Annotated in this window: 55 protein-coding genes and 1 pseudogene (2 of these 56 only partly in view); 26 read left to right on the top strand and 30 right to left on the bottom strand. The window is 66.1% G+C overall.

Annotated features, from left to right (window positions below; all coding sequences use genetic code 11):
* Window positions 1-2,324, bottom strand: partial view of an excinuclease ABC subunit UvrA gene (gene uvrA, locus ACTWPB_RS18190; protein ID WP_446221807.1) — the 5' portion only. 652 nt of this gene lie to the left of the window's left edge; only the first 2,324 of its 2,976 coding nucleotides appear in the window; its start codon is at window positions 2,322-2,324; its stop codon lies beyond the left edge, outside the window.
* A gap of 228 nt (window positions 2,325-2,552) precedes the next feature.
* Between uvrA and ACTWPB_RS18185 the strand changes: the two genes are divergently transcribed.
* On the top strand, window positions 2,553-3,185 hold the full coding sequence (locus ACTWPB_RS18185) for a response regulator transcription factor (RefSeq protein WP_056824462.1): 633 nt from the start codon (window positions 2,553-2,555) through the stop codon (window positions 3,183-3,185).
* A gap of 4 nt (window positions 3,186-3,189) precedes the next feature.
* Here the strand turns inward: ACTWPB_RS18185 and ACTWPB_RS18180 are convergent, their stop codons facing one another.
* Entirely contained in the window at window positions 3,190-3,972 is a 783-nt protein-coding gene (locus ACTWPB_RS18180; RefSeq protein ID WP_446221806.1) for a sigma 54 modulation/S30EA ribosomal C-terminal domain-containing protein, read from the bottom strand.
* 139 nt (window positions 3,973-4,111) lie between these two features.
* Here ACTWPB_RS18180 and ACTWPB_RS18175 point away from each other — a divergent pair, with 139 nt between their 5' ends.
* Window positions 4,112-5,935, top strand: a complete 1,824-nt coding sequence (locus ACTWPB_RS18175; RefSeq protein ID WP_446221805.1) for a GAF domain-containing protein — start codon at window positions 4,112-4,114, stop codon at window positions 5,933-5,935.
* A gap of 107 nt (window positions 5,936-6,042) precedes the next feature.
* On the opposite strand, the gene ACTWPB_RS18170 is transcribed toward ACTWPB_RS18175, so the two are convergent.
* Window positions 6,043-7,236: a beta-ketoacyl synthase N-terminal-like domain-containing protein gene (locus tag ACTWPB_RS18170; RefSeq protein ID WP_446221804.1), complete on the bottom strand. Its 1,194-nt coding sequence runs from the start codon at window positions 7,234-7,236 to the stop codon at window positions 6,043-6,045.
* Window positions 7,237-7,322: 86 nt separating this feature from the next.
* Here ACTWPB_RS18170 and ACTWPB_RS18165 point away from each other — a divergent pair, with 86 nt between their 5' ends.
* Genes ACTWPB_RS18165 through ACTWPB_RS18155 form a run of 3 tightly spaced genes read left to right on the top strand, consistent with a single transcriptional unit; the run spans window position 7,323 to window position 11,345 of the window.
* Entirely contained in the window at window positions 7,323-8,660 is a 1,338-nt protein-coding gene (locus ACTWPB_RS18165; RefSeq protein WP_446221803.1) for a diguanylate cyclase domain-containing protein, read from the top strand.
* Window positions 8,661-8,673: 13 nt separating this feature from the next.
* Window positions 8,674-9,009 (top strand): antibiotic biosynthesis monooxygenase family protein, encoded by a 336-nt coding sequence (locus tag ACTWPB_RS18160; protein ID WP_446221802.1) that lies wholly within the window; start codon window positions 8,674-8,676, stop codon window positions 9,007-9,009.
* Between the two features lie 44 nt (window positions 9,010-9,053).
* Window positions 9,054-11,345 (top strand): HelD family protein, encoded by a 2,292-nt coding sequence (locus tag ACTWPB_RS18155; protein ID WP_446221801.1) that lies wholly within the window; start codon window positions 9,054-9,056, stop codon window positions 11,343-11,345.
* Between the two features lie 190 nt (window positions 11,346-11,535).
* Here ACTWPB_RS18155 and ACTWPB_RS18150 read toward each other — a convergent pair whose 3' ends face one another.
* The 3 genes from ACTWPB_RS18150 to ACTWPB_RS18140 form a co-directional block, all read right to left on the bottom strand.
* Window positions 11,536-11,988: a universal stress protein gene (locus ACTWPB_RS18150; protein ID WP_101463429.1), complete on the bottom strand. Its 453-nt coding sequence runs from the start codon at window positions 11,986-11,988 to the stop codon at window positions 11,536-11,538.
* 262 nt (window positions 11,989-12,250) lie between these two features.
* Window positions 12,251-12,406, bottom strand: coding sequence for a hypothetical protein (locus ACTWPB_RS18145; RefSeq protein WP_446221800.1), 156 nt, complete (start codon window positions 12,404-12,406; stop codon window positions 12,251-12,253).
* On the bottom strand, window positions 12,403-13,242 hold the full coding sequence (locus ACTWPB_RS18140) for an AraC family transcriptional regulator (RefSeq protein WP_446226399.1): 840 nt from the start codon (window positions 13,240-13,242) through the stop codon (window positions 12,403-12,405). Before ACTWPB_RS18140 ends, ACTWPB_RS18145 begins: the two co-directional genes overlap by 4 nt.
* A 62-nt stretch (window positions 13,243-13,304) precedes the next feature.
* Here ACTWPB_RS18140 and ACTWPB_RS18135 point away from each other — a divergent pair, with 62 nt between their 5' ends.
* Window positions 13,305-13,772, top strand: coding sequence for a VOC family protein (locus ACTWPB_RS18135; RefSeq protein WP_446221799.1), 468 nt, complete (start codon window positions 13,305-13,307; stop codon window positions 13,770-13,772).
* A gap of 107 nt (window positions 13,773-13,879) precedes the next feature.
* On the opposite strand, the gene uvrB is transcribed toward ACTWPB_RS18135, so the two are convergent.
* Window positions 13,880-16,057, bottom strand: coding sequence for an excinuclease ABC subunit UvrB (gene uvrB / locus ACTWPB_RS18130; protein ID WP_446221798.1), 2,178 nt, complete (start codon window positions 16,055-16,057; stop codon window positions 13,880-13,882).
* A gap of 353 nt (window positions 16,058-16,410) precedes the next feature.
* On the opposite strand from uvrB, the gene ACTWPB_RS18125 reads away from it, so the two are divergent.
* Together ACTWPB_RS18125 and ACTWPB_RS18120 are read left to right on the top strand one after the other, a co-directional pair.
* Entirely contained in the window at window positions 16,411-17,049 is a 639-nt protein-coding gene (locus tag ACTWPB_RS18125) for a DUF402 domain-containing protein (RefSeq protein WP_446221797.1), read from the top strand.
* Between the two features lie 46 nt (window positions 17,050-17,095).
* Window positions 17,096-17,647: a DUF402 domain-containing protein gene (locus ACTWPB_RS18120; protein WP_446221796.1), complete on the top strand. Its 552-nt coding sequence runs from the start codon at window positions 17,096-17,098 to the stop codon at window positions 17,645-17,647.
* Window positions 17,648-17,673: 26 nt separating this feature from the next.
* Here ACTWPB_RS18120 and ACTWPB_RS18115 read toward each other — a convergent pair whose 3' ends face one another.
* Both ACTWPB_RS18115 and coaE read right to left on the bottom strand, forming a co-directional pair.
* Complete coding sequence (locus ACTWPB_RS18115) at window positions 17,674-18,105, bottom strand: hypothetical protein (RefSeq protein WP_101463436.1); 432 nt, start codon at window positions 18,103-18,105, stop codon at window positions 17,674-17,676.
* A gap of 120 nt (window positions 18,106-18,225) precedes the next feature.
* A complete protein-coding gene (coaE, locus tag ACTWPB_RS18110) occupies window positions 18,226-19,428 on the bottom strand; it encodes a dephospho-CoA kinase (protein WP_446221795.1) in 1,203 nt (400 codons plus the stop codon).
* 150 nt (window positions 19,429-19,578) lie between these two features.
* On the opposite strand from coaE, the gene ACTWPB_RS18105 reads away from it, so the two are divergent.
* Window positions 19,579-19,791: a hypothetical protein gene (locus tag ACTWPB_RS18105; protein WP_446221794.1), complete on the top strand. Its 213-nt coding sequence runs from the start codon at window positions 19,579-19,581 to the stop codon at window positions 19,789-19,791.
* A gap of 35 nt (window positions 19,792-19,826) precedes the next feature.
* On the opposite strand, the gene ACTWPB_RS18100 is transcribed toward ACTWPB_RS18105, so the two are convergent.
* Together ACTWPB_RS18100 and rpsA are read right to left on the bottom strand one after the other, a co-directional pair.
* Window positions 19,827-21,368 (bottom strand): phospholipase C, encoded by a 1,542-nt coding sequence (locus ACTWPB_RS18100; protein ID WP_446221793.1) that lies wholly within the window; start codon window positions 21,366-21,368, stop codon window positions 19,827-19,829.
* A gap of 138 nt (window positions 21,369-21,506) precedes the next feature.
* Window positions 21,507-22,985: a 30S ribosomal protein S1 gene (rpsA, locus tag ACTWPB_RS18095; RefSeq protein WP_446221792.1), complete on the bottom strand. Its 1,479-nt coding sequence runs from the start codon at window positions 22,983-22,985 to the stop codon at window positions 21,507-21,509.
* 228 nt (window positions 22,986-23,213) lie between these two features.
* Here rpsA and ACTWPB_RS18090 point away from each other — a divergent pair, with 228 nt between their 5' ends.
* Window positions 23,214-24,062, top strand: coding sequence for a class I SAM-dependent methyltransferase (locus ACTWPB_RS18090; protein WP_446221791.1), 849 nt, complete (start codon window positions 23,214-23,216; stop codon window positions 24,060-24,062).
* Here ACTWPB_RS18090 and ACTWPB_RS18085 read toward each other — a convergent pair.
* Together ACTWPB_RS18085 and ACTWPB_RS18080 are read right to left on the bottom strand one after the other, a co-directional pair.
* Entirely contained in the window at window positions 24,059-24,613 is a 555-nt protein-coding gene (locus ACTWPB_RS18085) for a hypothetical protein (protein ID WP_446221790.1), read from the bottom strand. The two genes, ACTWPB_RS18090 and ACTWPB_RS18085, sit on opposite strands and share 4 nt — an antisense overlap.
* A 31-nt stretch (window positions 24,614-24,644) precedes the next feature.
* Window positions 24,645-24,995 (bottom strand): hypothetical protein, encoded by a 351-nt coding sequence (locus ACTWPB_RS18080; RefSeq protein WP_446221789.1) that lies wholly within the window; start codon window positions 24,993-24,995, stop codon window positions 24,645-24,647.
* Window positions 24,996-25,099: 104 nt separating this feature from the next.
* On the opposite strand from ACTWPB_RS18080, the gene ACTWPB_RS18075 reads away from it, so the two are divergent.
* A complete protein-coding gene (locus ACTWPB_RS18075; protein ID WP_446221788.1) occupies window positions 25,100-26,131 on the top strand; it encodes a helix-turn-helix transcriptional regulator in 1,032 nt (343 codons plus the stop codon).
* A 5-nt stretch (window positions 26,132-26,136) separates the two neighbouring features.
* Here ACTWPB_RS18075 and ACTWPB_RS18070 read toward each other — a convergent pair whose 3' ends face one another.
* The 5 genes and pseudogenes from ACTWPB_RS18070 to ACTWPB_RS18050 all read right to left on the bottom strand — a co-directional run.
* The gene (locus tag ACTWPB_RS18070; RefSeq protein ID WP_446221787.1) at window positions 26,137-29,805 is read right to left on the bottom strand and encodes a caspase, EACC1-associated type; all 3,669 of its coding nucleotides are present in this window, start codon (window positions 29,803-29,805) and stop codon (window positions 26,137-26,139) included.
* Window positions 29,802-30,218 (bottom strand): effector-associated constant component EACC1, encoded by a 417-nt coding sequence (locus ACTWPB_RS18065; protein WP_446221786.1) that lies wholly within the window; start codon window positions 30,216-30,218, stop codon window positions 29,802-29,804. The genes ACTWPB_RS18070 and ACTWPB_RS18065 overlap by 4 nt, the downstream gene beginning before the upstream one ends.
* 100 nt (window positions 30,219-30,318) lie before the next feature.
* Window positions 30,319-30,483, bottom strand: coding sequence for a toxin-antitoxin system HicB family antitoxin (locus ACTWPB_RS18060; RefSeq protein WP_446221785.1), 165 nt, complete (start codon window positions 30,481-30,483; stop codon window positions 30,319-30,321).
* Window positions 30,484-30,492: 9 nt separating this feature from the next.
* A complete protein-coding gene (locus ACTWPB_RS18055; protein WP_446226398.1) occupies window positions 30,493-31,380 on the bottom strand; it encodes an SPFH domain-containing protein in 888 nt (295 codons plus the stop codon).
* A 102-nt stretch (window positions 31,381-31,482) separates the two neighbouring features.
* Window positions 31,483-31,548, bottom strand: a pseudogene (locus tag ACTWPB_RS18050) (hypothetical protein); the annotation flags it as partial.
* Between the two features lie 228 nt (window positions 31,549-31,776).
* On the opposite strand from ACTWPB_RS18050, the gene ACTWPB_RS18045 reads away from it, so the two are divergent.
* Window positions 31,777-33,324, top strand: a complete 1,548-nt coding sequence (locus tag ACTWPB_RS18045) for an acyl-CoA carboxylase subunit beta (protein WP_446226397.1) — start codon at window positions 31,777-31,779, stop codon at window positions 33,322-33,324.
* Between the two features lie 238 nt (window positions 33,325-33,562).
* Here ACTWPB_RS18045 and ACTWPB_RS18040 read toward each other — a convergent pair whose 3' ends face one another.
* Window positions 33,563-34,024, bottom strand: a complete 462-nt coding sequence (locus ACTWPB_RS18040) for an ABA4-like family protein (protein ID WP_446221784.1) — start codon at window positions 34,022-34,024, stop codon at window positions 33,563-33,565.
* Entirely contained in the window at window positions 34,021-34,968 is a 948-nt protein-coding gene (locus ACTWPB_RS18035) for a hypothetical protein (protein ID WP_446221783.1), read from the bottom strand. The genes ACTWPB_RS18040 and ACTWPB_RS18035 overlap by 4 nt, the downstream gene beginning before the upstream one ends.
* Before the next feature lie 104 nt (window positions 34,969-35,072).
* Between ACTWPB_RS18035 and ACTWPB_RS18030 the strand changes: the two genes are divergently transcribed.
* The 3 genes from ACTWPB_RS18030 to ACTWPB_RS18020 all read left to right on the top strand — a co-directional run bounded on the left by ACTWPB_RS18030 (window position 35,073) and on the right by ACTWPB_RS18020 (window position 37,117).
* Entirely contained in the window at window positions 35,073-35,714 is a 642-nt protein-coding gene (locus tag ACTWPB_RS18030; protein WP_446221782.1) for a MerR family transcriptional regulator, read from the top strand.
* A gap of 324 nt (window positions 35,715-36,038) precedes the next feature.
* Window positions 36,039-36,212, top strand: a complete 174-nt coding sequence (locus ACTWPB_RS18025; RefSeq protein ID WP_446221781.1) for a CsbD family protein — start codon at window positions 36,039-36,041, stop codon at window positions 36,210-36,212.
* Window positions 36,213-36,277: 65 nt separating this feature from the next.
* Window positions 36,278-37,117: a DUF1206 domain-containing protein gene (locus ACTWPB_RS18020; RefSeq protein ID WP_446221780.1), complete on the top strand. Its 840-nt coding sequence runs from the start codon at window positions 36,278-36,280 to the stop codon at window positions 37,115-37,117.
* Window positions 37,118-37,194: 77 nt separating this feature from the next.
* Here the strand turns inward: ACTWPB_RS18020 and ACTWPB_RS18015 are convergent, their stop codons facing one another.
* From ACTWPB_RS18015 to ACTWPB_RS18000, 4 genes are all read right to left on the bottom strand, one after another.
* Window positions 37,195-37,947: an amino acid ABC transporter ATP-binding protein gene (locus ACTWPB_RS18015; protein ID WP_446226396.1), complete on the bottom strand. Its 753-nt coding sequence runs from the start codon at window positions 37,945-37,947 to the stop codon at window positions 37,195-37,197.
* Window positions 37,948-37,973: 26 nt separating this feature from the next.
* On the bottom strand, window positions 37,974-38,912 hold the full coding sequence (locus ACTWPB_RS18010; protein WP_446221779.1) for an ABC transporter permease subunit: 939 nt from the start codon (window positions 38,910-38,912) through the stop codon (window positions 37,974-37,976).
* 1 nt (window position 38,913) lies between these two features.
* A complete protein-coding gene (locus ACTWPB_RS18005) occupies window positions 38,914-39,819 on the bottom strand; it encodes an ABC transporter substrate-binding protein (RefSeq protein ID WP_446221778.1) in 906 nt (301 codons plus the stop codon).
* A gap of 124 nt (window positions 39,820-39,943) precedes the next feature.
* The gene (locus ACTWPB_RS18000) at window positions 39,944-41,023 is read right to left on the bottom strand and encodes an isocitrate/isopropylmalate dehydrogenase family protein (protein ID WP_446221777.1); all 1,080 of its coding nucleotides are present in this window, start codon (window positions 41,021-41,023) and stop codon (window positions 39,944-39,946) included.
* 93 nt (window positions 41,024-41,116) lie between these two features.
* Between ACTWPB_RS18000 and ACTWPB_RS17995 the strand changes: the two genes are divergently transcribed.
* Together ACTWPB_RS17995 and trxA are read left to right on the top strand one after the other, a co-directional pair.
* Entirely contained in the window at window positions 41,117-41,617 is a 501-nt protein-coding gene (locus tag ACTWPB_RS17995; RefSeq protein WP_446221776.1) for a 2'-5' RNA ligase family protein, read from the top strand.
* Between the two features lie 49 nt (window positions 41,618-41,666).
* Complete coding sequence (gene trxA / locus ACTWPB_RS17990) at window positions 41,667-42,044, top strand: thioredoxin (RefSeq protein WP_446221775.1); 378 nt, start codon at window positions 41,667-41,669, stop codon at window positions 42,042-42,044.
* A 95-nt stretch (window positions 42,045-42,139) separates the two neighbouring features.
* On the opposite strand, the gene ACTWPB_RS17985 is transcribed toward trxA, so the two are convergent.
* Complete coding sequence (locus tag ACTWPB_RS17985) at window positions 42,140-42,559, bottom strand: 2-keto-3-deoxygluconate kinase (RefSeq protein ID WP_446221774.1); 420 nt, start codon at window positions 42,557-42,559, stop codon at window positions 42,140-42,142.
* 419 nt (window positions 42,560-42,978) lie between these two features.
* Between ACTWPB_RS17985 and ACTWPB_RS17980 the strand changes: the two genes are divergently transcribed.
* Complete coding sequence (locus tag ACTWPB_RS17980) at window positions 42,979-43,584, top strand: transglutaminase-like domain-containing protein (protein WP_446221773.1); 606 nt, start codon at window positions 42,979-42,981, stop codon at window positions 43,582-43,584.
* A 173-nt stretch (window positions 43,585-43,757) separates the two neighbouring features.
* Here the strand turns inward: ACTWPB_RS17980 and ACTWPB_RS17975 are convergent, their stop codons facing one another.
* The 3 genes from ACTWPB_RS17975 to ACTWPB_RS17965 form a co-directional block, all read right to left on the bottom strand.
* A complete protein-coding gene (locus tag ACTWPB_RS17975; protein ID WP_446221772.1) occupies window positions 43,758-44,519 on the bottom strand; it encodes an acyl-[acyl-carrier-protein] thioesterase in 762 nt (253 codons plus the stop codon).
* A 109-nt stretch (window positions 44,520-44,628) separates the two neighbouring features.
* A complete protein-coding gene (locus ACTWPB_RS17970) occupies window positions 44,629-45,357 on the bottom strand; it encodes a hypothetical protein (RefSeq protein WP_446221771.1) in 729 nt (242 codons plus the stop codon).
* 905 nt (window positions 45,358-46,262) lie between these two features.
* Entirely contained in the window at window positions 46,263-46,496 is a 234-nt protein-coding gene (locus tag ACTWPB_RS17965) for a hypothetical protein (protein WP_446221770.1), read from the bottom strand.
* Window positions 46,497-46,806: 310 nt separating this feature from the next.
* Here ACTWPB_RS17965 and ACTWPB_RS17960 point away from each other — a divergent pair, with 310 nt between their 5' ends.
* Window positions 46,807-47,571 carry a hypothetical protein gene (locus ACTWPB_RS17960; protein ID WP_446221769.1) on the top strand — a complete coding sequence of 255 codons (765 nt, stop codon included), beginning with the start codon at window positions 46,807-46,809 and terminating at the stop codon, window positions 47,569-47,571.
* Window positions 47,572-47,689: 118 nt separating this feature from the next.
* On the opposite strand, the gene ACTWPB_RS17955 is transcribed toward ACTWPB_RS17960, so the two are convergent.
* Entirely contained in the window at window positions 47,690-48,241 is a 552-nt protein-coding gene (locus tag ACTWPB_RS17955; protein WP_446221768.1) for a hypothetical protein, read from the bottom strand.
* A 553-nt stretch (window positions 48,242-48,794) separates the two neighbouring features.
* On the opposite strand from ACTWPB_RS17955, the gene ACTWPB_RS17950 reads away from it, so the two are divergent.
* The 7 genes from ACTWPB_RS17950 (at window position 48,795) to ACTWPB_RS17920 (ending at window position 55,277) form a co-directional block, all read left to right on the top strand.
* On the top strand, window positions 48,795-50,456 hold the full coding sequence (locus tag ACTWPB_RS17950) for an IS1634 family transposase (RefSeq protein ID WP_446221767.1): 1,662 nt from the start codon (window positions 48,795-48,797) through the stop codon (window positions 50,454-50,456).
* A gap of 181 nt (window positions 50,457-50,637) precedes the next feature.
* The gene (locus ACTWPB_RS17945) at window positions 50,638-51,288 is read left to right on the top strand and encodes a hypothetical protein (protein WP_446221766.1); all 651 of its coding nucleotides are present in this window, start codon (window positions 50,638-50,640) and stop codon (window positions 51,286-51,288) included.
* Between the two features lie 112 nt (window positions 51,289-51,400).
* Window positions 51,401-51,961 carry a hypothetical protein gene (locus ACTWPB_RS17940; RefSeq protein WP_446221765.1) on the top strand — a complete coding sequence of 187 codons (561 nt, stop codon included), beginning with the start codon at window positions 51,401-51,403 and terminating at the stop codon, window positions 51,959-51,961.
* The gene (locus ACTWPB_RS17935) at window positions 51,958-52,680 is read left to right on the top strand and encodes a tetratricopeptide repeat protein (protein WP_446221764.1); all 723 of its coding nucleotides are present in this window, start codon (window positions 51,958-51,960) and stop codon (window positions 52,678-52,680) included. Before ACTWPB_RS17940 ends, ACTWPB_RS17935 begins: the two co-directional genes overlap by 4 nt.
* A 292-nt stretch (window positions 52,681-52,972) precedes the next feature.
* A complete protein-coding gene (locus tag ACTWPB_RS17930; RefSeq protein ID WP_446221763.1) occupies window positions 52,973-53,761 on the top strand; it encodes a hypothetical protein in 789 nt (262 codons plus the stop codon).
* Between the two features lie 103 nt (window positions 53,762-53,864).
* Entirely contained in the window at window positions 53,865-54,725 is an 861-nt protein-coding gene (locus tag ACTWPB_RS17925) for a haloalkane dehalogenase (protein ID WP_446221762.1), read from the top strand.
* Between the two features lie 213 nt (window positions 54,726-54,938).
* Window positions 54,939-55,277: an LGFP repeat-containing protein gene (locus ACTWPB_RS17920; RefSeq protein WP_446221761.1), complete on the top strand. Its 339-nt coding sequence runs from the start codon at window positions 54,939-54,941 to the stop codon at window positions 55,275-55,277.
* 71 nt (window positions 55,278-55,348) lie between these two features.
* On the opposite strand, the gene polA is transcribed toward ACTWPB_RS17920, so the two are convergent.
* Window positions 55,349-57,268, bottom strand: partial view of a DNA polymerase I gene (gene polA, locus ACTWPB_RS17915; protein ID WP_446221760.1) — the 3' portion only. 813 nt of this gene lie beyond the right edge of the window; only the last 1,920 of its 2,733 coding nucleotides appear in the window; the start codon falls outside the window, past its right edge — the gene reads right to left on this strand; the stop codon is at window positions 55,349-55,351.

Raw genomic sequence — 57,268 nt, 5'->3', positions numbered from 1 at the left:
CAGACCTCGCAGGGGACGTAGACGTCAGGCAGGAAGTTCATCTCGATCTTGAGCGTGCCGTCGCCCGAGCAGGCTTCGCAGCGGCCGCCCTTGACATTGAACGAGAACCGGCCGGGTTGGTAGCCGCGCACCTTCGCCTCGGTGGTTGAGGCGAACAGGGTGCGGATCTTGTCGAAGACGCCGGTGTAGGTGGCCGGATTCGAGCGGGGCGTGCGACCGATCGGCGACTGGTCGACCTGCACCAGCTTGTCGAGGTTGTCGAGACCGTTGATCCTGGTGTGCCTGCCCGGCACCTGGCGGGCGCCGTTGAGCTTGTTGGCCAGGACGGTGGCCAGGATGTCGTTGACCAGGGTCGACTTGCCCGAACCCGAGACACCGGTGATCGCGGTGAGCACACCCAGCGGGAACGCCACGTCGACGTTTTGCAGATTGTGTTCGGTGGCGCCGACGACGGTGAGTCTGCGCTTGTTGTCGATCGCGCGGCGCACCAGTGGCAGCTCGATCTGCTCGCGGCCCGAAAGGTAAGCGCCGGTGAGGGATTCGGACACCTCGAGCAATTCGGCATACGGGCCGCTGTGCACCACCCGGCCACCGTGTTCGCCTGCCAGCGGACCGATGTCGACCACCCAGTCCGAAGCGCGGATGGTGTCCTCGTCGTGTTCGACGACGATCAGGGTGTTGCCCAGCTTCTTCAAGCGCAGCAGTGTCTCGATGAGCCTGCGGTTGTCGCGCTGGTGCAGGCCGATCGACGGCTCGTCGAGGACATAGAGGACACCCACCAGACCCGAACCGATCTGGGTGGCCAGCCGGATGCGCTGTGCCTCACCGCCGGACAGGGTCGCGGCGGCGCGCGAGAGCGTCAGATATTCCAGGCCGACGTCGAGCAGGAAGCCGAGCCTGGCCTGGATCTCCTTGAGCACCTGCCCGGCGATCGCGGTCTCGCGCTCCCCCAGGGTGAGCGAGTTCAGGAAGTGCGCGCAGTCGCCGATGGACAGCTCACTGACCTCGGCGATCGACTTGTCGGTGCCGTCCGCGGCCAAGGTGACGGCCAGGATCTCCGGGCGCAGCCGGGAGCCGTTGCAGACCGGGCACGCCACATCGCGCATGTAGCCGTCGTAGTGCTCTTTCATCTGCTCGGACTCGGTGTTGTCCATGCGCCGCTGCAGGAACGGCATCACGCCTTCGAAATCGGCGTAATAGGAGCGCTTGCGGCCGTAGCGGTTGGTGTAGGCCACGTGTACCTGGTCGGAGCTGCCTTCCAGCACCGCCTTGCGCGCCTTCGCCGGCAGGTCGCGCCACGGGGTATCCATGGCGAAGCCGACCGCCTCGGCCAGACCGGCGAGCAACCGGTTGAAGTATTCGGCGGTCTGCCCGCGCGACCACGGGGCGATCGCGCCCTCTGCCAGGCTCAGGTCCGGATCGGGCACCACGAGTTCCGGGTCGACTTCCTTGCGGATGCCGAGGCCGGTGCAGTCGGGGCAGGCGCCGTAGGGCGAGTTGAACGAGAACGAGCGGGGCTCGAGGTCTTCGATGTCGAGTGGGTGGCCGTTGGGGCAGGCCAGGCGCTCGGAGAAGCGGCGCTCCCGGTCGTGGGCGTGCTCGTCGCGGTCGACGAAATCGAGCACGACGATGCCGTCGGCCAGCCGCAGCGCGGTCTCGATCGAGTCGGTGAGGCGCTGCTTGGAGGCGGCCTTGACCGAGAGGCGATCGACGACCACCTCGACGTCGTGCTTCTCCTGCTTCTTCAGCTTCGGCGGATCGGTGAGCGGATACACCACGCCGTCGACCCGCACGCGCGAATAACCCTGGGTCTTGAGCTGGTCGAACAGATCGACGAACTCACCCTTGCGGGTACGCACCACCGGTGCGAGGACCTGGAACTTGAGGCCGTCGTCCATGGCGAGCACCTGGTCGACGATCTGCTGCGGGCTCTGCTTTTCGATCAGCTCGTGGCAGACCGGGCAGTGCGGCGTGCCCGCGCGGGCGTAGAGCAGGCGCAGGTAGTCGTAGACCTCGGTGATGGTGCCGACCGTGGACCGCGGGTTGCGGTTGGTCGATTTCTGATCGATCGACACCGCGGGCGAGAGGCCCTCGATGAAGTCGACATCCGGCTTGTCCATCTGCCCGAGGAACTGTCGCGCGTAGGCCGACAGCGATTCGACGTAGCGGCGCTGCCCCTCGGCGAAGATCGTGTCGAACGCCAGGCTCGACTTCCCGGAACCGGACAGACCGGTGAACACGATCAGGCTGTCGCGTGGCAAATCCAGGTCGACACCTTTCAGGTTGTGTTCCCGAGCTCCGCGCACAGTGAGGCGTTCCGCCACCTGGTGAATCCCTTCTCCATCGTCATCCGCCGACCGGACATACTCCCCCGCGAACAATGCTAGGCCGGGGGTCCGACAAGTTTCGGTGCGCGGGCGAGCGGACCCCTGGACGGGGCGCGCTGTGCAGGGGACGTGACGAACCTCGTTCGCCGACCCGCCCCACAACCGAGATGCGCGGATTATGTTGGACCACAAGGGTGGATCGTTCGACATGATGAAGGAGCCGGCGTGCTCGAGGTGTTCCTGGTCGACGACCACGAGATCGTGCGGCGCGGGTTGATCGACCTGCTCGAGGGTGATCCAGAACTCACTGTGATCGGTCAGGCGGGCGGTGTCGCCGAGGCGATGGTGCGCATCCGCGAGGCTCGCCCCGACGTCGCGGTCCTCGATGTGCGGTTACCCGACGGCAACGGCATCGAACTGTGCCGCAACCTGCTGGCCGAGTTCGACGACCTGCACTGCCTCATCCTGACCTCGTTCTCCGACGAGCACGCCATGCTCGACGCCATCCTGGCCGGTGCCAGCGGCTATGTGGTGAAGAACATCGACGGGATGAAACTGGCCGACGCGATCAAACAGGTCGGCGCGGGCCACTCGCTGCTCGATACCCGCGCGGCCGACGCGCTGCGCGCCCGGCTGCGCCGCAGCGCCGAACCGTCAGGGCCGCTGGCCGGGCTCACCGACCAGGAACGCCGGCTTCTCGAACTGCTCGGTGAGGGCCTGACCAACCGGCAGATCGCGGCGCGAATGTTCCTCGCGGAGAAAACGGTCAAGAACTACGTGTCGCGACTGCTGGCGAAACTGGGTGTCGAACGCCGCACCCAGGCCGCCGTCCTGGCGACCAAACTCCGCGAGCCGTGACAGGTCAGGACGGGACGACGATGGTCAGGTCCCCGTCGTAGCGGCGGTAGAGCAGGTTGCCGCGGCCGGTGTGGCTGTCGGTGAAGAACAGGTAGGGCAGCCCGGCGGCGCACAGCGCGTCGGAGGCCTCGTCCTCGGCGAAGACCGGCGCCGCGTCCTGGACCACCCGCACCGGCATCGCGCTCGCGGTGAGCGGCAGCTCGGCCGACTCGTCCGCCGCGGCGGTGAGCCGCTGCCTGGCCAGTGCGACGCCGTGCGGGTCGGCCCAGGTGACGATCGCGTCCTCGCCGGTGTCGGCGTCGGTGAACAGGTAGGCGTCGTAGTCCATCGCGTCCAGGACGGTGCTGGCTTCCAGCGGGGTGCCGGTCATCAGGGCGCAGTCCTTGCGGCGGATGATCGGCCGCGTCTCGGTGATCTGGGCCAGCGGGCGACGGGCCGGATCGGGCCACGCACCGCGCGATTCCTTGCCGGCGCGGCGGGCGAGCTGGCGATCGAGCCGTTCGGCGGCGAAGGTGACCGCGAAACCGCCGGGGCCGGTGACCTGAACACGGGTGAAAGTGTCGTTGGTACGGATATTGGCCTGCACCAGGGTCGGCTCGTCGTAGCCCTGCGGCGCGGTGACGCGCACCCTGGCCGGGCTGTCGAGGTGATGCCTGCGCATGACGCGGGTGATGGCCCGGACAGCACGGGTGACGTCCTGGGCCGGCACTTCGCCACGCGTGGTCACGGCAAGCTCCGGGTCCGCGGCGGTCGTCCAGTGCTGGGTGCTCGACAACGAATTCATCATGTGCCCCACTTCTCGATCCCAATTCCCGGTGCCCAATGCCACCACTACCGCCGGTGCGAGTGAAGGGCCGAAAGTCCCCTCATTGCGGACTAGACTTTGTTGCGACTCACTCGAGGAGCTGCGAAGACGGGATACTGCGATGGCGAATGACGGTCGGGGCGGCCGCTATTCGGCTGACCAGACGGTGTCGCGGCAGATGTTGCGCAGCCTGCTCGGCGAGGTCGCCGATCGGGTCGAGGTGATGATCGGCTCGCGCGATCGGATGGACGGCCTCGTCGAGGCCATGCTCACCGTCACCGCGGGTCTCGACCTGGACGAAACCCTGCGCACCATCGTGCGGACCGCGATGAACCTGGTCGATGCCCGCTACGGCGCGCTGGCGGTGCGCGGCCACGATCAGCAGGTCGCGCAGTTCATCGACGAGGGCATGCCGGATCAGATCCGCGACCGGATCGCGCGATTACCCGCGGGCCACGGCGTACTCGGCGCGGTGTTCGCACACAAGGCGCCGCTGCGGCTGGCCGATCTCACCCAGCACGAATCCTCGATCGGTTTCCCGGCGGGACATCCGCCGATGCACACGTTTCTCGGTGTGCCCGTCCGTATTCGGGACGAGGTGTTCGGCAGCCTCTATCTGACCGAGAAGTCCGATGGGCAGCCGTTCACCGAGGAAGACGAAGTCCTGGTGCTGGCGCTGGCGGCCGCGGCGGGCATCGCGGTCGACAACGCGCGGCTCTACGAGCAGGCACGCACCAGACAGGCGTGGATCGAGGCCACCCGCGATATCGCGACGGAATTCCTGGCCGGTACCGAATCCGACCGGGTGCTGGGCCATGTGGTCGATCACGCGCGCGGGCTGACCGGATCGCATCAGGCGTTTCTCGCCTCGGTGCCCGTGCCCGACGAATTGCCGGGCGAGATCAGCGAATTGGTGGTCACGCAGTGGACGGGCCCGGACGCGGGGCAGGACTGGCAGACCATTCCGATCGCGGGCACGGTGGTGGGCGACGCGTTCAGCAGACGGACACCGCTGCGCTTCGACGACGTGTCGGAGGTGACGCTCGGCGTCGAGTTCCCCGTGGCCGAACTGCCCGGTGCCGGACCGGCTCTCGTGCTACCGCTGTGCACACCCGATGCCACCCTCGGCGTCCTGGTGACGTTCCGGCCGCCGGGTTTCGCACCGTATTCCGACGAGATGCTCGAGCTGACCGCGGCGTTCTGCGATCAGGCCGCGCTGGCGGTGCGGCTGGCCGACGCGCAGCGGCGGATGCGCGAACTCGACCTCGTCGCCGACCGCGATCGGATCGCGCGCGACCTGCACGATCATGTGATCCAGCGCCTGTTCGCGATCGGCCTCACCGTACAGGCGACCATGCCAAAAGCAGTGGTTCCCGAAGTGCGGCAACGACTTTCGACGGTGATCATGGATCTGCAAGAAGTGGTGCAGGAAATCCGCACCTCCATCTTCGATCTGCACGCCAGCGGCTCCGGCCACAGTGAGGGGCTGCAGCAGCGGCTCGAGGTCGCGATCCGGCGCCAGACCGCCGACATCGCCCTGCGCGCCACGATCCAGGTGTCGGGCCCGCTGTCGGTGCTCGATTCGCAGCTGGCCGACCACGCCGAGGCGGTGGTGCGCGAGGCGGTGAGCAACGCGGTGCGCCATTCCGGCGCCGACACCGTCGCCATCGTGATCGAGGTGGCCGACGATCTGGTGATCACGGTGTCCGACAACGGCTGGGGCATCCCCAACCACGTCATCCGCAGCGGGCTGCGCAATCTCGAGCAACGCGCGCAGGAGGCGAGCGGGCACTTCGAGGTCGGCCCGGCCAAGCGCCCCGACGCCGACGGCAACCACCCGGAGATGTCGGGCACGCAGCTGCGATGGGCGGTGCCACTGCCCCAGGACGCGCCGACGACCGGCGGGTTCGCCCTCGCGGCCGGACCCGAGACCGGCGACGACTGAGTCATCCCCGGCCAGCACTACGGCCGCGTTGTTGCCGCCCATACAGAAGACAGGGTCAGACCCGAGCCAGGATCACGGCGGCGTTGTTGCCGCCCATACAGACAGGGTCAGACCCGGGCCAGCACTACGGCGGCGTTGTTGCCGCCCATACCCATTGACAGTTTCAGGGTCGGGCCGTCGAGCATCGGGGTCGGGCCGTCGAGCAGTCGGGGGTGCGCGGGCGCCACAATCGGCGCCGATGCGGCGATGCCACGCTCATAGGACAGCGCGATCGCGGCGACTTCGATCGCCGCGCATGCGCCCTGACAGTGCCCGGTGAGCGGTTTGAGCGCGGCGATGGCGGGACGGTCGTCGAAGACAGTGGCCATGACGTCGCGTTCGGCGCCATCGCATTGCCTGGTCCCGGTGCCGTGCGCGTTGTAGTACGCCACGTCGGCGGCATCGATCCCGGCGTTCGCCAGCGCCCGCTCGACGCAGGCGATGATCTGGGCGTGGGTGGGATCGACCGAGACGACATGGAAGGCGTCGTTGGTCATCGCGCCGCCGAGTACCCGGGCATAGGCCAGCTCGACCGCGTCGGTGAGCAGCAGCGCCACCGACGCCTCGGCCATGGTGAAACCGAGCGTGCCCTCCTGGAAGGGCCTGCAGGCGGTGAACGGATCGGAGTCGGCGATCGCGGCACCCACCGCGACGAAATGTTCGAGCATGTCGGGGGTGGCCGAGAGGTCGGTCGTCACGCACAACACATCGTCGACCAGACCCGCATCACGCCACATCTTCGCCGTCAGCAGGCCCACGTTGCCCGAACTGCAGGCCGCCGACACGTTCATCGCGGGCCCGTGGAAACCGAACTCCTGCATCACCACCGAGATGGGTGTCGACGGCAGCATCCGCAGATAGTCGCGCGAGCGCCGGTGGCCGTCGTCACGACGGTAGAAATCACGCCAGTCGGCGACGTCGCCCAGGGTGAACGCGTGGACGAGGCCGACGGTGCGGCCTTCGCTGCGCCATCCACGGGCCTGCCCGTCGGCGATCGCCTCGGTGGCCGCGGCATGCACGGCACGCCCGAACAGACCGGTTCCGAACGCCGGGTCACCGCCGTCGGGAATCCGCCCGACCCAGGCGTGCTGATCGCGTCCCCGCCCGTAACCGGGGTACAAACGGGCTGCCGGTTTGCCCCCCATCAATCCCTGCCACAGGAATTCGCGGCCCCACCCGTAACCGGAGACGACACCGATGCCGGCAATCGACATAGAATCGGGAAGGTGGGCCATGTCGCCCGCGAGCACGTTCAGTGTCACATCGCTCCTCGCGGATCTCATGGAGGACCACCAGACTAGTCCGGGGATGGGCGTTCGCAGACCAGGCCGAGATCGGGGGTTGCGCAGTGGGAGAGAGAAAGACCGACGCGGCGAGCGCCGAGCAGCTCGCGCAGCGCTACCGATCGCTGGTCGAACACACTCCCGACGCCATCTGTGTGCACGAGTCCGGGACCATCGTCTACGTCAATCCGGCCATGGTGCGCCTGCTCGGTGCCCGCGCGGCCGACGAACTGCTCGGCTTGTCGATCACCCTCTTCGTCCACCCCGATTCCGTGGCGGCCATGCTCGACCGGATCAACCAGCTCACCGCCGCGGGTTCGGCGTCACCGCCCTCCGATATGGACCTCGTCCGGGTGGACGGGCGCATCGTGCCGGTGCAGACGGTGTCGGTGCTCACGGTGTGGCAGGGCGAGCTGGCCTATCAGGTGGTCGTGCACGATCTCACCGCGCAGCGCGCCGCCGAGGCGTCGGCGCGGCGGGCGGAAGCACATTTCACCACCGTGGTCTCACAGCTGGAGGAGGGCGTGCTCGTCGTCGATCGGCGGGGGCGGATCGAGTCGATCAACCCGGCAGGCAAACGCATACTCGGCATCGACGACGTCGGGCCGGTCCTCGGCCGCCTCATCGACGACCTGCCGATGACGATGATCGACACCGACGGGCGGCCGCTGCCGCCCGGCAAGCATCCGATGGCGCACACCCTCGCGACCGGCGAGGCGATCACCCAGTTCACCTTCGGTATCGAGCACGCCGATGGCCACCAGGTGTGGTTGTCGTGCAACTGCAGGCTGCTCAACCCGGACAGCCCGGATTCGTCGGGGGTCTCCTCGTTCGCCGATATCACCGAGTTCCGGGCGAGCCGGCGCCAGCTCGAGTACCAGGCCACCCACGACGCGCTGACCGGGCTCGCGAATCGTTCCCTGATCCTGTCGCAGCTGTCCTCGGCGCTGGCCGACGAGGGCGGCAGCCTGGTCACCACGGTGCTGTTCATCGACCTCGACGGCTTCAAGGCGATCAACGACACCCTCGGGCACGCCATCGGCGACACGGTGTTGCAGATCGTCGCCCAGCGGCTGCAGCAGTCGTTGCGCAGCGAGGACCTGGTCGGGCGGCTCGGCGGCGACGAATTCCTGGTGCTGCTGTCCGGTCATCCGCAGCGCGCCGACCTGCCCGCGCTGGTGGAGCGCCTGCGGGTCACGATGTCGGAACCGATCATCGCCAGCGGTCATCGCCTCGAGGTGAGCGCCTCGGTCGGTATCACCGAACTCGGACCGCACGAGAGTCGCACCCCTGAGGCCGTGCTGCACGACGCCGACGTGGCGATGTACCGCGACAAGCCGTCGGGGCATCGTGAGCTCGGTCTCGGTCAGAATCGACGCTCGAACAACACCCACGCCTCCTGACAGACTGGTCGGCGTGATCGTCGAACACGCGCTGTTGCCCGTGCGCCCCGGTGCCGTCGCCGCTTTCGAAGCCGCCTTCGCGCAGGCGTATCCGATCATCGCGGGAATGCCAGGCTTCGGTGGGTTGTCGTTGTCGCGCTGTGTCGAGCGGCCCGAGTGCTTTCTGTTGCTGGTGCGTTGGGAGCAGCTGACCGACCACACAGTGGGATTCCGTGAATCGCCGGAATATCAGCGCTGGCGTGCACTGTTGCACCACTTCTATGAGCCTTTCCCGGTGGTCGAACACTTCACACCGGTCCTGGGCGACGAAGTCTTCCCGGTCGCGGCGGCCCTGCCCGCGGACACGTAGACTCGACAACTCTGTTCTCAACGCGGTGACAAAGGAGTCCTGTTTTGCCCGACCGCCTCGCCGACGCCTCCCCGGCCGCGCCCGACCGCGAGATCGAACAGGAGCAGAAGTATCTTTCGGTGCTCTACGACCGGCTCGACGGCATGCGCGGCTACGCGCAGAACCGGCTCAAGACCGTGCTCCTCGAAGCCGGTGGCACACCGCAGGCGCGCAGTGAGCGCGAGTCGTTCACCCAGCTCTACAGCGAGGACCTCTCCAAATACGACGCCGCCGAGCACGGTCTGTGCTTCGGCCGGATCGACCTCGACGGCACCGAGGAGGAGGCGCGCTATATCGGCAGGCTCGGCATTCTCGACGAGGACAACGACTACGAGCCGCTGCTGCTCGACTGGCGCGCCCCGCTGGCCCGCCCGTTCTACCTGGCCACTACCGCCAACCCCGAGGACGTCACCCGCCGCAGGCACATCCGCTCGCGCAACCGCGCGGTGACCGCGATCAACGACGAGTACCTCGATCTCGGTGCCGCCCAGCGCGACGGTGTGGTCGGCACCGACGACGGTGTCGGTGGCGAGAGCGCGCTGCTGGCGGCGCTCAATGCCGCCCGTACCGGGCACATGAACGACATCGTCGAGACGATCCAGAGCGAGCAGGACGCGATCATCCGCTCCGAGCACAAGAGTGTGCTCGTGGTGCAGGGTGGGCCGGGCACCGGCAAGACCGCCGTCGCGCTGCATCGCGCGGCGTTCCTGCTCTACACCTACCGTCAGCAGCTGGCCAAGAGCGGCGTGCTGATCATCGGCCCGAACGCCACCTTCCTCGACTACATCGGTCAGGTGCTGCCCTCCCTGGGTGAGACCGGTGTGCTGCTGTCGACCATCGGCGACCTGTATCCCGGTGTGAAGGCGGTGCGCGAGGATTCGCTGCGCGCCGGGCAGATCAAGGGCTCCCTTGACATGCTCGAGGTGCTCAAGCAAGCGGTGCGCGACCGCCAGGAAGTGCCGTCGGAGCCGGTTCGCCTGGCTTTCGACGGCTATCCGGTAACCCTGGATCGCAAGATCGCGACCAGGGCGCGCGGCCGGGCCCGCTCCTCGCGGCGACCGCACAACCTGGCACGGCCGATCTTCGCGTCGTCGGTGATCGACGCGCTCACCGATCAGCTCGCCGCGACGATGGGTGCCGACCTGTCCGGCGGCAAGAGCCTGCTCAGCTCCGCCGACCTCAGCGAGATCGGCGACGAGATGCGCGGCGACCCGCACGTGCAGGCCGCGATCAGCGCGCTGTGGCCGGTGCTGTCGCCCCAGGAAGTGCTCGCCGACCTGCTCGCCGACCCCGCCCGCCTCGACCGCGCGGCCAAGACGCTCAGCGCTGCGGATCGTGCCGAGCTGGAGCGTTGCGACGACGGCATGTTCGGCGCGGCCGACGCCCCGTTGCTCGACGAGCTGGCCGAACTGCTCGGCGTCGACGACTCCGAGGAACGCGAACGCTCGCGTCGCCGGTGGCGGGCCCAGATCGAGGAGGCTCAGGACGCCCTCGACATCCTCACCGGTTCGGCACCGCAGGACATCGAGGACGAACTCGATCCCGAGATCCTGATGGCCTACGACCTGATCGACGCTTCCCAGCTGGCCCAGCGCCAGGAATTCGGCAACCGGCAGACCACCGCCGAACGTGCCGCGGGCGACCGGACCTGGACCTACGGTCACGTGATCGTCGACGAGGCACAGGAACTCTCGGAGATGGCGTGGCGAATGGTGATGCGGCGCATCCCGAATCGCTGGATCACCGTCGTCGGCGATGTGGCGCAGACCGGTGACCCGGCGGGCGCGTCGTCCTGGCAGCGGGTGCTCGAACCGTATGTGGCCAAACGCTGGAAGCTCACCGAGCTCACGGTGAACTACCGCACCCCCGCCGAGATCATGGCGGTCGCGGCCGACGTGCTCGCCGCGATCGATCCCGGCGCCAAGGTGCCACGTTCGGTCCGCGAGACCGGCAATCCCCCACGCGCCCACCGGGTTCGGCCCGCTGAGGTGGCGGGCGAGGTGGCGCGCTTGCTCGAAACCGAACACGGCCCCGGCACCGGCGCCGTCCTCGCTCCCGCCGCCCTGGTGCCGGAATTATCTTCCCTGGCAGGCGAATCCGTGCAGGTGCTCACCGTGCACGAGGCGAAGGGTCTCGAGTTCGACCGCGTGTATCTCGTGGAGCCGCAGGCGATCCTGGACGAATCCCCGCGCGGCCTCAACGACCTGTACGTCGCACTGACCCGCGCGACACAGCGGCTCGCGGTAGTACACACCGAACCACTGCCAGCGAGCCTCGCCGCCCACTTCGCCGAATAAAAACGTGGCGTCGCAAGATCTGCGACGCCACGCCCCTTCCTTCCTTCCTTCACACAATCCCACCCATGATCTCGCGAGCACATGGGTAACTCACCGGGGACGGGCTAACGCCCCCTGTGCTAGACCGCCGGCCGCCGACGCTCACACCCCCCACCTAGGTCTGGCCCGAATACGCGGGGAGGCGGAACAGCTAGCGGACGGTGTGCACGATCAGGACGTCCGAACGGGACTTGCGGGCTACGTCCGAGGGGACGGAGCCGAGCAGGCGGCCGGTGAGGGTGTTGAGGCCTCGGTTACCGACGACGAGCAGGTCGGCGTCGACCTCGTTGACGAGATCGAGCAGCGAATCGACCGGCTCGCCGACGATCGCGCGATCGACGATGTTCTTCGCACCGGCGGCCAAGGCCTTCTCCCGGGCGACGTGCAGGATCTCGTTGGTCGGGGCCGAGCCACGGACCTGGTAGGCCTCGTGCTTGAGTACATCGGCGGCGGCGGCGACGTCGCGGTCATCGGTCGGGAAGTAGGCGCAGGCCAGCACGAGAGTTGCCTCCGCGTCCCCGGCGAGCGCCGCGGCCTTCTCCACCGCCACGTACGACGAATCCGAGCCATCAGTACCGACGACAATGGTCCGGTAGGCGGTCATCTCTCCTCCAACTTGTTCGGTGCCAGCACCGAACCACTCGGGAATCGAGCGTCAGCGCGGCAATTGGCTCGACCCTAACGCCAAATCAGGCCGATTTATCAGTAATCGCAACAGATCACACCGGGAGTGTTGGCGCCCGTACCCGATGTCACGATGGCCTTCGCGACAATCGAGAAGGCCACCTGCGGCTATAGGACCGCAGGCCGAAGAAATTGTGGCCTATTACAACGCAATCAACGGCGCGGTGCGCCTGGGACTTTGATCACATCTGCCGGATAAACTCGCCGAGCCCGCGGGCGGCGCTTCCGGTACCGGTATCCGGGGCGACGGTCACCGCGGCGGGGGTGATCCACCAGAAGCTGAGATAACTGTCGACCTCGGCCGTCAGCTGGTGTGCGCCTGCGGCGGTGGCGGTCACCGTGCGGTGGGGACCGCGTTCACCGCCTGTGCGCTACGGGCGTATTCCATCGGTGACATCCCGATCTCGGCGGTGAATTCGCGGCTGAAATGCGCCTGGTCGAAATAGCCGAGCTCGGCGGCCAGTTCCGCGAGATCAGGGCGGCCGTGCGCGAGCCGGTCTGCGGCGTCTTGCAACCTGAACCGGCACAGCACCCATTTCGGGCCTGCCCCGACGTAGCGGCGGAACAGCCGTTGCAGGGTGCGGATCGGGATCGCGAAACGATCGGTGACCTGGTCGACCCTGGTGAGCTCCGGATCGTTCGCCATGGCCGTGACAATGCGCGTCACCAGCGCGTAGTGCGGATCGTCGGTGCGACCGCGGCCCGCGAAGAACTCCTCGACGATCACCCGCCTTCGTTCGTCGGACTGTTCGGCCAGCACCCGTTCGGCCAGCCCTGCGGCGTCGGGCAACACCACGCTCAGCGGGGCCGAATCATCACGCAGCGCTCCGACATCCATTCCGGTGAAGGCACCGAAACCGCCGGGGGCGAACCGGACGCCGAAGGTCTCGCCTTCCCCGGCGAGTTCGCGCACGTACTTCGTCGTGCACACACCGTTGACGAAGCCGCCGGTGCGGGTGGTGCTGCGTTCGAAGGTGACATTCACACACGGGAACGAGAGCACCTCGGCCGAATAGCTGGGCTGACCACGCAGATCCCAACGCACCACCCAGTACCGGTCCGCGAACTCGGCCAGCGCGGGCCCGACCCCGAGCCGGTTCAGCGACCGGTGTCTGGCCTGCTCGTCGGGGTGCAGGATGCCCTTCACATCACCGGGATCCGGCGCCGCTGTCATCACCGGCCGATCTGTCGCGTTCTTACAAGACGGGTCGTCGGTCGCGGCGCAGGATCGTAGTCATGACCAATCCCGTTGCGCCCATTCCGGAGGGCTACCACTCCATCACCTGTTTCCTGGCCGTGCCGGACGGTAACGCGGCCATCGACTTCTACACCGCGGTGTTCGAGGCGAAAGTGCTCAGCCGGGCCGATCGGCCCGACGGCCAGCCCGCGCACGCCGAACTGCTCATCGGTGATTCCACGCTGCAGCTCGGAATGCCCATCCCCGACAACAATGTTCGCGCCCCCGAGGACTGGGTGCACACCTCGGTGGTGCACTACTGCCCCGACGTGGACGCGGTGATCGCCCGTGCGCTCGCCCACGGAGCCCGCAGCGCCGAGGAGCCGCAGACCTTCGTCACCGGCGACCGCTTCGGTGTGGTGATCGACCCCTTCGGGCACCGCTGGGCGGTGATCACCCGCGTTGAGGACGTCTCGAAGGAAGAGGCCGACCGCCGTGTCGCGGCATGGATGGCCGAGCAGGCGTAGCGACCCACCGGGCCGGGTCCTCAGGGGCCTCGCCTCCGAGCAGCACGTGCGCGATCGGTCGCGCAGCTCGGGGGCGGGGTCGCCCGCAGGCCCTAGCGTCGGCATGGTCAGGAAATCCCCGCGGCGTCCATCCCGCGCAGCTCCTTCTTCAGGTCGGCGATCTCGTCACGCAACCGGCCCGCCAGCTCGAACTGCAGTTCGCGGGCCGCGTTCATCATCTGCGCGGTGAGTTCGGTGACCAGGGCGGCCAAATCGGCACGCGGCATCGACTTCACATCGCGTTCGGCGTAGATGCCCGCACTGGCCCTGCCCGGCTCGCCCTGCGCGCGCCTGCCGCGGCTGGCGTTGCGGCCCGATCCGCCGACGGCCACCTCGTCCTCGGCTTCGGTGTACACCTGGTCCAGGATGTCGGCGATCTTCTTGCGCAGCGGCTGCGGGTCGAGGCCGTGTTCTTCGTTGTAGGCGACCTGTTTGGCACGGCGTCGGTCGGTCTCCTCGATGGCGTGCTGCATCGAATCGGTGATCTTGTCGGCGTACATGTGCACTTCGCCGGACACATTGCGCGCCGCGCGGCCGATGGTCTGGATGAGGCTGGTGCTCGACCGCAGGAAGCCTTCTTTGTCGGCGTCGAGGATCGCCACCAGGGACACCTCGGGCAGGTCGAGACCCTCGCGCAGCAGGTTGATGCCGACGAGCACGTCGTATTCGCCGAGGCGCAGCTGGCGCAGCAGTTCGACGCGGCGCAACGTGTCGATCTCGGAGTGCAGGTAGCGGACCTTCACGCCGAGGCCGAGCAGGTAATCGGTGAGGTCTTCGGACATCTTCTTGGTGAGGGTGGTGACCAGGACCCGCTCGTTGCGCTCCGCGCGCTCACGGATCTCGTGGACCAGGTCGTCGATCTGCCCCTTGGTCGGCTTGACCACGACCTTCGGGTCGACCAGGCCGGTCGGGCGAATGACCTGCTCGACCACCTCACCGCCGACCTGACCCAGCTCGTAGTTGCCGGGAGTCGCCGACAGATACACCGCCTGACCGATTCGCCCGGCGAATTCCTCCCAGGTCAGTGGGCGGTTGTCGACCGCCGAGGGCAACCGGAAACCGAAATCGACCAGGTTGCGCTTGCGCGACATGTCACCTTCGAACATGCCGCCGATCTGCGGCACCGTGACGTGCGATTCGTCGATCACCAACAGGAAATCGTCGGGGAAGTAGTCGAGCAGCGTGGCCGGTGCCGAACCCGCCGGACGCCCATCGATATGGCGGGAATAGTTCTCGATGCCCGAGCAGAAACCGACCTGACGGATCATCTCCAGGTCGTATTCGGTGCGCATGCGCAACCGCTGCGCCTCGAGCAACTTGCCCTGACGCTCCAATTCCGCCAGCCGCGCGGCCAATTCGGCCTCGATGTCGACGACCGCCCGTTCCATCCGCTCCGGACCGGCCACATAGTGGGTGGCCGGGAAGATGCGCGCCGAATCGACTTGGCGCACAACATCACCGGTGAGCGGATGCAGGTAGTAGAGCGCCTCGATCTCGTCACCGAAGAACTCGATGCGGATCGCCAGCTCCTCATAGGACGGGATGATCTCGACGGTGTCGCCGCGCACCCGGAACGAGCCACGGGTGAACGACATGTCGTTGCGGGTGTACTGCACGTCGACGAGTAGCCGCAGCAACGCGTCGCGATCGATCTCGCCGCCGACTTCGAGCTGTACCGACCGGTCCAGATACGACTGCGGGGTGCCGAGGCCGTAGATGCACGACACCGACGCGACCACGACGACATCGCGACGCGAGAGCAGACTCGAGGTCGCCGAGTGCCGCAGCCGCTCGACGTCGTCGTTGATCGAGCTGTCCTTCTCGATGTAGGTGTCGGTCTGGGCGATGTACGCCTCGGGTTGGTAGTAGTCGTAGTACGAGACGAAGTACTCGACCGCGTTGTTGGGCAGCATCTCGCGGAGCTCGTTGGCGAGCTGCGCGGCGAGGGTCTTGTTCGGCGCCATCACCAGGGTGGGGCGCTGCAACTTCTCGATCAGCCACGCGGTGGTCGCCGATTTACCGGTACCGGTGGCGCCGAGCAGGACGACGTCCTTCTCCCCCGCGTTCACCCGGCGCTCGAGCTCCGCAATGGCCGCGGGCTGGTCGCCCGCGGGCGAGTACTCGCTGACCACCTCGAACCGGGCGCCCGTGCGCTCGATCGTGCCGACGGGACGGTGTTCGGAATGGGCGATCGGGTGACCCCGCTCTTCGTACCCTTCCGTCGGGATCTCGGTTGCGAATGCCATGGATCCAGCTTAGGCGCGCCCACCGACACATTTCCGCGCCGGCGAACCACCGCCTGTTCGCCACACCGGGCGCCGCGCCGATGACCGTCGGTCGGGTCGTGGTCGTTTCGATGAACTTCTGCTCATCGATACCGTCACAGCGCTGCGCGAAGGTGACAGCGACCACTACGACGCAACCCGGCGGCGACCACTGTTTTACCTGGTAGAGGCACCACACTCGACCCCGGCGAATACCGAGCACCTCGATTGATGCCCGAAATATCCCTTGCGCCAATGACATTCGGCCATCGCGGGGCCGAATCGAACCTGCCACACATCCCGGCGCGGGCGTACCCTGAGTTGATCATCGGCACGTGGTGAAGGACAAGGCCATGAGCGTTCTACTTCCCCTGCTCGTCGCGGCTCCCGCGGTAACCGGATTCGCCGGATATTTCGCCAGAGAGATACGCGGCCCGCACACACCGGCCATCGATCCGGCGACCGTTTCACCGGCGGCCAGACCCCGGGTCGAATACTTCGACCTCGCCGAGCTGACCAGTACCGACGCCAAGGGCTACATCCACCCGGTCGACCGGTACGAAGTGCAACCTTGGGGCATCTACCTGGCCCGCATCCTCGACCGACCGCACGGTCGCTACGAGGAGTCGTGGATGTTGCCCGGCCACGCCATTCGCGCCACCATCAGCCACGATCGGCCCGGCCATCACCGCAGTCACGACTATGTGCTCGACATCGTCGAGTTCGTCCAGGTCGGGCCGAAACGGTGGATGGCCACCGACTACTTCCTCGACGTCGCGGTCCGGCGCGGCCGGTCGTCGACGTTGTCCGGTTCGAGCCAACTGCTCGCCGCGCACGCCGCGGGCCATGTCGACACCGAGCACGCCGACCGGGCCTTCGAACGCGCCGCGCGCGTGCTCGACGGGTTGGCGGCCAACGACCACGATGTCGAACAGTGGTTGCGCTCCCGGGACATCACGCTGACCTGGATGTAGCCGGCGACCGGGCGAGGGTGGGCGCGCGCCGGTAGATTCTGCGCTCATGACGCAGGCATCCACCGTGCACGTGCATCCACCCAAGGTCGAGTACTTCGACGTCGCGGCCAAAACGAACACCGACCCCAAAGGGTTCGTCCGGCAGGTGGAGGTCTATCGGGTGGAGCCGTGGGGCCTGTACATGGGCCGTCACTCCGATCACGCGCACTTCCACTACCTGGAATCGTGGGTGCTGCCCGAGCTGTCGCTGCGCGCGTCGAAGCTGCACTACAACCCTGGTGTCGACCAGTGGCAGGACATCTATGTCGATGTCGGTGCGTTCACCAGGGAGTCGCCGACGCTGTGGCGTTCGATCGACCACTACCTCGATCTGCTGGTCCGCACCGGACGTGATGTCCGGCTCGTCGATATCGATGAACTGCTCGCCGCGTACGCCGACGGCCTGCTCGACGCCGAGCAGTGCCAGGCCGCGATCACGCACGCGACCGCCGCGATCGACGGGATCGCCGCGCACGGGTATTCGCTCGAGAATTGGCTGAGCACCTTCGGCATGACCCTGACCTGGCGCCGAAACGACGAACCGCCCGGACCTCGGTAGGGTCCGGGCGGTGCGAGGAGTCGGTGTCAGCCGGCCGACAGGCTCGGGAACAGATCCGCGAGGCCGCCACCGCACGACGCGCTGCCGGTGCTGCCCGCCGCACCGACCGTGACCGTGATCGAGTCGCTGATCAGCAGCTGACGCGCCTCGAGCTTGTGCTGGCCCGCCGTGGTCGGCTTCCAGGTGATGCTCACGGTGCCGGACAGCAGCGACGGCGACACCGGGCTGCCCGGGATATCCACGCCGTTGTCGGTGAACTTCACCGAGGTCAACCGGTCGACCTCGACGCTCGCGGTCAGCTTGTAGCTGCAACCGACCTTGTGGTCGGTTCCGGCCACGCCGAGATTGCCGACCCAGGCCGAGGCCTGTGGAGCGGCCAGCACGAGGCTGGCGGCGACGGCGCCGAATGCGGTGATGCCGAAGCCCGCACGGCCGAACTGACGGTGATGTGTTGTCATACGCGCTACAACTTCCCTGTGAATCGAGTCACCCTGTAGTGACTTCGCACAATTTACACAGCGCGCGACAGCGTGCGGACAGTTTCCGAAACATTGACGTTTAACAGATTGGCGCGTGGTTCACGTGCGGGCGTGAGCCCACTCGGTGACCACCGGATAGACCGCGTCGAACCACGGTTCCTTCACTCCGTAGTAGGCGTCACCGGCCGCGTCATCGGGCAGATCCGCCGCGGCGAGTTCGGCCCCACGCTTCACCGCCAGGTACTCCGACCGCGCGCTCTCGCTCGCCCGCAACCAGTCGCGCAGGTCGAGCGCGAACCGCTGGCCCAGCGAATCCCGCACGCGCAGATGGATATTGGCGGGTCGGCCGGGATCGGCATTGCCGTGCAGCCGTTTTCCCCACAGGGCTAGGTCGGTGCCATCGGGATCACCGTGGCTCGGCTTCGGATTGTCGTGCGTCACCCGGGGGGCGAGCGGGAACCCGGCCGCCGTCAACACCTCGGTCAGCGATTCGGCCGTGGCCATGTCGGCCACCGTCACCTGGATGTCGATGATGTCCTTGGCGGGCAGTCCGTGCACCGCGGTCGATCCGACGTGATCGATGCGCACCGCCGACGCACCGCAGGCCAGATGCAGCCGGGCGATGATCCTGCGCGCCTGCCTATCCCATTCCGGGTCGGTGACGAGGCGGTAGTCGGCGCGCGCCCGGACGCCCTCGCGCTGATTGCGCTCGAACGGCACCAGCCGTCGCGTCCACAGCTCCCGGACCTGCGCCTCGACCACCTCCGGCGCACCGTTGTTGTCGAGCCACACATCGGCGACCGCGCGGCGCTGTTCGTCGGTGGCCTGCGCGGCGATCCTGACTCGCGCATCCGCTTCGGCCACCCCGCGGTGTTCGACCAGTCTGCGCAGCCTGGTCTCCTCCTCGGCCCCGACCACAACGACGAGCTGCATCAGCGGCGCGAGCCCGTTCTCGACGAGCAACGGAATATCTTGCACCACAACGGCATCCGCGGGCGCGTCGCCGATCAGTTCCGCGGTGCGGGCACCGACCAGCGGATGGGTGATGGCGTTGAGCTTGCCCCGCGAGACGTCGTCGGCGAAGGCGACCGCGGCCAGCGCGGGCCGGTCCAGACTGCCGTCGGGGCTCAGGACCCCTTCACCGAACTCCTCGACCAGTGCGGCTAGGCCCGGCGTGCCAGGGGCGACGACCTCGCGAGCGATCGCGTCGGAGTCGATGAGCACCGCCCCGAGCTCGACCAGCGTGCGCGCCACTGTGGATTTACCCGCTCCCATGCCTCCGGTGAGGCCGATCCGCAACATGGGCATCAGTCTCGCATCCCGACCGCCGGACCGGGGCAGCTCCTGCGACACGCCCACGCGGGGAGCGGCGGAAGATCCCGGGCCGGGCGCGTCGGGTGGATTAATCTTCCGCGCAGGCGAGAAGGCCGCACGACTACCGACAGGATGATCATGGGTACCAGGAACCACCGGGCGGCCCGCCACCGCCTCGGCATGCAGGGCGGTGTGCACTGCATCGAATTCCCCGCCGTCGCAGCGACTCTCGCGCAATACCGGCGTTCCTGGTTCAGCACCCTGCTCTCCCCCGCCAGACACAGCTTCGCCGCGATGCGCAAACGCCCCAGCATGGCCACCGGATACTGGTCGCCCGCTGCCGCGAGCTGACCGTGGGCTCGGCGCGCGCCGAGCCCACCTCCTGCTCACACGCCGACGAGACCGCTCGGCGCGCGCCGAGACCCCGGCTGCTGAGTCGGCATCGCATTCGGCGGCACCGGGTACGGCACGCCCTGTCCCAGGGTGCCGGCCGCGATATTCGGACCGCACTGCACGATCGCCGCGTCGGCTTTGGGACGTGGGTCGGGCAGCACCGGTTTCGCGGCATTCGGGGCCGCCGCGAAGTCGAACGTGGAGGTCATGTCACCGGTGACGCTGCGTCGCCAGGCGGTCAGGTTCGGCACGTCGACGCCGAATCGGGTTTCCAGCAAACGCAATTGGGAGGTGTGGTCGAAGGTCTGCGAGGCGACCAGCCCACCGCGACTGTACGGCGAGATCACCATGCACGGCACCCGGTAACCGAGTCCGATCGGGCCGGTGATGCCGCCCGCCGCGGGTACCCGGTCCAGTGGCACCGTCAGGAATTCGCCCGCGGTGCCCGGTGGTGGAGTCGGCGGGGTGACGTGGTCGAAGAAGCCGCCGTTCTCGTCGTAGCTGATGATCAGCGCGGTCTTCTCCCACACCGCCGGATTCGAGGTGAGGATATCGAGTAGCGCCACGATGCCGAGCGCGCCGAAAGCCGCAGGCAGCGCGGGATGTTCGCAGTGCAGCACTGACGGCACCACCCACGACACCGCGGGCAGGGTGTTGCCGGCGACATCGGCCTGGAAGTCGTTCGGGTAGGTCGGTGCGATACCGCGGCGCGCCAGTTCGGAATTCGGGTCGGCGGCCTGGGTGAAGCAGCCCATCATGCCGTCCAGAATCAACGATGAGGCCTGGCCGATATCGCGATTGCTGTAGATCTTCCACGGCACCCCACCCTCGGACAGGTTCTCCGGGTAGGTGCGCCAGCGGTAGACGTTCTTCGGGAGCAGGATCGGCGTCTCCACCAGCGGACCGCCTGCCAGGCCGTCGGGGTCGATGCTCGCGCTCATCCAGTACAGCCGGTTGGGGTCGGTGGGGCCGAGCACCGAGCAGTGGTAGTTGTCGCAGAGGGTGAACGCCTGCGCGAGCTCGGTGTGGATCGGAATGTCTTCCGGCAGGTAGTAACCCATCGCCGCGGGCGCGTTACCCGGCCCGACCGAGGCCACCGACATCGGCATCCAGCCGTCGTTGCGCCCATTGTTGAATGCCTTGTGCATGCCTGGCCAGGTGTGGTCGGGGTCGTTGATGCACTCCCCGTCCAGTGTGGCGCCACGAGTGGTGTCGAGCCGAAACGGTTCGACGAAACCGTCCGCGGTGGGCCCGATTCCGGGCGACCACCCGAACTGACGCCACGACGCCGACGCCTCACCGAACCCGCGCACACCCGACATCGTGCCGAAATAGTGGTCGAAGGACCGGTTTTCCTGCATGAGCAAGACGAAATGCTCGATATCGCCGAGCCCACCCATACCAGCCGGATCGGCGGCGAACGCTCGGTCGATAATCGGGTTCGCCCAGGTGGCAAGCGTTCCCACCGCACCGGCGGCCATCGCCTTCGCAAGGAACTGCCGCCGGTCGAGACCGGCGAAGGGACCAGAACTCATCGGATTGGAGCACCTTTCCCGTAGGGGGATGGAGCAATCGCGCACACGCTACACCCACCGGAAAAGGCCGAAGGCCCCGGTCCGTGTGGACCGGGGCCTTCGGTGATGCAGTTCTCGATTCAGGCGTTTGGCGCTGAATCAGGCGTTGCCGCTGAGCTTCTCCCGCAGAGCCGCGAGCTGGGCATCGCTGGCCAGCGAGCCGCCCGTGGACTCGGCCGGACCGGAGGTGGACGCAGCCGTGCTGCCACCGGTCTCGGAGGAGTAGTTGCCCGCGACGGGACCACCAGCGGCGGCCTCGGCGGCAGCGTCGGCTGCCATCTTCTCCATCTGAGCAGTGTGCATCTTGTGGCGACGCTCGGCCTCGGCGTAACGGCCTTCCCACTCTTCACGCTGCTTGTCGAACCCGTCGAGCCATTCGTTGGTCTCGGGATCGAAGCCCTCGGGGAAGATGTAGTTGCCCGCATCGTCGTAGCTGTCGGCCATGCCGTACTTCGACGGGTCGAACTCGGCGTTGTAGTCCTCGTTCGCCTGCTTCAGCGACAGCGAGATACGACGACGCTCGAGGTCGATGTCGATGACCTTGACCATGGCGTCGTCGCCGACGGCCACAACCTGGTCCGGGACCTCGACGTGGCGCTCGGCCAGCTCGGAGATGTGGACCAGGCCCTCGATGCCCTCTTCGACGCGCACGAAGGCACCGAAGGGAACCAGCTTGGTGACCTTGCCGGGCACGATCTGGCCGATGGCGTGGGTCCGGGCGAACTGACGCCACGGGTCTTCCTGAGTCGCCTTGAGCGACAGGGAGACGCGCTCGCGGTCCAGGTCGACGTCGAGAACCTCGACGGTGACCTCGTTGCCGACCTCGACAACCTCGGACGGGTGGTCGATGTGCTTCCAGGACAGCTCGGAGACGTGCACCAGGCCGTCGACGCCACCCAGGTCCACGAAGGCACCGAAGTTGACGATGGAGGACACGACGCCCTTGCGGACCTGGCCCTTCTGGAGCTGGTGCAGGAACTCGCTGCGGACCTCGGACTGGGTCTGCTCGAGCCAGGCGCGACGCGACAGAACCACGTTGTTGCGGTTCTTGTCGAGCTCGATGATCTTGGCCTCGATCTCCTTGCCGACGTACGGCTGGAGGTCGCGGACACGACGCATCTCGACGAGCGAGGCGGGCAGGAAGCCACGGAGACCGATGTCGAGGATCAGGCCGCCCTTGACGACCTCGATGACGGTGCCCTTGACGGCCTCGTCCTTCTCCTTGAGCTCCTCGATCGTGCCCCACGCGCGCTCGTACTGCGCCCGCTTCTTCGACAGGATCAGGCGGCCTTCTTTGTCCTCCTTCGTGAGGACAAGAGCCTCGACCGCGTCGCCCACGGAAACGACCTCGTTCGGGTCGACATCGTGCTTGATGGAGAGTTCGCGGGAGGGGATGACACCTTCGGTCTTGTAACCGATGTCGAGCAGGACCTCGTCACGATCGACCTTGACGATGGTGCCCTCGACGATGTCACCATCGTTGAAGTACTTGATCGTTGCGTCGATGGCGGCCAGGAAATCCTCGGCGGAGCCAATGTCGTTAATGGCTACCTGCGGCGAGGTGACGGTGGTGGGCATATGTGGGTTTGCTCCGGACGGATTGTGGTCGGTTGCGGACATTGGATCTTTCGGTACGCTGCGAGATCACCGCGACGACGCGACGAAGGGATACCGGTAAAGTATCGCACGGACCGTCGCACTTGCCGCTGATCAACTTCAGCGTCCCTCTACAGCGTGTGTCAGCCTACGCGACCGGCGCCGAGCCGGGCAAACCACCCCCCGCACCACGCCGATACCCTGTTCGGCGTGTCCGACGACGAACGCCACGCGCAGGCCAACGCGCTGCTGGGTACCTCAGCGACCACCCGAACCAAGATCGACTCACGCGACAGCGAGCGCGCGAATCGCCGCTGGTGGGACGCCGACGCCGAGCAGTACCACCAGACCCACGCCGACTTCCTCGGCGTCGACTCCCCCGGCGGCGAGTTCGTGTGGTGCCCGGAGGGCCTGCACGAGGGTGACATGGGCTTGCTCGGTGACGTGACCGGCAAACGCATCCTGGAGATCGGCTGCGGTTCGGCGCCCTGCTCGCGGTGGCTGGCCGGGCACGGCGCGTTCCCGGTCGGGCTCGATGTGTCGATGGGGATGCTGGAGCGTGGCGTGGCCGCGATGGATCAGGGCGGGCCGCGGGTGCCACTCGTGCAGGCGGGGGCCGAGGCGCTGCCCTTCGCCGACGCGTCGTTCGACCTGGCGTGCTCGGCGTTCGGCGGGGTGCCGTTCGTCGCCGATTCGGCGCTGGTGATGCGCGAGGTAGCGCGGGTGTTGCGGCCGGGCGGGCGCTGGGTGTTCTCGGTGAACCATCCGATGCGCTGGATCTTCCCCGACGATCCCGGCCAGGCGGGACTCACCGCCACGATCCCCTATTTCGACCGCACCCCTTATGTAGAGGTCGACGCCGACGGTGTGCCGACCTATGTCGAGCACCATCGCACGATCGGTGACCGGGTCCGCGAGATCGTCGGCGCCGGCTTGCACCTGGTCGACATCGTCGAACCGGATTGGCCGGAGTGGCTCGACCGCGAATGGGGTCAGTGGTCGCCGCTGCGCGGGCAGATCTTCCCCGGAACCGCCATCTTCATCGCCGAGAAGCCCTAGAACTGCGGTAGCGCGGCGAAGGACGCGTCCACCCGCACGCTCGGCACCGTGTCGGCGACCCAGCGGCGCGCCCTGGTGAGCGCGTGGCCGGGGAACTCGGCGTCGAAGCGAACGTCGTCGGACAGTAGATAGGGCAACCGTCCGCGCAGGCCGGGCGCGTACGGGTGGGGTGGACACATCTCGTCGCGACGGACCTGCCTGCCGATCGCGGTCTCGCGCGCACCGGGCACACCGGTCTCGGGGCACATGATCTGGAACACCGCCGAGCACCGGTCCTTGGGCACCACGATCGACGCGGCGAAAACCAGTTCACCACGCGGACCGGGGAGCTGCGTCTTCTCCACGCGGAGCAGGGCGGGCAGCTGGTCGACCCACACCACGAAGGCCTCGATCAGGCAGCCGGTCCGCGCGTGGTGCTCGGCCAGCCGCCTGCGTAACCGCTTCAGGTCGTCCAGGCGAGCGGGCAGGTCGGGCGCGCCGTTGACATAGTTCAGCGCGACGACGTCACGAGTGGCCGGATTCCCCCAGGTCGTGTCGTCCAACTGTTGCATTCCAGGAATGTCGAACGAGATGGGCACCGGATCAATTTACCGGCGCCGCCGACTTCGGCTGTCCCCGTGCGGCGCTCGGCGCGTCGATCAGGGGAGAAACGCGCTCTTCGACCACGTCGACGAGCCAGGCATCGTGGCTGATCACCATCGCGCGGCTGCGCGGGGTGGCGAGCACGGTCGCCAACGCGGTGCGAAACGCCTCAGCGGTCGCGCGGTCGTCGAAATCGAGGTCGATGAGCACCCGTGGTGGTGCGCCGTCGACGCGGCCGACCCGGTAGGCGCGCACGCCGTTGTCGGCGCGGAACCGCTCGTACTGGTCGAACGCGGCCTTCCAGTCGTCGTAGTCGCGAACGGTGTTGTCGATGTGCAGGGTGATGGTCATGATGACCTCCGTTGTCGTGGGCGAATGGGATACCTCGATCATCGGCCGGTCCGGTGCGCCGGAACATCCCTGATCCTGGGGGTATTCCGCCGTAGGCTGGACCTGTGCCGAGTACCTTGGCCGACCGGATCGGCCGTCTGTGCCGCGCCGATCACTCCGCCAAACGACTGCGAGAACTCGTCCTGGTCGAGATCCGCGCGACGATCCCGTTCGCCGGTCATGTCTTCGCGCTCACCGATCCCGTCACCGCCGTCGCGACGGCGCCGCTGGCCGATCTCCCCGGCCTCGACCTCGGGCTCCTGCCGGACTTGATCCGCGCCCGCTACCTCACCCCGCTCAATCGCTGGGACACCGTGCGCGGCACCGGCGCCCATTCCTTGCTCGGCGCCACCGAGGGCGATCCGGACCGTTCCCTGCTGTGGCGCACCGCGCAGCGCGATCTCGGCATCACCGACTCCGCCACCGTCACCTTCGCCGACCGCTACGGCTGCTGGGGCTTTCTCGAGCTGCTCCGCTACACCGAATCCCCTTTCACCGCAGCGGAACTCGCTGCGCTGAACACGCTGACAACCACAGTCACCGTCGGCCTGCGCCGGACCGTCGGCGCCACCTTCGTCGAATCCGACGCCCGGCTCGCACCCCTGGGCCCCGCGGTCGTACTCCTCGACGACACCCTGCGCGTGCGCTCCCAAACAGCAGCCGCCGCGGACTCCCTGCTGCGCCTTCTCCCCCCGGACGAACCGATTCCCCCCGTCCCCGCCTCGGTTTACAACGCGGCCGCCGCCCTCCTCGCCGCCGAGGCGGCCACGCCCCTCGGCCCCGCTACCTCCCGCGTCCACCTGGGCGGCAACCGCTGGCTCACCGTGAAAGCCGACCGTATCGGCGCCGACATCGCCGTGTCCCTCGAACCGAGCACCGCCACCGAACGCCTCGACCTGTTCGCCCGAGCCCACGCCCTCTCCGCCCGCGAATCCCAGGTCCTCACCCTCTTGGCGACAGGCCTGGATTCCCACGAACTGGCAACAGAACTATTCCTGTCCGAACACACGATCAACGACCACGTCAAAGCCATCCTCGCCAAATCCAGCACCCGAACCCGCCAACGCCTCCTGTCTCGCGTCCTCGGGGTCGGCTGAGCAAGTCAGGCAGGCCCGCTTCGAGGTTGGTGCGCATGCGAATCGTGCTCGGCCGACTCCCGCATTCGCCACATCGGCACGCGGACGGCGTCCCACCGTTTCGACGGAACCCTGCGCAGGTCTGTGTGTTGCAACATCAGTCGCAAATGCCGATCCGGCGTGTTGGCGCCTGAACCACGATCGACCACGACCCCCCACACCGAGCCGTCCGGACGCCGATCGATCGCGTCGGTGTGGTGGCCGACCATCGGAGCTGCAAAGGCTAGGTCCGTAGCCCCCCGACGAATCATGTAGCGATGCAGCTGATTCAGCACGGGGTCTGTCTCGCCGACTGCCACCGTCACCGGTTCGGCAGCAGCGGCGAGCGCGCTACCGATGCGCCGCGACTGCCAGACGCGGCGGTCACCCACGACGAACAGGTGCGCCCGCGCGCGGGTTATCGCCACGTTCCACAGATTCGGTTGCCGGTCGAGCCAATCGATCGATCGGCGGGGCATTCCCGGCGAGGCCACGAGGGAGAAGATGATGATGTCGCACTCACCGCCTTGGAAGGTGTGCACGGTGCCGACAACAACCTCGCCGGAATCGTCGAGTCGGCGTTTGATCTCGTCGGACTGCGCCTTGAACGGCGTGACCACACCGATCGTCGTTCCCTCCGGCAATCGGCCCGGCTGCTGGAGTTGCGCGATCAGCCTGAGCACAACATCGATCTCTTCACGGTTGTACCAGGAACTCTGAGCTCCGCGCTGCGCGTTTCCGGCGACATCGCGCCATACGATCGGCGCCTGGTCGGTGCCATTCTGCTTGCGCACATCGGTCAGCACCGTCAGTTGACCGCGGTAGAACAGGTCGTTGGCGACCCCAGCGATGTCGGGATGGCACCGGAAGTGTTCGTCCAACAGCAGGCTCTCGCCGAACGACTGCTCCGCCGCCTCGAACGCGGAATGTCGCAGATACGACATCTGCCGCCGTTCGAGCCACGCGGCCGAAATCTGTGCGGTCGCCGCCGCGGCGATCTCGCCTCTGCCGTCCAGGGTGGTGATATGTGTGAGTTGCATCGGGTCACCGATGATCAACGCTCGCTTGGCCCGGAACAGCAACGGCAGCACCGCGGCGATGGAGGACTGCGACGCCTCGTCGATGACGACCAGATCGAACAACGCGGCGTCGAGCGGAAAGGCACGCGCCGATTGTGCGGTCACCGCCCATGCCGGGGCTCCGGTCAGCGCCGCACGTTTTGCCGGCCAATCGGTACCGGACTGGTGACGCGACAGCGCGTAGATCTGCCGGCGCCCGCGTACGGCGTTGGACCGCACCACTGCATCGAGCAGCTCCGTCGAGGCTGTCTGCAGCGTGTCGGTGGAGTGGGTGAACCGTGCGAGGAGCTCGGTGTCGCTGGGCCGGGCAGATTCCGAAGCACAAAGCCGGCGCCAGGTGAGCTCGGCTGCGGCCAGTTCGCCCAGCAGCTCGCACTGGCGCTCAACTGTTTCCGGGGTCTCGGCCAGCCCGAGCCGACGGACCAGTCGGCGGCACCGCCAGCCTGCGATCAGGGAGAAACGCTGTACCGCAACAGCTGTGCGGGCGAGCGCGGCAGGCTCGATGCGCTCGAACAGCGGGGCGATCTGTTCGACTCGCAGGCCGAGTTTCGCGGCAAGCGCTTCCCTGACAGCCGCGACGTCGAGCAATGCCACCTCGATTCCCGCGATGTCGGCGAGCTCGCGGCGCTGGCGGTCGAGTTCTGCGGTGGCGGCATCGACCATGACCGTCAGTGTCGACATCGACTGGACGGCGGGTCGGAGACCGGCGAGGTGGTCGAGACCGGCCTGTTGGTTCTCCTGGTAGGCCTGACTGCCCGTTCGGATCACCGTGCCGGGAATCAGCTTCTCGCAACGACCCCAGACTTCGTCGACCGCTTTGTTGTTGGTGGATGCCACAAGTACCGTTTCGCCCGCGCACACGGCGGTGGCAACCAGGTCGACCACCAGCTGGCTCTTGCCGGTGCCCGGTGGCCCGGTCGCAACCGTCAGCGGACGAGCCATCGCCGACCGGATGATCTCGGCCTGGGCCTCGTTGCACGCCAGCGGCGTCACCAATCGCCGAGTCGACACCGGCACGGGAGCGGGCGCGGCATCCGCCGGGCCGAGGCAGGCCAGCGCGGTACGCGGGATCTGAGAGACCCGCTCGGCGAGCGCGGCGAGATCTGCGAGGAGTTTCTTGTTCGGGCCGCCATCGGCGGCCGACATGCGGAACAACACTGCGACATTGCGCGCACCGACCGCCCCGGTGGCGGCGGTCAGTGATTCGTCAAGAAATTCCGGCTCGGGTTCATCGACGGTGACGACGCCGAGCTCGTTGCGCAGAATGTGGCGTACCTCGGCGGCTAACGCGGCGTACTCGCCCGCGTGCCAGGTGGGTTCGTAGCCTTCATTGAACGCCGACGCGGCATCGGATTCCAGAAATTCTTTCAGCAGAATCGGATTCACGATGGGCGGCCCGACCGGCACGAGCCGGTCGGCGGCCCCGCCGAGCTCGAGGCGCCGGATCAGCAGCGGAGCGAATTTGCGAGTCGCGGCTGCACGCGCCGATCGACCACCCGGCCGCACGACTACCGCCGGATAGCCGGTCCAGAGCTGTTCGTTCGCCTCGGCCACCTCAGCGACGAACTTTTCGAGTTCCGTCGGCACCTCGATCGCGTGATCGTCGTCGAGATCGCCCACCAGCAGCCGCTCACGCCCCGGGATGCAGGCGTAGGTGTCATGGTCGTCCAGCGACAACCACGCGAGTTGCTCGGCACGCAAACACGTCTCGTAGTAGGTAAGCAGTCGCTTCCAGTCCGGGGTGAGCGACTTCGACGGCAATGCGCCGATCTCGGCGCCCGATCTGGGGCGGGCCGAGACATCGAGCTGGATGGGCGACAACGGTGATGCCGCCAAGATGATGCGGCCGTCCACTCCTGATGCCGAGATCACCGGAGTCTGCCCGGCATCCTGACGACGAAGTCGGTCGTTGACGAAATCGAACAGCGCCGCCACCGACAACTCCGACTTGCCACCCGCCGCCGAACCGGTTCGCATCGCCTCGACGAACACCCCGGTGAACACCGACGGCTGTGTCGCGTCGCGACCGACGAACGATGCCTCACCGGCCCGCGAGGACGACACCACGTAGACACCTCGGCTCGCCAGGGCGGCAGGGTGACCGTCCACCGTGCCCTTCGGGACGGCATCGGAGGTACGCAGGCCAACCGAGAACCCGCCACTACGGCAGCTGTCGATGATCACCACCTTCTGCGGTGCCACGCACTGTTCGAGCAACTGGTTGACGAATCCGGCCCGCATACTGGTCTCGCCCAGTCGATCCGGGTCGGAGTCGGTGCCGATGAAATGGAATTCACCGTCGGACCGGACGCTTCGCGCCCCGTGCCCGGAGAAGTAGAAGACCATCAACTCGTCTTCTCTGCTTTCGGCGACGAATTCGTCCACTGCCGTACGCATCTGGTCGGTGGTCAAGTCGATCAACGATTCGACGTCGGAGAATGCCCCGACGCGGCGGTCGCGCAGTACCTCTTCCACCAGGGTCAAGTCGGTGCGCACCGACGGCAACGGTGCGAAGCCCGGGTGTGTGTAGCTCTCGTTACCGATCAACAACGCGCGACGACGGGCCAGCCGACTCATGACGACACCGCCTGGTCCTCGCCCGAGCCGGAATCAGCTGAGGTAGGGCGGACCGGTACCGCCGTTTCGACGAACCTCTCGATGATCGCGAGCTGATCGTTCGGGTTGCCGTCGATCACGAGCACCCGGTCCGGCAACCGCATTTCGACCCGCCGGTGCCGGTCGCGTCGACACCATTCCTTGACGATCGTGGTGACCACCGTGGCTGTTCCTGCCGAGGAGGCGACGCCCACCACCAGCACCAGCGCATCCCCGACCGCACCTTTGTGGTGCGCAAGCGGCTCCATCGCTTCGGCGAAACGAACCTCGACCTCGCATGCTGCCAGATGTCGGACGAGATCCCGGGTGAGCCGCTCTGTCAGCAAACTCCCCGAGCCGGTCAATACCTCTACAGAGACGAGCTCTTCCGACATCCAACCCCCATAGTTCAGTCGAGCACCGCTGCAAGTGATGTTCGAATTTCCCTCTGAATGCTGGATTCGATTGTGCCACAAAGCTTCACACGAACACCGCTCAACGCGGCTTTCGGCCTGCCTGGTCGAGGGCCAGGCGCAGGGCGTATTCGATCTGGGAGTTGACGCTGCGCAGATCGTCGGCCGCCCACTTGGCTATTGCCTCGTGGACGGCCGGGTCGAGCCGCAGCAGGATCTTTTTGGGTTCCTTCTTCGGCTGGGTCATCGCCGCGGCTCAGGAGTAGAGGGATCCGGTGTTGACGACCGGTTGGGTGGCGCGGTCGCCGCAGAGGACGACGAGCAGGTTGGAGACCATGTTGGCCTTGCGCTCCTCGTCGAGTTCGACGGTGCCTTGCTCGGCGAGGCGGTCGAGCGCGAGAGCGACCATGCCGACGGCGCCTTCGACGATCTGGGTACGAGCCGCGACGACCTGGGCGGCCTGCTGGCGCACGAGCATCGCCTGGGCGATCTCGGGGGCGTAGGCGAGGTGGGTGATGCGGGCCTCGATGACTTCGATGCCGGCGGTGAGGGTGCGTTCGCGCAGCTCGACCGTCAGTTCCTCGGCCACCTCGGCGCCGTCGCGCAGGCTGGTGCGCGAGTCGTCGTGGGCGTCGTAGGGGTGGGTGGTGGCGAGGTGGCGCACGGCGGCCTCGGACTGGGTTTCGACGTATTCCTCGTAGTCGTCGACGGCGAAGGCGGCCTTGAAGCTGTCGACCACCTTGTAGACGACGACGGCCGCGATCTCGACGGGGTTGCCGTCGGCGTCGTTGACCTTCAGCTTCTGGGTTTCGAAGTTGCGCACCCGCAGTGAGATGGACTTGCGGTCGGTGAGCGGGACCACCGAGAAGAACCCGGGGTCACTGACCGAGCCGATGTAGCGCCCGAAGAAGGTGACGACCTTCGCCTCGTTGGGGTTGACGATGATCAGCCCGGTGGCGAGCAACCAGACGACCAGGATCGCGACGACCGCGGCGACCGCGCCGATCCAGGCCGGTGCGCCACCGTCGTGCCGGGTGGCGGCGATGAACGCGAGAACGGCGGCGGCACCGAACAAAAGGGTGAACACCAGCCACCCCAGCACGACGACGAATCCATTGACGCGGAATGCGGACCGCAGCTCCATGACATCCTCCCGATATCTGAGTGATATCACTAAGATAGTAGATATCGGGAGCCCGGGCAAGGGGCTGGGAACGATGTCGCGGTTGGCGCGGAACACGTTTCGCGGGTCGTACTTTGCTTTCGCCGCCGCCAGCCGGCGGCGTCCGAACCCTCGACATCGTCGCCCCACGAATCCACGCAAGACCGGCCATCGCCTGGCGCACCGACCGCCCGCTCAGCCCGGCAGCCACGGCCGATTGCGCATCGCGTTCGGCGCCCGAACCCCGGATGCCGACGCCGATCTCCGATGATTCGTCAGGTATCGGTCGCGGTACCGCTGATGCCGGCCAGGCCATCGGGTTACGCTGTGGTTAACCGATGAAGGAGTGCTCGACCAGGACGAGGAAGGGCGTGCGTGGTGGAGTCGACTACTGCTGCGAAACTGCAAGAGCTGCACGACAATCTGAGGGCGGCGCGGGAACCGGCGGGGGATGCGGGGATCGCCAAGCGTGCGGCGAAAGGAATTCCCAGCCCGCGCGAACGCATCGAAATACTTCTCGACCAGGGCAGTTTCACCGAAATCGGCGCGCTGGTGAAGCAGCCAGGCGCGGCCGACGGGCTCTACGGTGACGGTGTGGTCACCGGGCACGGCAGGATCGACGGGCGGCCCGTGGTGGTGATCGCCCACGACCAGACCGTGTTCGGCGGATCGGTGGGTGAGATGTTCGGGCGCAAGGTCGCGATGGCGATGGATCTGGCGGCCGATATCGTATGCCCGTTCGTGGCGATCAACGACTCCGGCGGCGCCCGGGTGCAGGACGCGGTCACCTCCCTGGCCTGGTACGCCGAGATGAGCAGGCGGCAGACACGGCTGTCCGGGGTGGTGCCGCAGGTGTCGGTGATGTTGGGCAAATGTGCTGCGGGCGCGGTGTATTCGCCGATCAACACCGACGTGCTGATCGCGACCGAGTCGGCGTACATGTTCGTGACCGGTCCCGAGATCATCCGCGAGACCACCGGCGAGGAAGTGACCCTCGACGAGCTCGGCGGCGCGTTCAACCAGGCGAACAACGGCAATATCCACCACGTGGCGATCGACGAGAAGGCCGCATTCGCATGGGCGCGAACATATCTGAGCTTCATGCCGTCGAACTGCTACGAGCGGGCGCCGCTGGTCAATCCCGGTCTGGAACCGGAGATCACCGACTCCGATCGCGAACTCGACTCGCTGATACCGGATTCCGATCGCAGGGGCTACGACATGTACGAGGTATTACTCCGGATCTTCGATGACGGGGAGTTCCACGAGATCGGCGACGGCGCCGCCCGCAATCTGATCACCGGATTCGCGCGGGTCGACGGGCGCAGCGTCGGGATCGTCGCCAATCAGCCGCTGGTGGCCAGCGGCGCGATCGATGCGCGCGGATCGGACAAAGCCGCGCATTTCATCCGCCTCTGCGACGCGTTCGACATTCCGCTGGTGTTCGTCGTCGACACACCGGGCGTGCTGCCGGGAGTCGAGGAGGAGAGGATCGGCGTCATCAAACGCGGCGGCCGATTCTTCTTCGCGGTTGTCGAGGCCACTGTCCCGATCATCACCGTGGTGGTTCGCAAGGCCTACGGCGGCGGTTACGCGGTGATGGGATGCAAGCAGCTGGGCGGCGATATCAACCTCGCCTGGCCGACCGCGCGCATCGCCGTGATGGGCGCCGAAGCGGCGGTGGGTCTGACGCAGCGCAAGCAGCTCGCCGCCGTCCCGGCGGCCGAGCGGCCTGCTGTGCGTCAGCAGATGGTCGACTTCTACAACGCCGCGGTCGCGACACCGTGGACCGCCGCCGAACGCGGTTACATCGACGCGGTCATCGAGCCGTCGACCACGCGGCTGGAAATCCGCAAAGCGCTGCGACTACTCGGCGACAAACACGTCGAGCAGGCCCCGCGCAAACATCGCCTGATGCCGTTGTAGCGGCGGCGTCACCGCGCCGACGCGGTGGCGCCGTTCGGCATCAAGGTGCTGCTGCCATCCGTGATGACGTGATCGCGCGGGAAAGGGTTTCCCGCGCCACCACTTTCGACGAAAGCTGACGGCTGCGCGCGGGTGCGCCGATCTGCAGATTCTCGCCATCGGCCGCGCGCGAGAACTGACGCCGACGGAGTCATCGACGGAACCTCTCGATCCCGCCGATGACTCCGGCTCAACACGTCTAGGCGCTGATCGGATCCGCTTGGGACACAGCCGAACTCCCCTCCCGCGCGCGCCGTGCGACCTCCCGGACGACCAGGTAGATCGGAAAGGCGATGGGCGACAACAGAATCGTGCCGATCAGCAGCGGGCCCATCAGCAGCGGATGGATATTGCGTTCGCGACTGTCGAGGTAGACCCAGCGCCCGAGGAACAGATCCCACGCGATGATCTGCGCCCACAGCGCGGTCAGGACGGCAGGATCGGCGGCGGCTTCGGTGATCGCGTCCAGCGAGGGCGACGTCACCAGCGACCACATCGCGCCGAGCACCGGCACCGCGACGATTGCCCAAACCACCAAGGGCACCAGCACAATCCACGGTGAGGAGATGATCGTGCGGGTCCAGCGCCAGGTCGGGGCGAAGATCATCAAGGCCCAGAACGGCACCGTGACGAAGAACGACAGGTCGAACAGCGTGCTCATACGGTGACCACCTTTCGGGTACCGGCCGCGCTCGCGACCGAGATCATTACTCCGACAACAACTCCGGTGACGATCGCGGCCGCGGCGGTGAGCGTGGCCTGATCGGGGTGGATCAACGGCTGTCCACGCAGCGCCTGCCAGGTGACCAGGGCAAGGACCGCCGCGTACCCCGCCGACGCGGTGATGACCAGGCCCAGCCGCACCCGTGTCGGCCGCAGTGCGGGGATCCGTGGCGCCAGGAACACCAGCAGTGCGGCGAGTAGTGGCAACGTCTGCAGCGCGTGCATCCCGAAGAAGTGCGGAATGCGCAGGTCACCGTCGGTGGTGCTCCACCCGGTCAGCGGCATGCCGGGTGTGCCGTCGGGAGCTCCGACAGTGTGTGCGCCCGCGATTGCCTCGACGCCGGATTCCTGCTGCGGCATCAGATTTCCCAGCGCCAACCCGACCAGCGTGATCGCGATGCCGAGACGAATCGACCAGGTGATCGAGGCGTCGCCGAGGCGTGCCCGCATCAGTCCGATCCCGATCACCAGGGTTGCCAGGAACAGGATGACGATGGTGGATCCCATGATCACCCAGAGGGTGCCGTCCAGGGCGGTGGTCATGTTGTAGTGGCTGCGCGTCCCGCGGATCACCTGCCCGAAGATGATCGCCTGTTCGATCACCCCGGCGACCACGATCACCGTGGCCATCCACGAGGTGAGCCGAGAAGGCTTGGGCCGCAGCGACATCAACCAAGCCAACGCCACGCTGTAGAGCACGAACGAGATCGCGAACTTGGTCGGTTTGAACCAGGCGGCCGACCCGGCGATCACCCGGTCATCGACCAGCATCCCGATCGAGCCGGCCACGACGAGCGCGGCGTTGACGGCGGCGAAGTACATCAGCGGTCGATGCAGGGGGGCGTTGGGGCGAGGCAGCGAGGGGACGGTCAGGACAGACATACAAATCTCCCAATAGATAGATAGTTATACTATCTGTTATGGATAGCTAGACTATCCGCTACAGGTGACGTAGGCAAGGGGGAGCAACGAAATCGGAGGTAACAGTGCGGATCTCGGAGTTGAGCGAACGCAGCGGCATCGCGGTGGCGACCATCAAGTACTACCTGCGTGAGGGGCTACTGCCCGCAGGCGAACGCAGCAGCCCCAACCAGGCCAGCTACGGCGAAGACCACCTACGCAGATTGCGCCTGATCCGCGCATTGATCGAGTTGGGCGGGATACCGGTCGCCACCGTCTCCGATGTACTCGCCGCGATCGACTCCCCCGAGATGCCCCTGTTCCACGTGCTCGGGGTGGCGCAGGACAGTCTGTCCACGCCCGTGCCCGCCGCCCACGACGCCGACTGGGACCGCGCGTACGAGGCCGTGCGCGCGGAGATGGACCGGCGTGGCTGGGACATGAAACCCAGCCCACAGGCCATCGACACGCTCACCGGAGTGATCGTTCGACTCGCCCAACTCGGCTACCGGGACTGGGCCACCACCACCCTGCCCACCTATTTCGACAGCACGCGCGCAGTCGCGGAGACCGATGTGGCGGCTGCCCTGACCGCGGGCGGACGCGACGACATCATCGACGCGGTCGTCGTACTCACCGTGCTCGGCGACACCGCACTGGCCGCCATCCGCCGCATCGCCCAAGCCCAGGTTTCCCTCGAACGCCTGAAGAATCAGGAAACCCCCTGAGAAAGCCTCAATCGCCTGGCGTTGCCATCGGATGCATGCGCGGCGCATCGTCGTCGCCCCCCGTCTTGCTGGGTCAGGTGAACCATACGAAGCCGGCAGGCGCCGACACGGCGCCCGATCGGTCAGTGGTAGTGGTTCGTCCGCCGACGGCTCGGGAGGGCTGGGGGGTGGATCACAGCTCCATGCCGTAGTCATACACCGTTGACCCCGGCGGGTTCGGGGCGTTGACTTGGAGTCACACAGTGGCCGTCGGCGGCTGTCATGGCCATGATTTCGGATGCGTTGCCTGGTCGTCGGCGGCTGAAGGCTCGAGGAAGAAGTGTCATGAGTATCAGCAAGAAGATCGCCCATTCCGCCGAGGCCACCAAGGGCAGGATGAAGAAGGTGTTCGGTCGAGTCACCCGTAACCGGACCCTCGAGGTCGAAGGCCGGGCCGGTCAAGCCAAAGGAAACCTGAAACAGTCCGGCGCCAAGGTCAAAGACGCCTTCAAGCGCTAGCTCACGGGTGCAACCAACCGTCGCGGACCACCACTACGGGTTCCCCCACCAGCAGGGCGATCGCCATGGCTGACGACACCACATTCTCGGCGTCCTACGACAACTCGGCCACTCCCGTGGCCCGGGTGGCTCAGAACAGCATCTTCGAGCGTTTCGCGCGCGCAGGGTTCGTCATGAGCGGCATCGTGCATCTGCTCATCGGCTACATCGCCGTCCGGATCGCTCTCGGTGGCGCCGGGGGCACAGCTGACCAATCCGGGGCGATGACGGAGCTGGCCGGCCAGCCCGGCGGTGTCGTCGCACTGTGGGTGGGAGTTGTCGCGTTCTCGCTGATGGCACTGTGGCGGCTGGCCGAAGCGGCACTGGGCAGCTCGTCCGGACCCGACGCCGACAGCACGAAGTCCGAGGTTGTGAATCGCGTCAAGGCATTCTCCTTGGCGGTGGTGTATTTCGCCTTCGCGTTCTCCGCGTTCGGATTCGCCCGCGGTGGTGGCGGGTCGAGTAGCGAGCAGAGCACGGGGATCACCGCTCGCATGATGCACACGACCGCGGGCACGATCGCATTAGTGGCCGCCGGGCTGATCATCATCGCGATCGGTGGCTATCACGTCTACAAAGGCGCGACCCAGAGCTTTCTGCCAGATCTGAAGGGCGCCACCAGCACTCTCGTGCGGCGGCTGGGGACAGTCGGATACGTCGCGAAAGGGCTGGCCATCGCTGCCATCGGAGCGTTGGTGATCCTCGCGGTCCTCCGGTCCGAACCCGATGAAGCCCGCGGCCTCGACGGAGCATTCAAAACACTCGGGGCGCAACCGTTCGGAGCGGTCCTACTGGTAGCCGCGGGCTCGGGCATCATCACCTACGGCTTGTACAGTTTCGCCATGGCGCGGTACACCAAGATGTAGGCGCCCGAAGTACCCCCGCCGGCCGCGTATCAGGCGCAAGACCCACCTGAGCCCGGCCGAATACGCGGTGAGGCGGATCAGAGCAGGCGGGACAGGAAAGCCTGGGTTCGTTCGTGTTGTGGATTGGCCAGCAGCTCACGCGGCGGACCCGATTCCACGACCACACCGGCATCCATGAACACCAGTTCGTCGGCCACCTCGCGGGCGAAGCCCATCTCGTGGGTCACCACCAGCATCGTCATGCCCGAATCGGCCAGCTCCCGCATGACGGCGAGCACCTCACCGACCAGCTCGGGATCCAGCGCCGAGGTCGGCTCGTCGAACAGCATCAGCTTGGGATCCATCGCCAGCGCTCGCGCGATGGCCACACGCTGCTGCTGCCCGCCCGACAGCTGCGCCGGGTAGGCATTGCGCTTGGCCGAGAGCCCCACCCGCTCGAGCAGTTCCTCGGCTCTGGCGACCGCCTCGGACTTGCGGATCCCGCGCACCTGGATCGGCGCCTCGATCACGTTCTCCAGCGCCGTGCGGTGCGGGAACAGGTTGAAATGCTGGAACACCATGCCGATATCGCGACGCTGGACCGCGGCATCACGCTCGTGCATCTCGTAGAGCTTGCCGTTCTTCTCCCGGTAGCCGACGAGATCGCCGTCGACGTAGAGCCTGCCCGCGTTCACCTGCTCGAGGTGATTGATGCACCGCAGGAACGTCGACTTGCCCGAGCCCGACGGACCGACCAGGGTGAGCACCTTGCCGCGCTGGACCTCGAGCGAGATGCCCTTGAGCACCTGCAGCGCGCCGAAGCTCTTGCACACCCGGTCTGCCAGCACCATCGGCGGGACTGCCACAACTTGTTCGGTCATTTCGCCTTCACCGCCGCCTGCGCCGTGGCCAGTTCCTGCAGCTGCTTGGCCGTGAGCTGCCGGGTGGCACCGCGCGAGTAATAGCGTTCCAAGTAGTACTGGCCGACCATGAGCACGCTGGTGATCGCCAGGTACCAGGTGGCACAGACGAGCAGCAGCGGGATCGGCTGGAAGTTCACGCCGTAGATGTCACGGGCGCGGCCGAACAGGTCGGTACTCAGCGGAATCGCGGTGACCAGCGAGGTCGTCTTGAGCATGCCGATCAGCTCGTTGCCGGTGGGCGGGATGATCACCCGCATGGCCTGCGGCAGCACGGTGCGGCGCATCGTCTGCGTCCACGACATGCCGAGCGCCACCGAGGCTTCGCGCTGACCCTCGCCCACGGAGTTGATGCCCGCGCGCACGATCTCGGCCATGTACGCGGCCTCGTTGAGGCCGAGGCCGATCACGGCGAACAGGAACGCGGCCTGCAGGCTCTGCACGTCGAGATGGAAGAACTGCGGGCCGAACGGCACGCCCAGGTCGATCTGCTTGTAGAGCGAGGGAACCAGGCCCCAGAACACCAACTGTACATAGACCGGGGTGCCGCGGAAGATCCACAGATACACCCAGGCCGCGGTGCGCAGCACCGGGTTCGGCGACAGGCGCATCACCGCGAGGACGGTGCCCAGACCCACCGCGATCGCCATCGCGAGCACGGTGAGTTCGAGGGTGACGATCGCGCCCGCGGTGATCCGGCTGTCGAACAGGTACTTGCCGTAGGTGTCCCACCGGTAGGCGGGATTCGTGGCAGCGCCGTAGACGAACAATCCCACCAGGATCAGGATGATTGCCGCCGCGATCCAACGGCCCGGCCTGCGCAGCGGGACCGCTGTGATCGGTTCGGGTTCGGTGCCCGGTCCGGGCACCTCCACCGTGTCTTTCTCGTCGGTCACGTCAGCTCACTGCACCGTTGATCACCGAGGTCTTGATCTGACCGTCCTGCACACCCCAGTTGGTGGTGATCTCGCCGTACTTGCCGTTGTCGATCAGGTGCTGCAGCGCCTTCTGCAGCGACACCGCCAGCGGGGAGGACTTCTGCACGGCCCAGCCGTAGGGCGCGGAATCGAACAGCGGGCCCGCTGCCTCGATCTTGCCTTCGCTCTGCTTGATCGCGTACGCGGTCACCGGGGAATCCGCCGACATCGCGTCCACCTGGCCGAGCACCAATGCGTTTGCCGCGGCGCTCTGCTCTTCGAAAGCCTTCATATCAATGGCGGGCTTACCCTCGGCGACGCATTTGGCGCTCTTGGCGGGAATCTCTTCGGTGTGCTCGACCGTAGTGGCCTGTACGGCGACCTTCTTGCCGCACGCATTGTTCGGATCGATCGCTTTACCGGGTTGCTGGGCCCACTGGATACCCGCGGAGAAATAGGTCGTGAAATCGACCTGCTGTTCGCGTTCGCGCGAATCGGTGATCGAGGACATACCCACGTCGTAGGTGCCCGCCTGAATGGCGGGAATGATCTTCTCGAACGCGGATTCGACATAGTCGACCTGCAGTCCGAGGGTCCCGGCGACGGCGTCGAGGAGGTCGACGTCGAAGCCGACGATCTTGCCGCTCGCGTCCTTGTACTCGTTCGGCTGGTACGGCACGTTCACGCCGACAACCAACTTGCCTGCCTGCTTCACTTTGTCGGGGACCGCCGCGGCGAGCGCGTCGACCTTCTCCGCCGACACCTTGTTCACCGCGGCGCCGTCGCCCTCGGTGTTCTCGGCGCAGCCGGTCAACAACAAGGCACCGCCGGCGACGGTACACAGCAGCCGCACGGCGCCACGGCCGAGGACAGTTCGAACAGACAAAGGAGCCTCCACATTTCACGTCGACGCCGGCTACGTGTCAGCGCCTGTTTGGCAATGTATGCGAACCGGACACAGCGTGGTGCGACAGTAACCGAAGATTAATCAGCCAATGTGAAAAGTCCCGTCACCTGCGGTGCACGCGGGCACTGACCTGCTCGGTGAATTCGCTGGTAGAAGCCAGGCCGCCGAGATCCGCGGTCGCGATTCCGGCCGCTAGTGTCGCCGTCACGGCATGGGTAATGCGGTCGGCCGTATCATGGAGCACCCTATTGTCGTCACGAACCGCCAACCAGCGCAACAACATTGCCGCCGACAATTGCAGCGCGGCGGGATTGGCCCGATTATGTCCGGCCAGACCCGGCGCCGCGCCGTGCACGGCCTGCGCCATCGCGCGCGTATCGGAGCAGTTGAGCGAGGCGGCCATGCCGAGGGAACCACTGAGCTCACCGGCCAGGTCCGAGAGGATGTCGCCGAACAGATTCTCGGTGACGATCACATCGAACTCGGCGGGTGAGCGGACCAGGTGCGCCGCCATCGCGTCGACGTGTTCGTCGTCGACCCTCACCTCCGGATACTGCTGGGCCACTTCGTAACAGACGTCACGGAACAGGCCGGTCGTCATCGGCAGCACATTGGCCTTGTGCACCACGGTGACCCGCTTGCGCCTGCCCTGTGCCAGTCGCATCGCCTGATGCGCGATTCGCTCGCACGCCTTGCGGGTGATCACCGCGACCGCCATCGCCACGTCCTCGGTGGGGCGGAACTCCCCCGAACCGGCGAACATATTGCGGTCGGCGTAGAAGCCCTCGCTGTTCTCCCGGACGATCACCAGATCGATATCGGGCGCCATCGCGCGCACCCCGGTGAACGCGGCGGCGGGGCGGATGTTCGCGTAGAGCCCGAGGCGTTTGCGGATGACGCCGCCCGGTGCCACTCGCATGTCCGACGGGTAGGAGGCGTTGTCGTGGGGACCCAGGATCCAGGCGTCGAGATCCTCGAGCGCGGTCAGGGTCTGTTCGGGCAGCGGGTTGCCGTAGGCCGCGATCGCGTCGTGCCCGATCAGCAGCGGCACCCACTCCACCGGCGCGAGCCCGGCCGCGCCGACCGCTTCGTCGACGACCGCTCTGGTCGCGGCCACCACCTCGGGGCCGATTCCGTCGCCGTCGATCACACCGAGTCGCAGGTTCGCCTTCGCACCGTTCACTCCCCCATCCTCGCGCGTGTCCGGTCCGGATCGAGCGAGTGGGCGGTGCGGACACGCCGCAGCGACTAGTTTCTGCAGATCATGGTGCAGTCGGTGGAGTTGCTCCTGGACAAAAGCGGCGAGACGGAGATCCGCAGGCAATGGGCGGTCCTGGCCGAAGCAGGCCTCGGCAGTCGCCACGCCGAGACCTATCGGCCGCACATCACCGTCGCGGTGGCGCGCGAGATCTGGCCGCGCATAGACCACGCGCTCGAGCGACTCGCGTTCGAGCCGCTGCCGATCCGATTGGGCGGACTGCTCGTCTTCGGGGCGCGCCGACCGATCCTGGTCAGGGCGGTCGTCGTCACCGCGGACCTGCTCGCCCTGCATCGCCGGGTCAGCGAGGTGATCTCGCCCTGCCCCGGCGTTCCGGCGACCATGGCGCCCGGCGCGTGGACACCGCACGTGACCCTGGCACGGCGCGTGCCCCCCGAACGGCTCGGCGACGCGGTGCGGGCGGTCGCGGCCGACACCGATTTCCGGTCGCTCATCGTGGGGGTTCGCCGCTGGGACGGGGAGGCGCGGCAGGAGCGAATCGTGATCGGGGGAAGATAGTGGGACGCCCCGGCGTTACAGCCGGGGACACCGACAAGGAGAGGACGTCATGGCCACCCAGACGCTGACCCAGCAGAACTTCGACGAAGTCATCACCGGAAACGACGTGGTCCTCGTCGATTTCTGGGCTTCCTGGTGCGGTCCGTGCCGCAGTTTCGCACCGACCTTCGAGACCTCGTCGGAAAAGCACACCGACGTCGTGCACGGCAAGGTCGACACCGAGGCCGAGCAGGGGCTCGCCGCTGCCGCCAACATCCAGTCGATCCCGACCATCATGGCCTTCCGCGAGGGTGTGCTCGTGTTCGCCCAGCCCGGCGCGCTGCCGCCTGCCGCGCTCGAGGATCTGGTGACCCAGATCAAGGACCTGGACATGGACGAGGTGCGCAAGCAGATCGCCGAGCAGCAGGAGTCCTCCCCCGCCGAGTAGTTCGGCGCCATCTACTTTGTGCGTTACTTTGTGCGCAACCGCAAAGGGCCCGTTCACCTTTCGAGGTGAACGGGCCCTTGGGTGTTCGTGTGGTGTCAGCCCGCGAGCAGGTTGACGCCGGCGATCATGGCGCGCACGGTCGATTCCGCGCTGTCGGCGGCGGTCGCCACCGCCCAGCCGCGCCTACCGTTGAACTCGCACTGCATGAAGGTGGCGATGCCGTCGGTGGTCGGGCGCTGATGGAAGTGCAGGATCTCGAGGGGGTAGCCCTCGTCGTAGAGCGCTGACGTCATCGCCGCGACCGGGCTGCCGGTGGCGATGACGGTGCGCAGGTGGTCGGCGAATTCCAGGGTGGCGGTGAAATCCGTTCCAGAACAAGACCATTCGCGCAGGGCGATGGATCCGTCGGCGCGGGTGTACCGGTCGAGGAACGCGGCGGGGTCGAGGTCGGTGAGCTCGGCGCGCAGGCCCTTGGGGGCAGCGGCGAACAGGGCATGGTCCAGTGTCAGCGTCATTGCAGGTGAGGTCTTCCCGAAGATGTCTTCGTTGGCAGGTGGGACCAGCAGAACGATGAAAATCAGCCCGCAGCGTAGGGGCTGGTCCGAATCAGACCCCGCTACGGCGGATTACTACGAGAAGAACTCGCCGTGAAGCTACCTGCGCGGTCTGCGCAGCAGCGACCGCGAGGTCGCGGTCAGCGACTAGCAGCGCGGCACAGCGGGCGGGATTCGGCACGCACCCGAGAATAGGGCGATCGTCGCGAAACCGCAAACTGGTTTACCACCCGGAGTGTCTACTCGTGAGTACCATCACCGCAGCTCAGGATCGGTAACGGCAGGCGCGAGGACGGCGATGCGGGTTCGGTCGGCGATCTTCGATGTCACTGATCGGTGGGTGTCCGCGTCACTGCGACTCGGAAACTAGATTGTTCTGTATGACAGGGCAGTCCTTCGTCCCCCAAGCTCAGCATCCAGCGACCTACCTTCACCGCGATCCCATCGTCCAACTCGACGACAGGGCAGTGATCTCGCTCGCGCACGACCTGCGGCGAGGTACGCCTGATGACATCGAGTTCGCCCGGGCCGCATTTCACTGGGTGCGAGACGAAGTCGGGCACTCGTACGACGTTCAGGACTCCCGCGTGACCCTGACCGCCGGCGAGGTGCTGCGGGAGCGGGTTGGCCTCTGCTACGCGAAGTCCCATCTCCTCGCGGCCTTGTTACGGGTTGAAGGCATCCCGACCGGGCTCTGCTACCAGCGCCTCACGCACGGCGACGGTCACGTTCTCCACGGTTTGGTGGCCGTGTACTTGGGCGACAGGTGGCATCGTCAAGACCCTCGGGGCAATAAGGAAGGGGTCATGGCCGAGTTCTCCCTGACTGATGAACGGCTCGCTTGGCCGGTCGATTCCGCTCTTGGCGAGGTCGACTACCCGCAGTTGCTGGTCTCTCCGGCTGAGTCTGTCGTGAAAGCCCTCAGGAACACCACAGATGTGCTGTCGATCTACGACACTGGCCTCCCAACGGTCTTGGAAGATTGAGACTCACCCGCCGAGCTGCCCCGCGCTCACTCGGCAGCGACGTCACTTTTCGCCGTAACCTCGATCCGCCTGCACACGACGCCACAATTCACCGGCGCAACCATCGCTGTACGCGAGCTCGGCGAAAACCCCAGCAGTTCCCCCAGTTTTCGACTGATCACCACAGTTTCGGATCAGCCCTCAGGTAGCGGAACGACCGAGGCGAGGGCGCGGGCCGAACCATCGACATCGACCTGGACGCGCAGGCTGTCGGGCTGCGAGCTCGTCCGCAACACCACCTTGTCGCCCATCATCACCGGGCCGACGTGTTCGACGATCGCTCGGTACGGCAGCTGGTGGCGGTCCGGATGCACGGCGAGCACTTCCTCGACGGCCTCCCAATACACCGCGTTGTTGACGTGGCCCAGCCGGTCGACATCGGTGACGCGCAGCGGGAACGGCACCTCCTCCACGTCCGAGACGTCGAGTTCGGTCAGGGCAGCTTTCCAGCGCAGGCGGTGTTCGGTGGTGCCGGCAAGCATCGGCGCCATGAACGCGTCGCTCATCCGCGCGGGGCGACCGGCGACAGGGTCGATATGGATCAGGAACGCCGCGGCCTCGATGCGCCCGCCCCGCTCCCCTCGTAGCTGAATTCGCATGTCGCACCATCGATTCGAGAGCGCGTCGGCCCAGCGACGTAACTGGACGCGGTCACCGAACATGATCGGCTCGTAGACGTCGATGACGGTGCGGCGCACGATCCACGACTGATGGGTGTCGCCGTCCTCGACCGAGTCGAGGTGATCGAATCCGATGTCCTGCAGATACCGCGCCACCGCGTCGAGCCGCAACCGGTCGTCTCCATCGGTATCCCCGAGTCGCACCGGCCACGACATCGCGAATGCCTGCTCGATATCGGGGCAGCCGGGCAGCGGGGTTGCGATGACAGCGCTCATACGGCCGATGCTGCCACAGTGCCACGTCAGCCGGGACCCACCGCACCGCCCTGTTCATGTCACAAAGCACCTGCCTTCACACACCGTCGATAATGTTGCCGTGACGGGTCTACGGCTTTCCCTGATTCGCTGCCAGCTTCTTGACCGCAGAACACAGCTCGGAAAGAAACTCTGCCGGCAGGTCCTTCCACCGCCAGGCGACGAATGAATCGGGCACCGTGCGGCTCGCGACCATCGCGACCAGGTCGCCATAGCAACGGGGATTCTCACCGGGGAGACCGAGCGCAATAGCCGCCCACGGCAGCAACGCTTCGAGGTCGAGATAGTCCCACCATGGTGCGTCGTCCCATCCCTCCTTGTTGAGCAGCACTTCCTCTTGATACCAGGCGCTCGAGCACACGCGCCGTATCGCGGCATCGATCCGATCCCCCGAGGCAAGCGGATGCGCCTCGCTGACGGCCGCATCCGCTTGCTTGATGTGGTTGATATCCAAATCGAACCTGTTGTGAATGTTGCACAGTGCGACGCCGAGAGGAGGGAGTGCTGGGACGTGTTCCACCTCAGGGATCGAGGTGTTTCGAAACTCCGAGATCGAGGGGACCGACGCCGGGCCAAGCAGGCCACCGCTACCGCCGAGCCCCTGCCAGTAATCCTCCTGATATCCGTGAACGTCGAAGACCGGTCCCAGGACTTGGTCTCGCCACGTAACCGACGCCCCATGCTCGACTACGCCGAGTAGAATCGCCTGCTCGTGGGTCATCGGAGTTTCGAAGTGGTCTGCGGTAAGCGGCCCGAACTCCTCGATCCACAGCCGCACAACCATCTGCTGAACATTCACCAGATTCCGAGCAACGCTCGGCCGCTGCGACTTCCGGACGGCTTGAAAGGTCGCATCCCATATAGGTCGGTAATTCATAGGTCACCCTATTCGGTTTCGGATGTCGGAGCGCTCCCCGCGCTTTGTTCAGGCAGGGTTGAGGAACGTTGATGGTCGGTAGTCGGATTCGATGCTGACCGGGATTCCGATGTCGATGGCGTGGGCGCGAGTGCCGGGCGAGCAATGAAGACACCATAGGCGTTCAGTAACCTTCGTAAGCGCGACGTAGCCGATCGGCCAATTCCGAAGTAGCCCTGGGTGCCCGCCACCACCAATGACTGTCTGAAATTCCCCCGGGAATTGCCTTGATGGACAAAGCGGCAATCCCGTCGGCTCGATCGCGGAATACCTCGTCGATATCGTCGATAGTTTCCAGATCGTCCTCGTCGAGGCCATCCAGTGATGTAGGGTAATATTCGCGCAGATACTGGATCGCCGAACGCCGAAGGCTGGGCTGGTACCACCCGTCGGGTGTAACCAGAGTGGCCCGATAGTGACAGTTCTCGATAATAGGACAACGTGCGATAATTCTCTAGGATCTGCCCGCTGACTACGTCTCGATATTTTTCCCATTCGATATTATCTGCCGAGACTCCTACCGCGAGGCTGGCGTGAAGCTCGACAGTGTCGGCTAGTGCTCGTGCAAAATGGAACACGCGTGAATGATGGTCCTTCGAACGGTCTTTTTCCAGCTCTAGGGAGTGGGAAAGGTCTTGCATAACTCTTGCCATGCATTCGGCCTGCTCGTTGGTGGCTAAACTCATCGCATGGCCGCCTTTGGGTTCCAAAACTTGCTATACATAGTCGTTGTTTCCTATTGTTTGATGCCGTCAGGCCATCATGACCACAACAGTTCTTCGGGCTGCCTAACCGCTGTCACCTGATCGTGCAGCACTCCCCGCTGAAACTGGTTGCGGCACAACCAGAGTACCGGTTGATGTCTGAGTCTTGCGGACCCAGTTGCGGACCGTTTCGGGGTTCGCGCCGATCCGCTCGGCGACAGTCTTGATCGCGTCCCATTCCGACGGATAGTCGCCGCGATGGTCGACGACCAGGCGCACGGCCTTCTCACAGACCTCGTCGGGGTAGAACTTCGGCATAGAACTCATCCTCCAAGAAAGAAGGTGCGCATCAAACCTGGGACGGCTCAGTCTGCGCCTCAGGGTCGATGTCAATCACCTATGCGGCGACATAGCGTTCAACGACAATAAGCAGACGTGCTGCGTGTTCATAATGAGGCACACCACATTGTGGCGAGGCATATCCTGGATGTGCATCATCGGGAGTTTTTGTGATGCCCCGCACAGGCGGGTCTTTGTTTATGACTTAATTTGACTCGGCGAGTGGCGTGATGAGAACATTGGCGCCCGGCACCGCTCTGGTGCCGATGTCCTTCGGGGAGGAATTTCAATGAAGCTGCGTCGCAGTATCTTTCGTGCTGCCATCCTCACTGTGCCGTTGACCGCGGCCGTGACCTGCGCCGGGATGTCCTCGGCCGCGCCCTCTGCTCCCGTTGCGCCCATCGTCGCGCAGCAGCAGCAAGCCGCAGAAAATGATCTGATCGGACAGACAATCGAATTCGCCGGTCATCAGATGGAGTACCTCGGCAACGGGGTCGTGAACGCCGACGGTCATCGCGTCGAATTCCTGGAGGGCGCCCGGTTGCGGGTGGACGGCCGGGAGATTTCGGTCGATGCCGCTGTGCTGCGGCAGGTCGCCGACCACTTTGCCACGACCAACGGTGTGGCCCCGATCGCCGGTGCGTCGCCGCAAGACAAGGTTGCCACCGGAGCAGGTATCGGCGCGCTCGCGGCTGGCATTCCGGCCGCTGTCATCGGCGCTCTCGGCGGCGCCGTGGTCGGCGCCCTGGTCGGTGCGGCTATCGGCTTCCTGATCAATATTCCAGGTCAGGCGGCATGGTTCATCGTCAGCTGGATTGGCGCGGCTATCGGGTGCCTGTTCACCGTCTGCACATGGCCCATCGCTCAATTCGTGATCTGGCTGGGCGGCCTGGTCGGTGGCGCCGCAATCGGCATCCTGGGTGGTGCGGCGATCGGAGCTGTTGTCGGCGGCGTGGCCGGAGCAGCCGCGCTCGGCCTTCCCGCAGCAGCGATCGGCGCGGGTGTCGGTGCCGGTGTCGGTGCGGTTTCACCGGAATCGATTCCGGCGTTCTGATTCCTCACCCGGCGTGGGGTGTAGCCGAGGGCAACGGCGTCCTCGGTTGACACCCGCCGACCAGCGCTGACAAGCCACGGCGACACGCCACCCCAGATACGTTCGGGCACGGGCACTTTCAGGTATCGATAAGGTTCACACGCCAGAATCGAACCCGGAGCGCCCGTGCCCGCAGCAACAGTATCGCCATCTCCGTTCCCGACACGCTCACCGCCACGACCTGAACCTGAGCCGAGCCGCTCGCGCACCAGGCCCGCACGACGGCCGCCAGCAGGTCTTCACGTTGGCCATGGGACATTTCCGCCGCGCGAACATCGACGGCATAGGCGTCCAGGTGAGCGGCGCTGACGTCCGCGAAGCGGGTGATCTCGCGGGCGTTGAGCCACTGACTGAAGCAGCCAGAAATCGTGTGATGGGCTTGGACACTGGACACCGACAGCGGCCCAGCTCGGAACCGGTGGTCCGCGGCTTGGCCAGGCTCGGCGTTGAGCAGCAACCACGCGATCTGCTTGACCGGCAGCCTGAAGTTGTCCGGTACCTCGGCGAAATCGACGGCCAGGGCTGAACTGTGGCATTGCAGCACCGCCGGGCTCAGATCCCATCGGACCTGACCGAACCGTGACAGGACTTCGTGGTCAGCTCTGGGACGCAGCGACCGGTTGAGAAGCACCAACGTGTCGGGCCCGGGTTAGGTCATCGCTGGCGGAAGACAGTGCAAGGTTCACGTCAGATCCATTCCACAGGTGAGAAATCGGTCGACGAGAAGTTCCGGGGGGTTCGGGACTCCCCGCGGCCGCTCTCGGAGCTCGGGGGAGTGCATGAGCGGGCAGTCCCCGGCCGTCAGCTACCGAACCTCGTAGGAGAGCAGTCAGGCGCGGGGGCCGGGAACTCAACGCGACGGAGCATGCGGCGGACTTCGGGCCGGAACCTGGCAGCGTAACCCTGTACGCTTCCATGCCGGATGGAACCCGAGCCTCTGCTGTTCGAAAGATCGCGGATTGTTCGCGGGTCGAATACCGGCGACTACGTTGTGTTTGGAACGGATCGCCATTCGAAGCATTGGCATCGGACTCGGCGGATGTGGTGTTGGAGTACCGGGGGGACTATCAGGAGGCTCGTCGCCTCGAAATCACGGAAGTCGGTCGGAATGCCTGGCCTGAGTTCGGACACCATCGTTCGAATCTTCGGGCGGTGGGCGTCTGACCTGCTGGTTCAGTTTCCGGATGGTGCCTGCGGACACACTAACCGGTAGCGTCGCCCGGGTGTTCGTGCGGAAAACACGGACGGCATCCGGAGCGGTAGCGGTCCAGATCGCGCATCGAGCCGGTGGCCGCGACATCATCGATCAGCACCTCGGTTCGGCTCACAACGACGCCGAGCTCGGTGTCCTGCTCGCCCGCGCGCAGGAGATCATCACCGCTGGTCAGCAGATGCTGGACTTCGATGTGCCGACACCAGTCGTGCGAATCGACGACGTCGCGGACTGGACGGCAGGCACCCTGTCAGGCCCGCCGAAATCGGCTGCCGCGGTGGCAGCGACGGGCCGCACGACCGGCACCAGCTCCCGGCTGCTCTACGGCGCCCTCGGCGCGGTGTTCGACCGCCTCGGGTTCGGTGTCGTCGACGATCCGGTGTTCCGAGACCTGGTGATCGCCCGCATCGTGGAACCGACATCGAAAGCCGACTCCGTCCGCGTGTTGGCCGATCTGGGAGCCGATCCGGTGTCCTACAAGACAATTCAACGTGACCTCGCGAAGATCCAGACCGGCCGATACCGGGACCTGATCGGCGGGAAGTGCTTCGCTCACGCCGGGGAGACCGGTGGCCTGGGCTTGCTGCTCTACGACGTGACCACGTTGTATTTCGAGGCCGAGAAGGAGGATGACCTGCGGAAAGTCGGGTACTCGAAAGAGCGGCGGGTCGATCCGCAGATCGTTGTCGGGCTGCTGGTCGACCGGTCCGGGTTCCCTTTGGAGATCGCTTGTTTCGAAGGGACGCAGGCCGAGACGAAGACGATCCTGCCGGTCGTCGAAGCGTTCCGCACCCGCCACGGACTCAGCGAGACCCCGATGGTGATCGCCGCCGACGCCGGGATGTTGTCGGCGAACAACCTCACCAAGCTCGACGAGGCGGGCATGTCGTTCATTGTGGGTTCCCGCTCGGTGAAAGCGCCGGGCGATCTCGCGTCTCATTTCCATTGGAACGGAGACCTTTTCGAAGGCGGGCAGGTCATCGACACCGTCACCCCGCGCAACGCGAAATCGATCGTCAACGATCGCAAGCAGCGCGCGGAGCCGGTCTGGAAAAGGACCGACACGAAGGCATGGCGGGCGGTCTGGCACTACTCGGCGGCCCGGGCGCGGCGGGACACGATCACCTTGAACGCCCAAGAAGCGAAGGCACGGGCGGTCGTGTCCGGCGAGAAGGCTACGAAGGCAACACGTTTCGTGACGGTCGCGGGGAAAGACCGCGCGCTGGACGAGAAGGCGTTGCAGCGTGCTCGGGAATTGGTCGGCTTGAAGGGGTATGTGACCAACGTCGAGGCGTCGGTGATGCCGGCGGCGGAGGTGATGGCGAAGTATCACGAGTTGTGGCAGGTGGAGCGCAGTTTCCGTATGTCGAAAACCGATCTCGCGGCCAGGCCCGTGTTCCATCGGACCCGTGAGTCGATCGAGGCGCACCTCACGGTCGTGTTCACTGCCCTCGCCGTTTCCCGCCGTGTCCAGGCCTTGACGGGCCTGGCGATCGGCAATGTGGTGAAGCAGTTGCGGCCGCTGCGTTCGGCCACGATCGCGATCAACGGCGCCAGTCAAACCTTCCCGCCCGATGTTCCTGCAGTTCAAGCGGAGATTCTCGCGGCGATGCGGCACGGGTCGACACACTAAACCGAATGTCCGAACTCAGGCCTGGCGCGCGGTTGTGCCAAAAGCTCAGGTCGATGAATGGTCGGAAGAGGTCACTATCATCGGTGCGGCACAGGGAAAATGGCAAGTCAGGTGAGTGCGCACATTGGACGGGAGTGTGTTCATCCCGCGCAGCGGGCCATTCATACGGGAGGGAAAACTGATGATCGCTTCACGAAATGTAGCACGGTGGACATGGGGTCGAGATCATCAGTCCGATCCGGTCAAACTATGTCTATGCAACCTGCTGGCCGCCTATTCCCTACTTGTATCTGAACGACTCGCACTCGGCGCGCCGAAGATGAAGATAAAGGTCATCGAGATCGGTAACCCCGATACATCACTGTTCAGTGGCGAGTTCGCCGCCACAGACAGCTACACCGAAGAAGCAATCGAAAGACTCGCGAGCCATATACGGACGAACATGGATCCAGGCGATATCGCATCGGTCGACGCGTCGATCCAATGCACCGGCATATTCGGCACCGATCGTGACGAAGCTATTCAGTCCGGGCTATTCACCCTCGGTACCGGCGTCTACCGGGACTATATCGCAACCGATTTGACCACACGGTCAGATGCCTGGCTGCCGTACGACCTCAACGGGCGAGCACAGCCAACCGTCTACGCTCGAAACCAGCCCCGGTTGGCCGCAGTACTGACGGGCCTCGCCGACGTGCTCGATTCCGAAACCACTCCTGATGAGCCCAATGTCCTTGCCATACCGACGGAAACCGGCGTCGAAAACTGGTTCGAACACGATGCCACCCCGTCCGATGTCTGGACACGATTCGAGAGCTCGAGGGAGCAGTAATGGCTTTCCAACGCAAATGGTCATACGCAGCAACATAACTCGAGGACACACCCCGACCCCGACTGCGCCGATGAACAACTGACAGAACAATCGGGATTAGATAGAGGAAATTGTGAAGATTGATACGCACCGTCGGCACCGCACCCGGATTGCCCAGGCGATTATCGGTTCAGCTGCGGCGATCATCGTCGGGTCTGGTGTGGTGATGTCCGCGGGCGGGTCGGCCACCGGCCAGCCGCAGATCACGCTCAGCCAATGGGACACGGGCTCGTCCACACTCGGCTTCACCTCGCCGGATGCGGCGAAGGCGGAGCGGATCGTGCTGGACTACGTCGTCGGCGCGGCCACGGTGGACTACCGCGATATGCCCGCGTGGGCGGCTCGGATGAAACACAACACGGTGCCCGAGTTGGCCGAGTACCTGGACAGTACTGTCGAGAAACTGCACGGCGTCATCGGCCCGCTGAAGTTGGTCAGCACGGCGAAACCGGTTCTGGCCAAGGCGCGCTCCGGTGCGGCCGGTGTTTACACCGTTGACGCCATCATCGACGTGACGACGACCACCACGCGCGATCCTGCCGGGTCGACCTCCGCTGTCACCTATGTGGTCTCCATCGATCCCGCCCGGGACTGGAAGGTCACCGCGTTCGGCGGTACCGGCGGTGATCGGTGAGCGGCGACGAGAACGAGTCGGCAGATCGGCTCGGGTCAGCGGCGCTGGCCGCGTGGCGAACCGGGGACGTGATGCGCGCGGGAGAATTGGCGTCCGAGGCGGTGCGGGTCGATCCGGATTCGCTGGTCGGATGGCAGGTGAGCACGCGGGTAGCGGTCGCGGGAAGCCGGCGGGTGGAACACGACAACCAGATTCGTGCCGACAAGTATGCGAAAACGGCGCTGCGAGCGGCGCGTCGATGTGTGGAGCTCGCGCCGGATGACGCCGAGAATCATCGGCTGTTGGCCTTGGCGTTGATCCGCCGCGACAACAAGGGTGCCGGCGCGGCGCTCGATCGGGCGATGCGGCTAGACCCGAACAATGCCGACATGTATGTGGCCCGTGCCGAACTCATCCGCGCCACCGAAGCACCGGGGACAGCGGCCTATACCGTCGCTGATCACATGCTGCACCGTGCGTTGAGCCTGGATCCGGACAACCGTGGCGCGCTGACTGCGCTCGGTGCCAGCGAGATCAGGCGGGGCCGGACCGAGGAGGGAACGCGACGGTTGCTCGCTGCCGCGGGTGACGATCCGGCGGCGCAGGCAGCAATACCTGAGGCGGTGCGTGCCATCGACCCACGCTTGCGGAACCGGCGCATAGCGGTGGCCGTCGCGATATTTGTCGCGGTGGCGATTTTGAAGTCCGTCGATACAGTTCTGGTGGATCTGATCGGCTGAGAACCTGCCGACGACCCTTTGCCCATCAAGATAATTCGAGTTAGAGATCACTGAGTCCTGTGAACACAGCCGGATACACCGAAGTCGGAATCGACGCCGGTGAGTGGTACCGGCTGATCACCGGCGCTTTCCTGCACAGCCCGCCCGACAGTGGGCTCGGGCCGGCAAGGTAGTCGAGAACATCCGTGCCAGTACCCCTGGACGCTGCGTCGGCGCCGAGAAGCTGCTGGCCCAGATCAGCCTCCTGGTCCTGCGATCGGCCACCGGAGATGTCGAGCCGCTGGATGCGACCGTGGCTGCCATCGCGGACGCATGGGCCGGACCCTGCGCACCAGAGGTTCGGATGCTGCCGACCCACCTGAACTTCGATGCGCACCGCGCCCGGAACTCGAGTGTGGGACCCGCGCTGATCGGTGTCGACGAAGCCGAGCTCGGACCGGTTAGCCTTGATCTGTTCGGCAGCGACCAGCACCTGCTCGTCTTCGGCGATGCCGAGTCCGGCAAGACGAACCTGGCTCGCGTCATCATCGCCGAACTGATCGCGCATCGAGGTGATGACGAGATCGTCTTGGCGATGTTCGACGTCCGACGCAGTCTGCTCGACGAGGTCCCCGACCAGTACCTCGGTGCCTACGCGGGCACCCAGGACGCAGGCGCGGGGATCGCGGGCGAACTCGCCAAACGTCTGCCACCCGAGGACGTCACCCCGGCGCAGCTCCGCGACCGCTCATGGTGGAACGGACCCGAGATTTTCGTGATCGCCGATGATTTCGACTTGCTCTCCCCCAGCGGCCCAGGGCCCTTGGGAGCGCTACTGCCCTTCTTGCCGCACGCTCGCGACATCGGCTTGCACCTGCTGGTGTTCCGGCGCTCGGGTGGTGTGGCGCGCGCACTGTTCGAGCCCGTCATCCAGGCCCTCAAAGAGCAAGGCGCCACCGGCATCCTGCTGTCGGAGGATCGTCAAGAAGGCCAGATCTGGCCCGGTGCCGCCATGTCGACCCAACCACCCGGGCGCGGGCTGCTCGTCCGCCGCGGCCGCGCCCCTGTCCGATTCCACATCGCACTCCACGAAAGCACGTAGCCGAGGTGGCAAACATCTCACTGATGTATCCCACCGAAGACATTGAACCGCAATTATTTTGGGCCGTAAGGTCGGTTCGAAGCCCTCGGAAAGGATGGATGCGATGCTGATCGATTTCACGCCGGACAAAGCGCTCTACCCCTTCGAGTCCCGGTGGTTCGCCTCCTCCGCCGGCCGGGTGCACTACATCGACGAAGGCTCCGGGATCCCCATCCTGTTCTGTCACGGCAGCCCCACGTGGAGTTTTCTCTATCGCAAGATCATCGGTGAGCTGGGCGACCGATTTCGTTGCATAGCAGTCGATTACCCGGGCTTCGGCCTGTCCGAGCGGCCACCGGGCTACGGCTACACCATCGCCGAACACGCCGCCGTGGTCGGCGAGCTCGTCGACCATCTCGGGCTCGACCGATTCGTGATCATGGGCCAGGACTGGGGCGGGCCGATCGGCGCCGCCGTCGGCGCCGATCGCGCCGACCGGGTTCGCGGGCTGGTGCTCGGCAATACCTTGTTGTGGCCGACGCAGACCTGGCCGCAGAAGGCATTCAGCCGGGTCATGGCCAGCTCGCCGATGCAGCGGCGGATCCTGCGCGACAACCTCCTCGTCGAGCGTTTCCTGCTCCGCGAGCTGCGCAACACGATCAGCGAGGCCGAGGCCGATCACTATCGCAAGGTGCAGCCCTCACCCGAAGCCAGGCGCGGCATCGCCGCGATGCCCGGACAGATCCTGGCTGCCCGCCCCTTTCTCGAGCAGCTGGCCACCGCCGTGCCCGCTCGACTCGGCGCCACACCGACGCTTCTGGTCTGGGGTATGAAGGACTTGGCTTTCCGCCCCGCGTCGTTCCTGCCACGGATGCGCGACACATTCACCGATCACCAGGTCGTCGAGCTGCCCGACGCCAGGCACTTCACCACCGAACACGAGCCCCGCAAGATCGCCGAAGCTATCGCGCAGCGTTTCCTCTAGCGCCACATCGGGTTTCACAATGGAGACAATCCGAGATGGCCGATCAGGAGCCGGCAGTGCGCTCGTTCCCGACACCGGTCACGAGCGAATCGCTGGCTAATACGATCTGACCAGACTGTGAATCTCCCGCGAGTCGCTGCCCAGAACGGGCGATCGCACGGTAGCGTCGCCGCCGCTAGGCCAATTGTTACCGCGTGAAAGGAATTGTTCGACATGGCATTCGAAGTCACTGGGGCTATCGGCGATCACTACAACGAAGCCGGTGGCGCGTCCAGCCCGCTGGGTGAGCCGACCTCCGCAGAGCAGGACGCCCCCAACGGTGGCAAGTTCCAGGAATTCACCGGCGGTGTCATCTACTTCAAGCTCCCGACCGGAGCCAAGACCGTGTACGGCGCCATCCGGCTGGCATGGGAAGCCGAAGGCGGCGCGGGGGGCCGGTTCGGCTACCCGACCTCCGACGAGCGGGACATCGACGGTGGCAAGATCAGCCACTTCGAGAACGGTTCGATCAGCTACTCGATCGCCGATGACGCTGTGACGGTCAACGCCTAACTCGCGTTTCCGCTACGCCACGATGGGCACCGACCCCGCGGGTTGGTGCCCATTGTGCTGGGTGGACCGACTCAGTGCGCGGCCGAGTCCCAGCTCCGGCCGGTGCCGACAGAGACAGTGAGCGGGACCGAGAGTTCGATCGCGGCCGACATCTGTTCGCGTGCAAGGGCTTCGAGCGCCTCGCGTTCGCCGTCGGCGACCTCGAAGACGAGTTCGTCGTGGATCTGCAGGAGCATCCGGGAGCGCAGGCCCGCTTCGCGAATCGCGTTCTGCACGTTGATCATCGCGACCTTGATGATGTCGGCGGCGGTGCCCTGGATGGGGGCGTTCAGCGCCATGCGTTCGGCGGACTCACGACGCTGGCGGTTGCTGGAGTCCAGATCGGGCAGGTAGCGGCGGCGGCCGAACAGGGTTTGGGTGTAGCCGACCTTGCGGGCCTGATCGACGACGTCGGACAGGTAGTCACGGATGCCGCCGAAACGGTCGAAGTACACGTCCATCTGCTCTTTGGCCTCGGTCGTGCTGATCTTCAGCTGAGCGCTCAAGCCATAGGAGCTGAGACCGTAGGCGAGGCCGTAGGACATGGCCTTGATCCGGCGGCGCAGTTCGGGGCTCACCTCCGCGATCGGGATGTCGAAGGCCTTCGACGCGACGAAGGTGTGCAGGTCCTCGCCGGAATTGAAGGCCTCGATCAGGCCGGCGTCACCGGACAGGTGCGCCATGATGCGCATCTCGATCTGGCTGTAGTCGGCGGTCATGAGTTCGGCGAAGCCGGGTCCGACCACGAACGTGTCGCGGATCTGGCGGCCGGTGTCGGTGCGGATCGGGATGTTCTGCAGGTTCGGCTCGGTCGAGGAGAGGCGACCGGTCGCGGCGATGGTCTGGTTGAACGTGGTGTGCACGCGGCCGTCGTCGGAGACCGACTTGAGCAGGCCGTCGACGGTCACCTTGAGCCGGGTCGCGTCGCGGTGGGCCAGCAGGTGTTCCAGGAACGCGTGGCCGGTCTTCTCGAACAGCGATTCCAGCGCGTCGGCGTCGGTGGTGTAGCCGGTCTTGGTGCGCTTGGTCTTGGGCATGTCGAGCTCGTCGAACAGCACCACCTGCAGCTGCTTGGGCGAGCCCAGGTTGATCTGCTTGCCGATCACGTCGTAGGCGGAGTTCGCGGCCTCGGTGACGCGGTCGGCGAACTGCTGCTGGAGGTTTTCGAGCTGGGTGACATCGACCGCGATGCCCGCTTCCTCGAGTTGACCGAGCACGCCGAGCAGGGGCAGCTCCATCTCGGTGAGCAGCGGGGTCGATTCGATGGCCGCGAGTTCGGTATCAAGGGCGACGGCCAGGTCGGCGACCGCGCGGGCGCGCAGCATTTCCTCGCGGGCCACGTCGGCGGCGAGGGTGTCCTCGTCGTCGAGAAGCGAGAGCTGGCCGGTGTCGCCGGTCTCGACGCGCAGTTCGCGCTTGAGGTAGCGCAGGGACAGGTCGTCGAGGTTGAAGCTGCGCTGGCCGGGGCGGACCAGGTAGGCCGACAGGGCGGTGTCGGTGGTGAGACCGCCCAGGGTAAAGCCGCGACCGCGCAGCGCGTGACCGGCGGACTTGGCCTCGTGCAGTGCCTTGAGCACCTCGGGGTCGGCCAGCCAGGCTGCGAGGGCTGTCTCGTCCTCGGAGGTGAGCACGGTCAGATCGATGTAGCCGCCCTCTCCGTCGGCGGCGGCGATGGCGAGAGCCCGCGCGTCACCGTGCACCGGAGTGCCGGTTCCGACGATCGAGAGACCGTGGCGCACACCGGCTTTCGCGTGCTCGGCCAGCCAGTCGGCGACCGCGCCCTGTTCGAGAGCGGCACCGCTGATCTCGAAACCCGACTCGGCTTCCGGCTCGGGGGAACCGAGCGTGTCGAACAGCCGGTCACGCAGCACCCGGAACTCGAGGTCGTCGAAGAGCTGGTGGATCTTGTCGCGGTCCCACGGCGCCTTGATCAGCTGGTCGGGGGTGTAGGG

It is taken from the genome of Nocardia sp. IBHARD005 (assembly GCF_052814245.1).
The sequence above is the reverse complement of the archived record's forward strand: the minus strand, read 5'-3'. Positions and strand labels throughout refer to the sequence as shown.

Coding starts and splice junctions, on each gene's coding strand:
- ACTWPB_RS18180 (WP_446221806.1), bottom strand. CDS start 3,972: ATGATGAATTCGTTGTCGAGCACCCAGCACTGGACGACCGCCGCGGAC.
- ACTWPB_RS18175 (WP_446221805.1), top strand. CDS start 4,112: ATGGCGAATGACGGTCGGGGCGGCCGCTATTCGGCTGACCAGACGGTG.
- ACTWPB_RS18150 (WP_101463429.1), bottom strand. CDS start 11,988: ATGACCGCCTACCGGACCATTGTCGTCGGTACTGATGGCTCGGATTCG.
- ACTWPB_RS18140 (WP_446226399.1), bottom strand. CDS start 13,242: ATGACAGCGGCGCCGGATCCCGGTGATGTGAAGGGCATCCTGCACCCC.
- ACTWPB_RS18135 (WP_446221799.1), top strand. CDS start 13,305: ATGACCAATCCCGTTGCGCCCATTCCGGAGGGCTACCACTCCATCACC.
- uvrB (WP_446221798.1), bottom strand. CDS start 16,057: ATGGCATTCGCAACCGAGATCCCGACGGAAGGGTACGAAGAGCGGGGT.
- ACTWPB_RS18120 (WP_446221796.1), top strand. CDS start 17,096: ATGACGCAGGCATCCACCGTGCACGTGCATCCACCCAAGGTCGAGTAC.
- ACTWPB_RS18115 (WP_101463436.1), bottom strand. CDS start 18,105: ATGACAACACATCACCGTCAGTTCGGCCGTGCGGGCTTCGGCATCACC.
- coaE (WP_446221795.1), bottom strand. CDS start 19,428: ATGTTGCGGATCGGCCTCACCGGAGGCATGGGAGCGGGTAAATCCACA.
- ACTWPB_RS18105 (WP_446221794.1), top strand. CDS start 19,579: ATGGGTACCAGGAACCACCGGGCGGCCCGCCACCGCCTCGGCATGCAG.
- ACTWPB_RS18100 (WP_446221793.1), bottom strand. CDS start 21,368: ATGAGTTCTGGTCCCTTCGCCGGTCTCGACCGGCGGCAGTTCCTTGCG.
- rpsA (WP_446221792.1), bottom strand. CDS start 22,985: ATGCCCACCACCGTCACCTCGCCGCAGGTAGCCATTAACGACATTGGC.
- ACTWPB_RS18085 (WP_446221790.1), bottom strand. CDS start 24,613: ATGCAACAGTTGGACGACACGACCTGGGGGAATCCGGCCACTCGTGAC.
- ACTWPB_RS18080 (WP_446221789.1), bottom strand. CDS start 24,995: ATGACCATCACCCTGCACATCGACAACACCGTTCGCGACTACGACGAC.
- ACTWPB_RS18070 (WP_446221787.1), bottom strand. CDS start 29,805: ATGAGTCGGCTGGCCCGTCGTCGCGCGTTGTTGATCGGTAACGAGAGC.
- ACTWPB_RS18065 (WP_446221786.1), bottom strand. CDS start 30,218: ATGTCGGAAGAGCTCGTCTCTGTAGAGGTATTGACCGGCTCGGGGAGT.
- ACTWPB_RS18060 (WP_446221785.1), bottom strand. CDS start 30,483: ATGACCCAGCCGAAGAAGGAACCCAAAAAGATCCTGCTGCGGCTCGAC.
- ACTWPB_RS18055 (WP_446226398.1), bottom strand. CDS start 31,380: ATGGAGCTGCGGTCCGCATTCCGCGTCAATGGATTCGTCGTCGTGCTG.
- ACTWPB_RS18040 (WP_446221784.1), bottom strand. CDS start 34,024: ATGAGCACGCTGTTCGACCTGTCGTTCTTCGTCACGGTGCCGTTCTGG.
- ACTWPB_RS18035 (WP_446221783.1), bottom strand. CDS start 34,968: ATGTCTGTCCTGACCGTCCCCTCGCTGCCTCGCCCCAACGCCCCCCTG.
- ACTWPB_RS18025 (WP_446221781.1), top strand. CDS start 36,039: ATGAGTATCAGCAAGAAGATCGCCCATTCCGCCGAGGCCACCAAGGGC.
- ACTWPB_RS18020 (WP_446221780.1), top strand. CDS start 36,278: ATGGCTGACGACACCACATTCTCGGCGTCCTACGACAACTCGGCCACT.
- ACTWPB_RS18015 (WP_446226396.1), bottom strand. CDS start 37,947: ATGGTGCTGGCAGACCGGGTGTGCAAGAGCTTCGGCGCGCTGCAGGTG.
- trxA (WP_446221775.1), top strand. CDS start 41,667: ATGGCCACCCAGACGCTGACCCAGCAGAACTTCGACGAAGTCATCACC.
- ACTWPB_RS17985 (WP_446221774.1), bottom strand. CDS start 42,559: ATGACGCTGACACTGGACCATGCCCTGTTCGCCGCTGCCCCCAAGGGC.
- ACTWPB_RS17980 (WP_446221773.1), top strand. CDS start 42,979: ATGACAGGGCAGTCCTTCGTCCCCCAAGCTCAGCATCCAGCGACCTAC.
- ACTWPB_RS17975 (WP_446221772.1), bottom strand. CDS start 44,519: ATGAGCGCTGTCATCGCAACCCCGCTGCCCGGCTGCCCCGATATCGAG.
- ACTWPB_RS17965 (WP_446221770.1), bottom strand. CDS start 46,496: ATGCCGAAGTTCTACCCCGACGAGGTCTGTGAGAAGGCCGTGCGCCTG.
- ACTWPB_RS17960 (WP_446221769.1), top strand. CDS start 46,807: ATGAAGCTGCGTCGCAGTATCTTTCGTGCTGCCATCCTCACTGTGCCG.
- ACTWPB_RS17950 (WP_446221767.1), top strand. CDS start 48,795: ATGGTGCCTGCGGACACACTAACCGGTAGCGTCGCCCGGGTGTTCGTG.
- ACTWPB_RS17945 (WP_446221766.1), top strand. CDS start 50,638: ATGATCGCTTCACGAAATGTAGCACGGTGGACATGGGGTCGAGATCAT.
- ACTWPB_RS17925 (WP_446221762.1), top strand. CDS start 53,865: ATGCTGATCGATTTCACGCCGGACAAAGCGCTCTACCCCTTCGAGTCC.
- ACTWPB_RS17920 (WP_446221761.1), top strand. CDS start 54,939: ATGGCATTCGAAGTCACTGGGGCTATCGGCGATCACTACAACGAAGCC.